Origin of the sequence: Halarsenatibacter silvermanii, from assembly GCF_900103135.1 — a bacterium.
Taxonomy (GTDB): domain Bacteria; phylum Bacillota; class Halanaerobiia; order Halanaerobiales; family Halarsenatibacteraceae; genus Halarsenatibacter; species Halarsenatibacter silvermanii.
Genome location: NZ_FNGO01000001.1, coordinates 1 through 57,671, shown reverse-complemented (window position 1 = coordinate 57,671; position 57,671 = coordinate 1). Strand labels below are relative to the sequence as shown.

53 protein-coding genes (1 of these 53 running past the window's edge) are annotated in these 57,671 nt (G+C 48.8%); 46 read left to right on the top strand and 7 right to left on the bottom strand.

What is annotated here, in order from left to right; genetic code table 11:
• Positions 1 to 1,017, bottom strand: partial view of a heme NO-binding domain-containing protein gene (locus BLT15_RS00265; protein ID WP_089757521.1) — the 5' portion only. 795 nt of this gene lie to the left of the window's left edge; the window shows 1,017 of its 1,812 coding nt (coding positions 1-1,017); it begins with the start codon at positions 1,015 to 1,017; its stop codon lies beyond the left edge, outside the window.
• Between the two features lie 326 nt (positions 1,018 to 1,343).
• Here BLT15_RS00265 and BLT15_RS00260 point away from each other — a divergent pair, with 326 nt between their 5' ends.
• The 9 genes from BLT15_RS00260 to BLT15_RS00220 all read left to right on the top strand — a co-directional run bounded on the left by BLT15_RS00260 (position 1,344) and on the right by BLT15_RS00220 (position 9,473).
• Positions 1,344 to 2,144, top strand: a complete 801-nt coding sequence (locus BLT15_RS00260) for a TatD family hydrolase (protein WP_159429735.1) — start codon at positions 1,344 to 1,346, stop codon at positions 2,142 to 2,144.
• A 16-nt stretch (positions 2,145 to 2,160) separates the two neighbouring features.
• Positions 2,161 to 2,400, top strand: coding sequence for a DUF2905 domain-containing protein (locus BLT15_RS00255; protein ID WP_089757517.1), 240 nt, complete (start codon positions 2,161 to 2,163; stop codon positions 2,398 to 2,400).
• Positions 2,401 to 2,414: 14 nt separating this feature from the next.
• Positions 2,415 to 3,263, top strand: coding sequence for a D-amino-acid transaminase (gene dat, locus BLT15_RS00250; RefSeq protein WP_089757516.1), 849 nt, complete (start codon positions 2,415 to 2,417; stop codon positions 3,261 to 3,263).
• Between the two features lie 15 nt (positions 3,264 to 3,278).
• Positions 3,279 to 4,370: a butyrate kinase gene (gene buk, locus BLT15_RS00245; RefSeq protein ID WP_089757514.1), complete on the top strand. Its 1,092-nt coding sequence runs from the start codon at positions 3,279 to 3,281 to the stop codon at positions 4,368 to 4,370.
• Positions 4,367 to 5,524, top strand: a complete 1,158-nt coding sequence (locus BLT15_RS00240) for a sensor histidine kinase (RefSeq protein ID WP_089757512.1) — start codon at positions 4,367 to 4,369, stop codon at positions 5,522 to 5,524. The genes buk and BLT15_RS00240 overlap by 4 nt, the downstream gene beginning before the upstream one ends.
• Before the next feature lie 5 nt (positions 5,525 to 5,529).
• Positions 5,530 to 6,174: a response regulator gene (locus BLT15_RS00235; RefSeq protein WP_089757510.1), complete on the top strand. Its 645-nt coding sequence runs from the start codon at positions 5,530 to 5,532 to the stop codon at positions 6,172 to 6,174.
• Between the two features lie 225 nt (positions 6,175 to 6,399).
• Positions 6,400 to 7,305 carry a 16S rRNA (adenine(1518)-N(6)/adenine(1519)-N(6))-dimethyltransferase RsmA gene (gene rsmA, locus BLT15_RS00230; protein WP_089757508.1) on the top strand — a complete coding sequence of 302 codons (906 nt, stop codon included), beginning with the start codon at positions 6,400 to 6,402 and terminating at the stop codon, positions 7,303 to 7,305.
• Between the two features lie 13 nt (positions 7,306 to 7,318).
• Entirely contained in the window at positions 7,319 to 7,798 is a 480-nt protein-coding gene (locus BLT15_RS00225) for a ribonuclease H-like YkuK family protein (protein WP_089757506.1), read from the top strand.
• Between the two features lie 31 nt (positions 7,799 to 7,829).
• The gene (locus BLT15_RS00220; protein ID WP_345788671.1) at positions 7,830 to 9,473 is read left to right on the top strand and encodes a Na/Pi cotransporter family protein; all 1,644 of its coding nucleotides are present in this window, start codon (positions 7,830 to 7,832) and stop codon (positions 9,471 to 9,473) included.
• On the opposite strand, the gene BLT15_RS00215 is transcribed toward BLT15_RS00220, so the two are convergent.
• Positions 9,452 to 10,540 carry a type I phosphomannose isomerase catalytic subunit gene (locus BLT15_RS00215; RefSeq protein ID WP_089757501.1) on the bottom strand — a complete coding sequence of 363 codons (1,089 nt, stop codon included), beginning with the start codon at positions 10,538 to 10,540 and terminating at the stop codon, positions 9,452 to 9,454. The genes BLT15_RS00220 and BLT15_RS00215 overlap by 22 nt on opposite strands.
• A gap of 91 nt (positions 10,541 to 10,631) precedes the next feature.
• On the opposite strand from BLT15_RS00215, the gene BLT15_RS00210 reads away from it, so the two are divergent.
• The 25 genes from BLT15_RS00210 to BLT15_RS00090 all read left to right on the top strand — a co-directional run bounded on the left by BLT15_RS00210 (position 10,632) and on the right by BLT15_RS00090 (position 40,882).
• The gene (locus tag BLT15_RS00210; RefSeq protein WP_089757499.1) at positions 10,632 to 11,558 is read left to right on the top strand and encodes a cation diffusion facilitator family transporter; all 927 of its coding nucleotides are present in this window, start codon (positions 10,632 to 10,634) and stop codon (positions 11,556 to 11,558) included.
• 365 nt (positions 11,559 to 11,923) lie between these two features.
• Complete coding sequence (locus tag BLT15_RS00205; RefSeq protein WP_089757497.1) at positions 11,924 to 13,333, top strand: pyridoxal phosphate-dependent decarboxylase family protein; 1,410 nt, start codon at positions 11,924 to 11,926, stop codon at positions 13,331 to 13,333.
• A 33-nt stretch (positions 13,334 to 13,366) separates the two neighbouring features.
• Complete coding sequence (locus BLT15_RS00200; RefSeq protein ID WP_089757495.1) at positions 13,367 to 14,191, top strand: PHP domain-containing protein; 825 nt, start codon at positions 13,367 to 13,369, stop codon at positions 14,189 to 14,191.
• A 485-nt stretch (positions 14,192 to 14,676) separates the two neighbouring features.
• Entirely contained in the window at positions 14,677 to 15,528 is an 852-nt protein-coding gene (gene panB, locus BLT15_RS00195; RefSeq protein WP_089757493.1) for a 3-methyl-2-oxobutanoate hydroxymethyltransferase, read from the top strand.
• 72 nt (positions 15,529 to 15,600) lie between these two features.
• Positions 15,601 to 16,551, top strand: a complete 951-nt coding sequence (locus BLT15_RS00190) for a hypothetical protein (RefSeq protein ID WP_089757491.1) — start codon at positions 15,601 to 15,603, stop codon at positions 16,549 to 16,551.
• A 213-nt stretch (positions 16,552 to 16,764) separates the two neighbouring features.
• Positions 16,765 to 17,940, top strand: a complete 1,176-nt coding sequence (locus tag BLT15_RS00185; RefSeq protein WP_089757489.1) for a M20 metallopeptidase family protein — start codon at positions 16,765 to 16,767, stop codon at positions 17,938 to 17,940.
• 279 nt (positions 17,941 to 18,219) lie between these two features.
• Complete coding sequence (locus BLT15_RS00180; protein WP_089757487.1) at positions 18,220 to 19,464, top strand: Glu/Leu/Phe/Val family dehydrogenase; 1,245 nt, start codon at positions 18,220 to 18,222, stop codon at positions 19,462 to 19,464.
• 1 nt (position 19,465) lies between these two features.
• Positions 19,466 to 20,662 (top strand): M24 family metallopeptidase, encoded by a 1,197-nt coding sequence (locus BLT15_RS00175; RefSeq protein WP_089757485.1) that lies wholly within the window; start codon positions 19,466 to 19,468, stop codon positions 20,660 to 20,662.
• A 127-nt stretch (positions 20,663 to 20,789) separates the two neighbouring features.
• The gene (locus BLT15_RS00170; RefSeq protein ID WP_089757484.1) at positions 20,790 to 21,341 is read left to right on the top strand and encodes a TRAP transporter small permease; all 552 of its coding nucleotides are present in this window, start codon (positions 20,790 to 20,792) and stop codon (positions 21,339 to 21,341) included.
• 69 nt (positions 21,342 to 21,410) lie between these two features.
• Entirely contained in the window at positions 21,411 to 22,691 is a 1,281-nt protein-coding gene (locus tag BLT15_RS00165) for a TRAP transporter large permease (protein ID WP_089757482.1), read from the top strand.
• A gap of 163 nt (positions 22,692 to 22,854) precedes the next feature.
• The gene (gene dctP / locus BLT15_RS00160) at positions 22,855 to 23,898 is read left to right on the top strand and encodes a TRAP transporter substrate-binding protein DctP (protein WP_089757480.1); all 1,044 of its coding nucleotides are present in this window, start codon (positions 22,855 to 22,857) and stop codon (positions 23,896 to 23,898) included.
• Between the two features lie 493 nt (positions 23,899 to 24,391).
• Positions 24,392 to 25,567: a M20 metallopeptidase family protein gene (locus BLT15_RS00155; protein ID WP_089757478.1), complete on the top strand. Its 1,176-nt coding sequence runs from the start codon at positions 24,392 to 24,394 to the stop codon at positions 25,565 to 25,567.
• 119 nt (positions 25,568 to 25,686) lie between these two features.
• Entirely contained in the window at positions 25,687 to 26,376 is a 690-nt protein-coding gene (locus BLT15_RS00150; RefSeq protein WP_089757477.1) for a GntR family transcriptional regulator, read from the top strand.
• 288 nt (positions 26,377 to 26,664) lie between these two features.
• Positions 26,665 to 27,948, top strand: coding sequence for an NfeD family protein (locus tag BLT15_RS00145; protein WP_159429734.1), 1,284 nt, complete (start codon positions 26,665 to 26,667; stop codon positions 27,946 to 27,948).
• 5 nt (positions 27,949 to 27,953) lie between these two features.
• Positions 27,954 to 28,958: a flotillin-like protein FloA gene (floA, locus tag BLT15_RS00140; protein ID WP_089757474.1), complete on the top strand. Its 1,005-nt coding sequence runs from the start codon at positions 27,954 to 27,956 to the stop codon at positions 28,956 to 28,958.
• A gap of 46 nt (positions 28,959 to 29,004) precedes the next feature.
• On the top strand, positions 29,005 to 29,436 hold the full coding sequence (locus BLT15_RS00135) for a hypothetical protein (protein ID WP_089757472.1): 432 nt from the start codon (positions 29,005 to 29,007) through the stop codon (positions 29,434 to 29,436).
• A gap of 235 nt (positions 29,437 to 29,671) precedes the next feature.
• The gene (locus BLT15_RS00130; protein WP_089757471.1) at positions 29,672 to 30,058 is read left to right on the top strand and encodes a helix-turn-helix domain-containing protein; all 387 of its coding nucleotides are present in this window, start codon (positions 29,672 to 29,674) and stop codon (positions 30,056 to 30,058) included.
• Positions 30,059 to 30,883, top strand: coding sequence for an ImmA/IrrE family metallo-endopeptidase (locus BLT15_RS00125; RefSeq protein WP_089757469.1), 825 nt, complete (start codon positions 30,059 to 30,061; stop codon positions 30,881 to 30,883). It abuts the gene before it with no gap.
• A complete protein-coding gene (locus BLT15_RS00120; protein WP_089757467.1) occupies positions 30,876 to 31,349 on the top strand; it encodes a hypothetical protein in 474 nt (157 codons plus the stop codon). Before BLT15_RS00125 ends, BLT15_RS00120 begins: the two co-directional genes overlap by 8 nt.
• 133 nt (positions 31,350 to 31,482) lie before the next feature.
• Entirely contained in the window at positions 31,483 to 33,360 is a 1,878-nt protein-coding gene (locus BLT15_RS00115; protein ID WP_089757464.1) for a polysaccharide biosynthesis protein, read from the top strand.
• A gap of 328 nt (positions 33,361 to 33,688) precedes the next feature.
• Positions 33,689 to 35,515 (top strand): glutamine--fructose-6-phosphate transaminase (isomerizing), encoded by a 1,827-nt coding sequence (gene glmS / locus BLT15_RS00110; protein WP_089757462.1) that lies wholly within the window; start codon positions 33,689 to 33,691, stop codon positions 35,513 to 35,515.
• Between the two features lie 809 nt (positions 35,516 to 36,324).
• Complete coding sequence (locus BLT15_RS00105) at positions 36,325 to 37,767, top strand: trimethylamine methyltransferase family protein (RefSeq protein ID WP_089757460.1); 1,443 nt, start codon at positions 36,325 to 36,327, stop codon at positions 37,765 to 37,767.
• 14 nt (positions 37,768 to 37,781) lie between these two features.
• On the top strand, positions 37,782 to 38,039 hold the full coding sequence (locus BLT15_RS00100) for a hypothetical protein (protein WP_089757458.1): 258 nt from the start codon (positions 37,782 to 37,784) through the stop codon (positions 38,037 to 38,039).
• Between the two features lie 2 nt (positions 38,040 to 38,041).
• Complete coding sequence (locus tag BLT15_RS00095) at positions 38,042 to 39,442, top strand: trimethylamine methyltransferase family protein (protein ID WP_089757455.1); 1,401 nt, start codon at positions 38,042 to 38,044, stop codon at positions 39,440 to 39,442.
• Positions 39,443 to 39,487: 45 nt separating this feature from the next.
• Positions 39,488 to 40,882, top strand: coding sequence for a sodium/glutamate symporter (locus tag BLT15_RS00090; protein WP_089757453.1), 1,395 nt, complete (start codon positions 39,488 to 39,490; stop codon positions 40,880 to 40,882).
• Between the two features lie 94 nt (positions 40,883 to 40,976).
• On the opposite strand, the gene BLT15_RS00085 is transcribed toward BLT15_RS00090, so the two are convergent.
• The gene (locus tag BLT15_RS00085; RefSeq protein ID WP_089757451.1) at positions 40,977 to 42,059 is read right to left on the bottom strand and encodes a PucR family transcriptional regulator ligand-binding domain-containing protein; all 1,083 of its coding nucleotides are present in this window, start codon (positions 42,057 to 42,059) and stop codon (positions 40,977 to 40,979) included.
• Between the two features lie 343 nt (positions 42,060 to 42,402).
• Here BLT15_RS00085 and BLT15_RS00080 point away from each other — a divergent pair, with 343 nt between their 5' ends.
• The 12 genes from BLT15_RS00080 to mntA (BLT15_RS00025) all read left to right on the top strand — a co-directional run bounded on the left by BLT15_RS00080 (position 42,403) and on the right by mntA (BLT15_RS00025) (position 55,695).
• A complete protein-coding gene (locus tag BLT15_RS00080; protein ID WP_089757449.1) occupies positions 42,403 to 43,239 on the top strand; it encodes a nitroreductase family protein in 837 nt (278 codons plus the stop codon).
• A gap of 662 nt (positions 43,240 to 43,901) precedes the next feature.
• Positions 43,902 to 45,173 carry an ROK family transcriptional regulator gene (locus tag BLT15_RS00075; RefSeq protein WP_089757447.1) on the top strand — a complete coding sequence of 424 codons (1,272 nt, stop codon included), beginning with the start codon at positions 43,902 to 43,904 and terminating at the stop codon, positions 45,171 to 45,173.
• Between the two features lie 27 nt (positions 45,174 to 45,200).
• A complete protein-coding gene (locus tag BLT15_RS00070) occupies positions 45,201 to 45,962 on the top strand; it encodes an ATP-binding cassette domain-containing protein (protein ID WP_089757445.1) in 762 nt (253 codons plus the stop codon).
• A gap of 45 nt (positions 45,963 to 46,007) precedes the next feature.
• Positions 46,008 to 46,952: an ABC transporter permease gene (locus BLT15_RS00065; RefSeq protein ID WP_089757443.1), complete on the top strand. Its 945-nt coding sequence runs from the start codon at positions 46,008 to 46,010 to the stop codon at positions 46,950 to 46,952.
• 232 nt (positions 46,953 to 47,184) lie between these two features.
• The gene (locus BLT15_RS00060; protein WP_089757441.1) at positions 47,185 to 48,174 is read left to right on the top strand and encodes a sugar ABC transporter substrate-binding protein; all 990 of its coding nucleotides are present in this window, start codon (positions 47,185 to 47,187) and stop codon (positions 48,172 to 48,174) included.
• A gap of 182 nt (positions 48,175 to 48,356) precedes the next feature.
• Entirely contained in the window at positions 48,357 to 49,790 is a 1,434-nt protein-coding gene (gene araA, locus BLT15_RS00055) for an L-arabinose isomerase (protein WP_234985443.1), read from the top strand.
• 2 nt (positions 49,791 to 49,792) lie between these two features.
• Positions 49,793 to 50,878 (top strand): uroporphyrinogen decarboxylase family protein, encoded by a 1,086-nt coding sequence (locus BLT15_RS00050; RefSeq protein ID WP_089757437.1) that lies wholly within the window; start codon positions 49,793 to 49,795, stop codon positions 50,876 to 50,878.
• Complete coding sequence (locus tag BLT15_RS00045; protein ID WP_089757435.1) at positions 50,875 to 51,990, top strand: uroporphyrinogen decarboxylase family protein; 1,116 nt, start codon at positions 50,875 to 50,877, stop codon at positions 51,988 to 51,990. Before BLT15_RS00050 ends, BLT15_RS00045 begins: the two co-directional genes overlap by 4 nt.
• A 1-nt stretch (position 51,991) precedes the next feature.
• Positions 51,992 to 52,999, top strand: coding sequence for a UDP-glucose 4-epimerase GalE (galE, locus tag BLT15_RS00040; RefSeq protein WP_089757433.1), 1,008 nt, complete (start codon positions 51,992 to 51,994; stop codon positions 52,997 to 52,999).
• 4 nt (positions 53,000 to 53,003) lie between these two features.
• On the top strand, positions 53,004 to 54,191 hold the full coding sequence (locus BLT15_RS00035; protein ID WP_234985442.1) for a galactokinase: 1,188 nt from the start codon (positions 53,004 to 53,006) through the stop codon (positions 54,189 to 54,191).
• Between the two features lie 31 nt (positions 54,192 to 54,222).
• Positions 54,223 to 55,179: an aldose epimerase family protein gene (locus BLT15_RS00030; RefSeq protein ID WP_089757431.1), complete on the top strand. Its 957-nt coding sequence runs from the start codon at positions 54,223 to 54,225 to the stop codon at positions 55,177 to 55,179.
• Positions 55,180 to 55,281: 102 nt separating this feature from the next.
• Complete coding sequence (mntA, locus tag BLT15_RS00025; protein WP_234985441.1) at positions 55,282 to 55,695, top strand: type VII toxin-antitoxin system MntA family adenylyltransferase antitoxin; 414 nt, start codon at positions 55,282 to 55,284, stop codon at positions 55,693 to 55,695.
• 44 nt (positions 55,696 to 55,739) lie between these two features.
• Here mntA (BLT15_RS00025) and hepT read toward each other — a convergent pair whose 3' ends face one another.
• From hepT to BLT15_RS00005, 4 genes are all read right to left on the bottom strand, one after another.
• A complete protein-coding gene (gene hepT, locus BLT15_RS00020) occupies positions 55,740 to 56,162 on the bottom strand; it encodes a type VII toxin-antitoxin system HepT family RNase toxin (RefSeq protein WP_159429732.1) in 423 nt (140 codons plus the stop codon).
• 4 nt (positions 56,163 to 56,166) lie between these two features.
• Positions 56,167 to 56,559 (bottom strand): type VII toxin-antitoxin system MntA family adenylyltransferase antitoxin, encoded by a 393-nt coding sequence (mntA, locus tag BLT15_RS00015; RefSeq protein ID WP_089757426.1) that lies wholly within the window; start codon positions 56,557 to 56,559, stop codon positions 56,167 to 56,169.
• The gene (locus tag BLT15_RS00010) at positions 56,525 to 56,809 is read right to left on the bottom strand and encodes a nucleotidyltransferase family protein (RefSeq protein WP_159429731.1); all 285 of its coding nucleotides are present in this window, start codon (positions 56,807 to 56,809) and stop codon (positions 56,525 to 56,527) included. The genes mntA (BLT15_RS00015) and BLT15_RS00010 overlap by 35 nt, the downstream gene beginning before the upstream one ends.
• A 181-nt stretch (positions 56,810 to 56,990) precedes the next feature.
• Positions 56,991 to 57,215 (bottom strand): hypothetical protein, encoded by a 225-nt coding sequence (locus BLT15_RS00005; protein WP_089757422.1) that lies wholly within the window; start codon positions 57,213 to 57,215, stop codon positions 56,991 to 56,993.
• Positions 57,216 to 57,671: the final 456 nt, after the last annotated feature.

Sequence of the window (57,671 nt, the reverse complement as noted above, 5' to 3'; positions counted from 1 at the left end):
AGCGCCATGAGCCACGTCATCGACCACCTGGGATATATTATCAGAAACACTGTTCATCTCATCGGCCAGCTCGACAAAATCCTGGGTGAAGCTCGACATATCGTCGGTCCCGCCTTTGATAAAGAGAATATCCTTGCGGATGGCGGCGCGAATTTCGCCCAGTTCCGAGAAAAATTCTTCGAATTCGTCTGCGGTCTCCACCACCGAGGTCTCCTCCAGATCGAGATTTTTTAGCTCTGCGAATTCCTGGTGCAGAAGCTTTTGTGGCTTCATAAGCCCGGAATGGACAAAAAAGGTGGCAGCTCCGCTCAAAACACCTGTCAGAGGATAAAACCAGAGCTCGGAGCCCGGCAGGGCGATGCCGGTTATGAGTGTGGTTATGAAAAAGACGAAAAGGGCGGTCTTGGCGCTGAGACTTCTCAGAAAGCCCAGCGAGAGAAGCCGATTCAGAAGGTAGCTTCTGCGGGTGCGGAAAGGCTCGGAAAAATGTAAATCCACGATCAGCTCTTTTTCATCGCCCTGCGAACGGCGTTCGATCTCCTTTATCTCGATATCCTCCTGAAAAAAATCGGAGCTGCCCTGTAATAGTCCCAGAAAGTAATCTCTGAGGCCCCGGTGAGAGCGGTAGGTCAGCCTCAGGATGTCGTCATCTCTTGTTTCCGGTATGATGCGAGGAGGGTTGGCCCCTTCTATCATGCCGGTCAGCTGTTCGTGAACGGTGTCCATCATCTCCAAAAAGCTCTTCAGCTGCCTGCCCCGGAAATAACTGGGGAACCATTCGGCAAAAGAATTGATATTCTCCTGGCCCAGCTGTTTCCAGACCTCGGCTGATTTTAAGTTCTTCTGAGAGGCCACAGTTTCGACCAGATCTCTGGCTTTATCATCCTCTATATCCATCATCGGTGAGATCATCAGGGTCTCATCCCAGCTTGATTTCTGTTTGGCCTTATCGACAGTATCCTCCCCATAAATACGGGAGAGTGTATTGATCCAGGTTGATATTAAAGTTCCTTTCATATATTCTCTCCTCCTCGCTGGTTGAAATTATGGTTCTTCCTGGTTTCAGCTGTCAAATAGTTGTGTTATAAAGGCTTATTTATTTATGCTGGAAGCTATAATTATCATTATAGCAAAGGTTTTTAAATATAAACAATATCAGTTCTGACCGGTGGATTTATTGATCCTGACAACTTTTCTCTGTATTAATGTTTATTTAAAGATTGAAGCAAGAAAACCTTTACAGAAAATCACTTTTGGCAGAAAATTATTTCTCCGAGTTGCATCGAGCCGGCTGGAAAGATATAATTAATGTAATGGAAGAATTTCAAAGGAGGACTGCATACATGGAATTGTTCGATACACACGCTCATCTGGATTTTTCCCGTTACAGCGGTGACAGAGAAGAGGTAATAAAGAGAGCGGCAGAGGCCGGGGTTGTTCATATCCTCAATGCCGGGGCCGACCTGGCCTCCTCGCGCCGGGGACTCGGGCTGGCCCGCGATTATGAAGGTATAACTGCTTCTGTCGGAGTTCATCCCCACGAAGCTTCCAGCTATGATCTCGATGCCGCCCGACAGCTGCGCGATATGGCCGAGGGTGAAAATGCCGCTGCCATCGGCGAAACCGGTCTGGATTATCATTACGATAATTCCCCGCGCCCCGACCAGCGCCAGGCCTTTCGCAGTCAGCTGAGGCTGGCCCGCGAGCTGGAAATGCCGGTCATAATTCACTCGCGCGAGGCCGAAAGCGATACAATAGATATACTCTCCGCAGAGTATGAGCCATCTCAGGGAGCGGTCGTCCACTGCTATTCCAGCGGTGCCGGCATGGCCCGGGAGCTGGTCGAGGAAGGGCTCTGTCTGGGCTTTACCGGTCTTTTAACCTTCGGCGGTCTGGACTGGCTTAGAGATATCGCCGCGGAGGTGCCCCTGGAGCAGACGCTGATCGAGACCGATTCTCCCTATATGTCTCCTGAACCCGAGCGGGGCGGCCGCAACGAACCGGCCCGGGTGAAGCATGTGGCAGATCAGCTGGCTGAAATCCACGGTATTGAAACCGAAAGGGCGGCGGAGATCACCGTCGAAAATGGCCGCGAACTTTTCGGTTTGGCGGCAGAAGACAACCTGAAATCTTTAACCGGTTGAACGGGGGAATCGAATAATGTCCGATCCATCAACTTTCGGCAGACTTTTGGTCTTTATAGGAGCAGCTGTTATGGTCATGGGATTTTTGCTGCTCATTTTGGGAACCGGTCCCGGATTTTTGGGTCGGCTGGGCCGGCTTCCCGGAGATATTCGTATCGAAGGGGATAATTATTCGATTTATATTCCGATAACGACCATGGTTCTTGTAAGTCTGATTCTCAGTCTGGCGATGAGAGTTATCAGCAGATTCTTCTAGAGGGGGTTATTGCTTTGTACGATAAAGTTTACCGCAGTGGAGAGATCATCCGGCGCAGCGAGGCGGCTGTCGATATAGAGGACAGGGGGTTTCAGTTTGCCGATGGTATTTATGAGGTTGTGGCCATCTGGAACGGCAGCCCCTTCCGGCTGGAGGAGCACCTTCAGAGGTTGATGAGATCAGGCCGCGAACTGGATTTTAATATGCCCGATATCGGCTGGATAAAAGAAGAGTGCAGCGACTATCTGGAGGAAATAAACTGTTTTTCCGGGGATAGGGACTCCTATCTTTACATTCAGGTAAGCCGGGGTGTTTCGCCCCGCAGCCATGCTTACGAGGACGGACTCGAACCGGAGATCATTATGTATGCCCGGGAGCTCGAACCAAAACCTGAAGAATACTTTTCCCGCGGAGTCAGAGCAATTTTGCTGCCCGATGAGCGCTGGTCCCGCTGCTATATCAAATCGGTGGCTCTTCTGCCGAACGTAATGGCAAAAAAGAAGGCAAAAAAGGCCGGAGCTTACGAGTCGATCCTGGTTCGCGATGGATTCATCACCGAGGGAACATCCTCAAACGTCTTCATTGTCGAGGCTGGGGAGGTAATCACGCCTCCTGCCACTAATTATATATTGAATGGCATAACCAGGCGCGCTGTGCTGGAAATTGCCGAAAAACTCGGTTTTAAATGCAGCCGGGAAAGCGTCAGCCGGCAGAGGCTGCTGGCTGCCGATGAGGTGTTTTTGACCGGTACCACCACCGAGGTCATGCCGGTTGTCGAGATCGATGAATTTGAAATAGGAGAGGGAAGTCCTGGCGAAATAACCTCCCGGCTTCAGGAGGAATACTGGCAGCTCTGCCGCTGAAGGAGGAAGAGAAGTATGTACAGATCGCTGGTTATAAATCCGGGTTCAACATCGACCGAAATAGCTGTCTTTGCGGACGAAAAACGGAAATGGCATCAGGTGTTAGAACACAGCAGAGGGGAGCTGGATGAATTCGAGTTCGTCAGCGACCAGCTCGACTGGCGGAGAGAGCTCATGGAAGCTGAGCTGAGCGAAGCCGGCTATGAGAGCGATGATTTTGACTTTATCGCCGCCCGCGGCGGTCTGCTCGATTCCATACCCGGCGGCACCTACCTGATAGATGCAGAGATGGTCGATGATCTGCGCAGTGGCAAAAACGGAGAGCACGCCTCCAACCTGGCCGGAATTATCGCCTATCAGCTGGCCGAAGAAGCCGGCATAAAAGCCTATACCGTAGATCCGGTCGCCGTCGACGAATTCCTCCCCGAGGCCCGGCTTTCCGGATTGTCCGAGCTGCCCCGCCGCTGCCAGTCTCACGCGCTCAATCTAAAAGGTACCGCCCGCCGCTGTGCCGATGATTTAGATCTTGAGCTGGCTGAAGCCAGCCTTATCGGCGCTCATCTGGGCGGCGGTATTTCCATTGCACCCCTGCCGGGCGGCCGCATCGTCGACGTCAACAACGCCAATCAGGGCGGGCCTTTTTCGCCGGAGAGAGCCGGCACAGTGCCTGCTCTGGACCTGGTTGAATACATCTTTCAAGAAGAGCCGGACAAATCCGCGATAAAGAGCAGCCTGGTGGGCAGGGGCGGCCTGACCGCCTATCTGGGCACCGCCGATGGCCGGCGGGTTGAGGAGAGAATAGAGCAGGGAGAGGAAGAGGCGCGGCTTGTTTATGAAGCCATGATCTATCAGATAGCCCGGGAGATTGGGCGGATGTCGGCGGTTTTAGCCGGCGATATCGACGGCATTTTCATAACCGGCGGACTGGCCCATTCCTCATATGTAACCGGTAAAATCGAGGAGAGAATAGGATATCTCGGACCTGTTCATGTCTATCCCGGTTCCGAGGAGCTGAAAAATCTTGTCAGGGGAGGGCTGAGAGTAAAACGCGGCGAGGAAAGAGCGCGTGATTATGCCTCTTCCCGTCTGGATGGGGTGAGAGAATGAGACAGAGCGAAAACCCCGAAGATCTGAACGTGATTCTGGATAATATACTCGATAAAACACTGGATATCATCGATGATAGCCGACAGGATGTTTTTGCCATAGCTGAATCTTCCCGGGAAGAACTCGAAAATATAGAGAGCGAACTCGAGATGATCAAAGAGGAGATCAACGAAGTTATCGATGAGCTGGAAAAAAAAGAGCGTATCAATAAAAGGGCCCGCCGCCGGCTGATGGAAGTGAGCCGCGATTTTGAAAATTATTCCGAGGAAGAGGTCAGAGAGGTCTATAAGAAGGCAGAGGACAGTTCTGTCGATATTGCGGTCCTGCGCGAGAAGGAACAGCAGCTGCAGGATAGACGCCGCAAGCTCGAGGAAAAGCATCAATTGACAAAAAGGACTTTAAAACGCTCCGAAAACCTTACCAATCGACTCGGCATGGTTAAAGATTTTCTGGAGGGACAGATGGAAAATGTCTCCCGCCGTTTTGACGAGCTGGAGGATCGCGAGCGCTTCATCATGGATGTTATTCAGATGCAGGAGGAAGAACGCCGGCGCGTCGCCCGGGAAATTCACGATGGACCCGCCCAGTCGCTGGCCAACCTGGTAATGCGGGTGGAAGTTGCCCAGAACACCCTCTATGAAGATCGGCAGCGCACCGAAAAAGAACTCGAGGATCTGAAACAGCTCATCAAATCCTCTGTCAGCGAGGTTAGGCGGATAATTTACGATCTGAGGCCGATGAGCATCGATGATCTGGGGTTGATACCCACACTGCGCGAATATATTGAAAATTTCCGGGAGGAAACAGATATCGAAATCGATATTGAGGTGCTGGGCGATGAAAAAAAACTGCCCTCGCCGCATGAAATAACTGTCTTTCGGCTGGTCCAGGAGGCTTTGAACAACATCAAAAAGCATGCTGAAGCGAGCTGGGGACAGGTGAGGGTCGAGTTTGCCTCCGAGCATCTGAATCTTTTAATTTCGGATGATGGAGTTGGCTTTGACAGCGGGGACAGTCCCAAAAGCAAATCATTCGGCATTAAAAGCATGCAGGAGAGATGCAATTTACTCGATGGAGAGCTGAAGATATCTTCCGGCAGGAATAAAGGGACGCGCATCAACATCAAAATTCCCCTCAACCAAAAGAAAGGATGAGTATGATGGCGAAAAAGCACGAGGTTTTAATTGCGGATGATCACAGGCTGGTCAGAGAGGGAATTTGCAAGCTCCTGGATTTTTTTGATAATTATCATGTGGTTGGCGAGGCAGAGGACGGTCTGGAAGCCGTGTCTAAGGTTCGGGATAAGTTTCCCGACCTGGTTCTGCTCGATCTCAACATGCCCAGGATGAATGGTATCGACGCCATCCACAAGATAAAAGAGATAAGCCCCAAAATAAAAGTTATAATACTGACCATCCATGACGATGAGGAGTACGTCTACCGGGTGACTTCGGCCGGAGCAGAGGGTTTTATTCAGAAGGATTTAACCTCCGGCGAGCTTCGGGAAGCTCTCGATGAGGTTATGAACGGCGGCACGGTTTTCCCCCGCACTCTGGAACCGGAAAGCGAGGAGGACGAGCAGTCCGACACCACCGATTATCGAGAGCTTTTGAGCGATCGTGAATACGAGGTGCTGACCCTGCTGGCGCGGGGTATGAGCAACCGCAGGATAGCCGAAGAGCTTTATATCAGCGAAAAGACGGTCAAAAATCACGTCAGCAATTTGCTGCGCAAGCTCGATGTGAATGACCGTACGCAGGCTGTGATTACTGCTCTCAAAAAAGGTCTTGTCACACTCAGCTGAAAAAATAATATTTTGTGTTCTTCCTTTTATCAGTTGATATATATTGTATAAGATAGGTATAATATAGCTATCATGACAATAATGGCTGGAAGATATAAAGCAAAAGTGATGCTCGAAATTTTTCGAAACAGGATATATGGAGAGTATCCTTATTTTGAACAGTTCAGCTTGAACCTGAGCCGAACTGAAGATATAATTAGATAGAGGAGGAGGTTTAAATCTGACTTGAAAGATGACGATGATCCCTGCTCCGGGCTTTATGAGCGGGTGGCGCCTGAGCGCACCCTGGAGCTTATAAGAAAATACGATTTGGAGATCAATAAATCGCTGGGGCAGAATTTTCTCAGGGATAGATCTGTGCTGGAAAAGGCGGTCGAAGCCGCAGATTTGAGCGAGAAGGACCGTGTTATAGAGATAGGACCGGGTCTGGGAGCTCTCACTGGTTTTATCTTAAAACATCTTGCAGGCGGTGAAGTTCTGGCCGTGGAAAAGGATGAAAAATTGAGCGGCATTCTCGACGAACTGCTGGGAGAAGATCCGGCTTTAGAGATTATGACGGCCGATGCTCTCGAACTCGACTGGTCGGAGGTCATCTCAAAGCGCGATTTTGACAGGGGCTATAAGCTTATGGCCAATCTGCCCTATTATATCACCAGTCCTCTTATCCGCACCTTTCTGGAGGCAGATATGGCGCCAGATCTGATGGTGCTGATGGTGCAAAAAGAGGTGGCGGAGAGGATAACTGCCGAACCCGGCGGCGGAGATTATGGGATATTGAGCATAGCCGTTCAATTTTACTGCCGGCCGGAAATAATCGAGATCGTACCTCCTGATTTTTTCATGCCCGAACCCGATGTTTGCTCGGCTCTGATCAGGCTGAATATGAGCAGTGAGCCGCGTTATCGGGTGTCTGACCGGGAGTTTTTCTTCCGCACTGTCCGCGCTATGTTCGGTCAGCGCCGCAAAATGCTGCGCAATTCTTTGAGCGGTTCTCCCGAACTTCCGGCCGACAAGGAGCAGGCCAAAAAAGCTCTAACAGCAGCCGGGATCGATGAACGGCTGCGGGGAGAGAAACTCTCTATCGAGGAAGTCATAAAGCTGAGCGAGGAGCTTAAAAGCATTTTGAATTGATTGGGTGATTTTTATGGAATTCATAAGTCCCACCGACGGCAGGCTGAGCCTTGAAGAGACCTACCGGCATATAATCGACTTCATCGAGGCTCATCCGGAAAACAGCTATAAATTAATAATAGGCAGCGATTCTCAGCCCGGAGGCGATAACTGCTCCTTTGTTACAGCTGTGGTTATCTACCGCAAAGGCAGGGGCGGCCGCTTTTTTTATTATCGCGACAGCTCCGATAATAATTTTGGCATGAAACAGCGTATTTTTTATGAGGTTTCGCGCAGCCTGGAGGTTGCCAGCAGGCTCACGGGTTTTTTGGCCGAAGAGAAGGAGCTGGATGAGGACATCGAGATAGAAATACATGTCGATGTCGGCGAGAACGGACCGACCAGCTCGATAATTAAAGAGGTGGTCGGCATGGTAGTCGGAAGCGGTTATGAAGCTCTTATCAAACCCGAGGCTTACGCGGCCTCGACCGTGGCTGATAAATACACCGGCTAAAACATGGGCCGGACAGAGGTGAAAGTAAAGCTTGGAGTTAACAACTATGATTGTCGGTCTGCTGGGCGGGCTGGCCATCTTTATCTATGGCATGAAGCAGATGAGCGAAGGGCTGCAGAAAGTGGCCGGCAAGAAGCTCAGGCGTCTTCTGGCCTCGCTGACCGGGCGGCCGCTGAGGGCGGTGCTGGTCGGTACCGGGGTTACCGCGCTGGTGCAGAGCAGCAGTGCCACCACGGTCATGACCATCGGTTTTGTCAATGCCGGTCTGATTAATTTAAGTCAGGCGATCGGCGTTATTATAGGGGCCAATGTAGGGACGACCATCACCGCTCAGCTGATATCCTTTCGGCTGGAAGAATACGCCTATCACGCCATAATCATAGGTGTTTTCGCTTTTTTATTCGCCCGCGACCGCAGAAAACAGTATCTGGGCCAGTGTCTTCTGGGCTTCGGCCTTTTGTTTTTGGGGCTGGGCACCATGGGAGATATGATGGCCCCGCTGCGGGATTCGCCGGTTTTTGCCGAATTGATGGCGACTTTCGGCACCTATCCCGCGCTGGGGCTTGTCATCGGAGCTGTGGTCACTATCCTGGTACAGAGCTCTACAGCCTCCTTCGGAATTATGATAGGTCTGGCAGGAGCTGGAGCGCTCGATTTTCAGACCGCCATCCCTATAATTCTCGGTACGAATATCGGCACAACCGTAACCGCCGCTCTCTCCAGCGCCGGCGCCAACCTGACCGCCAAAAGAACTGGTGCGGCTCATTTTCTCTTTAACACCCTGGGCTCGGTTATATTTGTCGGGCTTATCTACCTCATTCCCGACTTCACGCTATGGGTGGAAACCTTTATCTCCCGGCTTTCGCTGCTGGCCGGTCAGCAGCCTTCGCTCGAGAGGATGCTGGCCAACACTCACACCCTTTTCAACATCGTCAACGCGCTGCTCTGGCTGCCCTTTATGGGAGTTTTAAAGCGCGGTGTGATGGCAGTCATTCCCGGCGAGGATATGACCATCAAGCGGGGACTTACCTATGTCGATATGAGGATGACGGAAACTCCGGGAGTGGCGATGGACCAGGTCGATCAGGAAGTCGTGCGTATGCTGGAGATAAGTCAGGATATGGTCGATGAAGCTATGGAGGCGCTTATCGAGGGCGATCGCGAGCTGGCGGATAGAGTTATCGAAAAGGAAGAGATCGTCAACGAGATCGAGGAGGATCTGCTGGAATTTCTGGCCGGACTTTCCGGAAATAACCTTTCGGAGGATGATTTAAGGCTCAGAGACTATTACATATCGCTTGTAGATGCTATCGAGAGTATCGCCGATGATGCCGACGATCTGGCCGATCTGGCCCTGCATGTGGAAGAACACAGGCTTGAGTTTTCCGGGGAGGCTGAGAGCACACTCAAAGATCTGCAGAAGCGGTTAAACGAACTTTTAAAAAAATCGGTGGTTATGATAGAAAAGCAGGATTACAAGCAGGTTCCCGACCTGATCAAAGCCGAGCGCGATATGGACAGCTGGCAGCTTGATTACCGCCGCCAGCATATGGAACGCCTCAAGGAGGGGGTCTGCGAGCCGGCGGCCGGCATTATTTATCTCGAGGCCATAGAAGATGTCGAGCATCTGACCGATCAGCTGGCCGATATGGCTCATACCATGATGGAGCTGTAGAAGCCGGTGCCGGGCACCGCCAGCAAATCCTCGGCCGTAAGTCCCCGGGAGGTAGCAAAATCGCTCAGCTCTCTTCTGCTTAAGCCCCGCTGAAAAAGCAGCGCTCCGCCGCCTTTGGACTCGACTTTTATTTCCTCAAGGCAGGCAGGTAAAAGACAGGTGCGGCCGGCCGGCAGCCGGTATTTTGTTTGCCGCCAGCGAATCACAAGCTGCTCTTTTTCGGCGAAAAGAATCTGAAAACTTTCCTGCCGGGCAGGACTCAGCCTGTAAAGATTATTTTCTCCGGCCGGATTCAATCTGAGCGCGGTGAAATGGGGGCAGACTGCCAGCAGGCGGCGCGGGCCGCCTCTCTCTTCCCAGAGCGGATGGTGATATTCTACTTCCGGATCCAGATCCGGCTTTAGGACCTGGCGCGCTTTTTTTAGGTGTAGAGGGCGTTTTTCGCCCTGCCGGGTGCGCTCCCAGTCGTAAAGGCGGTAGGTAGTATCTGAGTTTTGCTGGATTTCGGCTATGACGGCCCCTGCCTTTATGGAATGGATCATGCCTGGCGGCAGGAAAATAACCTGGCCGGCTTCGATCGGTTTATGATAAAGAATATCTTCCAGCTCGCCTTCCGCGGCGGCAGCCGTTACCTCAGAGCTTTTGAGCTGCCGATCTTTTAATCCATAAATTATTTCCGCTTCCGGCCGAGCCTGCAGGACGTACCACATTTCAAATTTGGCCTCCGCCTGCGGAATTTTGGCGGCTGTCTCCGGGCCCGGATGGACCTGGACGGAGAGTTTTTCGCCGGGAGTTAAAAGTTTGAAGATCAGCGGAAAGCGGCCCGATTGTGAGGGAGAGGCTCTGCCTAAAAGTTTCTGGCCGAATTTTTTTCGCAGGCGGGAGAGGCTCATCCCGGCCAGCGGACCTGTTTCGACACGAGTATCGGCTTTTTCGTGTTCGCTGACCTCCCAGCTTTCGCCCGTGCTGTCCGAGGGAAGCTGGCGTCCGCAGGTTGCGGCCAGTTTACGGCTTCCCCAGATCTTTTCTATGTAAATAGGTTTTAAAATCAGCGGATAAAGGCTCATGATTTAATTCACTCCTTCATCCTATATATTATGGGCAGAGAGGCTGATTCCCTTCTTTTTTCATATTTCATCAAACTGAGGAGAATTGTTTATGAATAAGGCTGCCCGCAGCAGCGAGAGCAAAAAGGTTATCATGGTCACGCTGGCCGGCAACATACTGCTGGCAGCGGTCAAAATAACGCTGGGCATCATCGCGGCCAGCGCGGCTCTGGTGGCCGATGGTTTTCACTCGCTTTCAGATATCACGACGACGCTGGGAGTGCTCATCTCCCTCTATATATCTCAGCAGCCCCCCGATGAGAATCATCATTATGGTCACCGGCAGGCAGAGCCGCTGGCGGCCACCGGTATCGGTATCTTTCTTCTGATCATAGCCCTGCTGCTGGGCCGGAATATGATACTGCGCGTGATTGAGAGCCGTCTTACCTTTCCGACCAATATCGCGCTGGCCGGCGTGGGTATCTCGATTCTGGTCAAAGAGTTCTTATATCGCTACGTGATCAGAATCGCCCGCCGGACTCAAAATGCAGCTCTTGAGGCTGATGCCTGGCATCATCGCAGCGATGTGGCCTCCTCGCTGGCGGCCGGTATCGGTATTATAGGAGCCAGGCTGGGGTTTCCGCTTCTGGATCCGATCGCCGGACTGGTGGTCTCGCTTTTGATACTGCGTGTGGCCTTGCAGCTGCTGTGCCGGGCCATGGTGCAGCTTCTGGGCCGGGGGCCTGCCCCGGAAAAACTCGCCGCTATAGAGGAGACCATAGCTGAAGTTGAGGGGGTGGTCGAGGTCATGGAGATTAAAGGCCTCTATCACGGCCCCGAGCTATATCTGGATGTGAAGCTCACCGTACCTCGCGATATAAGAGTTGATCTGGGGCATGAGATATCCGCTGTGGTACGGGAGAGGGTTGAGGCGATTTATCAGGAGGCAGAAGAGGTGTTGATACACGTAGAACCGGCCGAAATCACCGTCGGGGAAATCAAGGAAGATTTAAAAGAGGTCGAAAACCGCCTGGAATGAAAATATGCAAGGATCTTCTTGTCTTCAGTTGGCTGATGGGTGTGTAAAAACCTCATTTAGTTGTACTGTAAGATATAAAGCTGCGTTCACAATGAAATTTTTCCCCGGCATAAGTTTAGTTTTCGGCCAAAAAATTGCGCTTTCTTCGCGAGAGCTCTTCCCTGAGCTCCCGCTCAGCCCGGCACCTCCTGGGCCGGGGACACTATTTTTTGGCCATGGACTTAACCTGAATATCGAAAAATTTCGAGTATCACTTTGCTTTATATCTTCCAGCCATTATTGTCATGACAGTGATCTTATACTATATCTATCAACTGATAACAAGAAGATCCATATGCAAATAAAACTCTGGGGGTATAATTTTTATGGAAAAAGATGAATTTCGCCGCTGGGGACACGAGATGGTCGACTGGATAGCCGATTATCTGGAAGATGTCGAGGATTATCCCGTCAATCCCGATGTCGATCCCGGAGATATAAAAGATAACATCTCCTCCTCACCTCCGCAGGAGGGCGAGGACATGGAGGAAATCTGGCAGGATTTTCAGGATGATATCATGCCGGGCATAACGCACTGGCAGCATCCGGGCTGGTTCGCCTATTTTCCCTGCAACAACAGTTATCCTTCCATACTGGGAGAGCTTCTCTCGGCCGGGCTGGGCATTCAGGGCATGGTCTGGGCTACCTCTCCCGCCGCCGAAGAACTGGAAGAACAGGTGATGGACTGGCTCCGGGATCTCCTGCTGCTGCCCGCTGAATTCCGGGGGGTGATCCAGGATACTGCTTCTACCTCCACTTTCTGCGCTCTGCTCACAGCCCGCGAGGATGCCACCGATTTTAACAGCAATTACGAGGGGGTGCCGAACCATCTCCGGGTTTATGCCACCGCCCAGACCCATTCCAGCATAGAAAAAGGTGTGCGGCTGGCCGGGTATGGCAGCGAAAATATTGTAGAGATCGATGACGATGATGAATTTGCCATGAAGCCGGAAGATCTCAGAAAGGCTATCCAGGATGACAGGCGGGAGGGCAAAAAGCCGACCTGTGTGGTGGCCACTATCGGCACAACTGCCTCCACCGCCATAGACCCTCTGCTGGAGATAGGCAAAATCTGCCAGGAGGAGGACGTCTGGCTGCACGTGGATGCCGCTTTCGCCGGCACGGCTGCCATCCTGGAGGAACGGCGCGATCTCCTCGAGGGCAGCGAGTACATGGATTCCTTCGTCTTCAATCCGCACAAATGGATGGTGACCAACTTCGACTGCTCCGCCTATTTTGTGCGCGATCCCAAAAAACTCATAAAAACTATGACGATAGATCCTGAATACCTCAAGACGGCCTACGATGATGAGGTCAACAATTACCGCAACTGGGGTATTCAGCTGGGACGGCGATTCCGGGCTCTCAAACTCTGGTTTGTGCTGCGCAGCTACGGGGTCGAAGGCATTAAAAGTATGGTGAGAAGACACCTGGAGCTGGCCGGAAATTTTCGCGATTGGATAGAGGAGAGCGGAGAATTTGAGCTGATGGCCCCGGTCAATTTGAGCATGGTCTGCTTCCGCTGGAATGACGGCACCTATGCGGAAGAGGAGCTGAATGAGATCAACCGCCAGCTGCTCGATAGAATAAACAGTTCGGGCGATGTTTACCTTTCCCACAGCGAGCTTGCCGGCAAATTCACCCTGCGGCTGGTTGTTGCCCAGCGCTCAACCGAGGACCGGCACGTGGAAAAAGCCCGCCGGATCATCCGCGAGGCGGCCGCCGAAATCATCTGACAGGACACAGATTGTATTCGGGAGGTTTTAAGCATGAACGAAAAGCTCACCCGTATTTCCGATTACAGGGATACAGCATCACAATATGTCGATATGCATGTTCACTCGACCATGTCTCATGATGGAGAGAGCACGCCGGCCGAAATTTATGAGCGGGTTAAGGAATTGCCGCTGGCCGGAGCCTGCCTGACCGAGCACGGCGATTATAAGCCCGAGCTCGATCACTGCGGCGAATTCAGCTACGAGCATTATGATCGGGAGATAAGCCGGCTGGAGGAAGATATAAAAAAGGATGATCCGCTTTTACTGCGGGGCCTGGAGTTTTCCGAGCCCCATCTTTACCCCGGGGATTTCAGGCGGGTTCAGGAGCACGATTTCGATGTCATTACCGGAGCCATACACTGGTTGGATGGCATCTTTGTAGGTGAGGATCATATACTGGATAAGATCAACAAATTTGACCTGTTCAGGCGCTATTTTTCCAAGGTCGAAGCGATGGTCGAATTCGGCGGAATCGATGTGGTCTCGCATCTGGAGTTTCCCCGGCGCTATCACGGGGGCAGTTTCTATCCGCTGGAAAAATTGGGCAGGATTATGGAAAAAATGGTCGATCGGAGCATCGTGCTGGAGATAAATACGGCTGCCACAGAGAAGGAGAGCAAGGACAGATTTCTGCCCACCTCCCAGCTTTTAAAAATTTACCAAAAGGCCGGAGGTCAGCAGGTGGTAGTCGGCTCCGATGCCCACAGAGCTGAGGAGATAGGACGCAGTTTTTCCCGGGTCAGCGAATGCATCGACAATCTCGACCTCGAACCGGGTTATTTTCAGGGGCGTAAATTCACCCCTTATGGGAACTGATATGTCCCGGTGGCGATTTTTCCGCCCCGATAATGCCGGTCGGCAGCATATATAATCACTGATTACTATAATTTTTTTAAAAATTAAGAAGGAAAATCGTTTTTGAGGTATAAATTTATTATTGGGAAGATTGTCGACAGAATACATTCGACTTTAAACGGATTCTGGATCCATCAAGGATTCAAGTGTATCCATAGTTGTTTGCCGGATACATTCTACATATGGATCTTCCTGTCTTCAGCCGGCAAATAGGGGTGTCAAAAAATTGCGCTCCCTTCGCGAGAGCTTATCTTTGAGCTCACGCTCGGTCCGGCACATCCTGAGCATAGTGATCTTATACGATATCTATCAACTTATGACAAGAAGAATCCTGCATATTTTTATCCTGTTTTTGTCCGACGTTTTTGAAAATTGCACTTTGTCTGGTATCATGGAATGCACTAAAAGCGAGTATCTCAAATAATCACTACAGGAGGTTATTATTTATGGCGGACAAGAAGAGCATACTGGACTTTCACGAGATGAAGGAAAAAGGAGAAAAGGTGGCCTGGATCACAGCTTATGACTTCCCGACAGCCCAATTTGTCGAGAAAGCGGGCATGGACATGATTTTAGTCGGCGACTCCCTGGGAATGGTGGTCAAGGGATATCAGGGCACCGAGCCCGTGACGATGGAGGACTGCATCTCTCATTCTCAGGACGTCAGAAGAGGAGCTCCCAACGTTTACTGCATGGGTGATCTGCCGTTTATGTCCTATCAGACTTCCTGCGAGGATGCCGTCCGCAACGCTGGACGCTTTATCAAAGAAGCCGACATGGATGCCGTCAAGCTCGAGGGCGGCCGCAGGGTCTGCGATCAGATCGAAGCCATAACCGAGGCCGGCATCGTCGTCTGCGGTCATATAGGACTTACCCCGCAGAGTTCGGGCCAGCTGGGCGGTTTTAAAGCACAGGGGCTGCATGTCGAGAGCGCCCGCGAGCTGATAAAAGATGCCATAGCTGTAGAGGAAGCCGGCTGCGAGATGCTTTTAGTCGAGGCGGTACCTCCTAAAGTGACCGGTTTTATAGCCGATAAGCTCGATATTCCCGTCTATTCTATAGGTGCCGGCAAACCCTGCGACGGTCAGCTTTTAATCTGCGGCGATATGCTCGGCATGTTCCAGGCCTTTACACCCAAATTCGTCAAGCAGTATGCCAGCGTGGCCGAGGTGGAAATTCAGGCCTTTGAGGAATATGTGGAAGATGTCAAAGAGGGCCGTTTCCCCACCGACGATCACGTATACAACATACAGGATCCCGAGGACGAGTTCGAAGAGATGTTCGACGAGTTCGAATAAGGTTTTAAACAGGGGGAAAAAGGGGCAGTCTCTGCCCGAGCAAATATATAAAAAATAAAAAGGAGGAATAGAATGAGTTATAAGGACATGGAGGAGTATGTTGAAAAAGAGTTCGGTTTTTCTATGCGGGATAGGTATGACATGCCCGATTCCGAGCAGACTTTTCCCGGCGGAGCCCAGGCCCGCATCGAGATCTCCGGTATTGAAAACTGCGATAATCTGGAGGAGATGGTCGACGAGGCCGATAAGCGCGACATCACGGTACACCGGGTGATCTCTCTGGTCAAGGGGGCGACGCTTCTGGATGATGCCGAGCTGGAATATTTTGCCCAGATCGGTGCCGAGAACGATCTTGAGATCATGGTAAATCCCTGCGCCAGCAGAGGCTGGGACGAAGGAAGACAGTACGTCACCGATGAAGGTTATGTATCGGGGATGAGGCTGAGAGGTCATGACGCCATGTATCATTATCTGCGCGAATTTGACCGCTGTCTTGAGGCCGGCATCCGTGGTTTTCTGGTTACCGATGAAGGCATGCTGAGAGTTCTGCAGTCTCTGCGCGAAGAAGGCCATATACCGGAAGACACCGCTTTTAAAGTATCTGTCTTTGCCGGTCACGGCACCGCTGCCGGCGGTCAGCTGCTGCAGAAATATGGCGCCGACAGCTTTAACCCGCTGGGAGATATGACTCTGCCGATGCTCTCCTCCATACGACAGGGGGGACTCGATATTCCTCTCGACATCTATATGAGCCTGGTAGAATCGATGGGCGGCTTCCAGCGCTTCCATGAGGCGGCTGATATAGCCAGAGTGGCAGCGCCCGTATATTACAAAATAGAGCCTGGTCCATCCGAAGGTGAAATGTACAATACCTGGGTGGATGCACGCAATCCTGAATTCGGCGATAATATGGCCAGAGCGCGGGTCAAATACGCCCAGATAATCCTCGAATGGCTCGACCGGGCACCCTTCGAAATAGAGACTAACGACTATAAAGAAGATCTCTGCATACCTCAGGTATAAATAACCGATCAGGAACAGCAGAAGCAATCAGAGGGTAATCCCGCCTGATAACGGGCAGGAGTAACGCATAAAGGTCGACCCGGCGGCGCAGGGGAACGCCGCCGGTCGCCCCCCTTAACCCGTAATCAGGAATGAGAACCGGCCCGTCCGGGGTCTGAAAGACCCGGCAGAAAAACCAAACCCTATTATAAAGGGGAGGGGCTAGTGTTAACGATGAAGCCAGGCAGAAAAGCTGCAGAACTGGAAGAGGAAATTATCTCTCTGCGCCGCGATTTTCACCGCCATCCCGAGCTGGGCAGGGAAGAACACCGCACCTCCGGTATAGTCTGCGATTATCTCGAAAAGGCAGGACTCGAGGTTCGGAGGGCAGCTGAGACCGGCGTGATAGGACTGCTGGAAGGCGAAGGTGAAGGGGGTACGGTCATGCTGAGAGCCGATATGGATGCCGTTCCCGTTCAGGAAGAAAATGACTTTCCCTATAGCTCTACCGTCGAAGGCGTGGCTCACTGCTGCGGCCATGACGGTCATACCTCCATGCTTCTGGGGGCGGCAAAGATTTTGAGCGAGATGCGCAGTGAGATAGAGGGAAACATAAAATTTGTTTTTCAGCCCAACGAAGAAGAGGCCGGAGCACATCTGATGATCGACGAAGGCGTGATGGAAAATCCGTCTGTGGATGCTGTCTTCGGCATTCACCTCTGGTCGCTTCTAAAATCGGGCACGGTCGGTATATGTGCAGGGCCGATGATGGCTTCCAGTCATTATTTTGAGTTGGAAATTCAGGGCACCGGCGGTCATGCCGGAGCTCCTCATAATGCCGTCGATCCGGTGGCCTGTGCCGGCAGCATCATGGATACCGTTTATACCATGCAGTCCCGCGAGCTGGACGCTTTAGAGCCGACTGTTATCTCTTTCTGCAGCCTCGATGCCCCTTCATCCCCCACAATCATTCCCGAAAAGGCTTCTTTATCGGGATCGATCCGCTGTCTGCACGAGGAATTTTCTTCCGTGCGCGAGCGATTTGAACGCACCGTGGCCGGCGTCTGCACCGCTCACGATGTGGATTATGAGCTGGAAATAAGCCGCGGAAATTCCCTGCTCAAAAATGATGAAGAACTGACCGAACTGGTGCGCGGCAGAGCAGCAGATCTGCTGGGCGGAGAAAATCTGGAAAGCGAAGTCGAGGTTATGCTGGGCGAGGATTTTGCCGAATACGGATATCACGCCCCTCTCGCCTTCTGTTTTCTGGGCATAGCTGACGAGGATAAGGGGACTCATTATCCCCATCATCACCCCCGCTTCGACATAGATGAAAATATGCTGACCGTCGGCACCGAACTCCACGTGCGCAATGCCCTTGCCTTTCTCGAGTGCGAAAACTACCGCTGATACCTTCTCTTTTGCCCATCCCGGGCAGCCCGATCACTTCATCCCATTCTATTTCACCATAATTTTCAGACCAGGCCAGCTCAATATTCGGCTGTTTAAAATTCATTATATTCATTCAGATGGAGAATGTCTATGGCAAATTTTCGGCAGCCCGAGGGCGGAAAGAGTATTTGCAAGAATATTTAAATTATTGAGAACTATGTCATAATTAGAGATTCTGTTCATCTGGATTTTAATTTTAATTTTACCGTAAATAATCAGAATTCAGGAGGAGATAAAATGGCCAATGTATTTCAGTCAGCTTTGAACGCTCTGGAACGGGCGGGAGAAGCAGGAGATATTAACCCTGATGTACTTAAAGTCCTCTCTCGTCCCAAAAGGGTGAGCGATTTCGCCCTGACTCTCAAAAAGGATGATGGTGGGATCGAAGTTTTCGACGCTTACCGCGTCCAGTACTGTGATGCTTTAGGACCGACCCGCGACGGTACCCGCTTTGTGCCCAATCTCTCGCTGGATGAGGTCAAAGCGCTGGGGCTTTTTATGACCATCAAGCACGCTGTGGCCGATGTGCCGGCCGGCGGCGGCAAGGGCGGCATAAAGGTCGATCCCTCCCGTCTTTCCCGGCGCGAACTGGAGCGGCTCACCCGGGAGTATATCCGCAAATTGATCCCCAAAGGGCCGAATGCCGATGTGCCCGGGGCCGACATCGGCACCAATCTGCAGACACAGTCCTGGATGCTCGATGAATACGAGAAGATAACCGGTGAACATTGTCCCCATGCCGTCAACGATAAACCGGAAGCTGTGGGAGGAACGGTGGGCAGCTATGAGGCCACCGGATTGGGACTTTTCTTTGTCACCCGCCAGGCAGCTCGGGACCAGGCTATCGATTTAACTCAGGCTACGGCCGTAGTGCAGGGATTCGGTCAGGTGGGCGGTACCATCGCCGAACTTCTGCACGAGCTGGGTACTGAAATCATTGCGGTGAGCGATATCAGCGGTGGACTTTACGATGAGAGCGGACTCGATATACCGGCTATGAGGGCTGAAGTGGAGAACGAAGGCGCTCTGCTCGAGGATTTGAACGCAGCGGGAGCTGAAATGATCAGCAACGAAGAACTTCTGGAGCTGGACTGCGATGTGCTGCTGCCTTCAGCGGTGCAGAATGTCATTCATGAGGATAACGCCGATGATATCAGCGCCGGCCTGATTCTGGAAGGAGCCAACGGACCGGTGACGCCTAAAGCCGATCAAATTCTGGCCGAGCGCGGTATTCCCCTGGTGCCGGACGTGGTGGCCAATGCCGGCGGAGCTACCGTATGTCATTATGAAAGAATTCAGGGGCGGACAGATCATTACTGGGATCTGGAGAGAGTGCAAAAGACTTTAAAAGATCAGATCACTGAAGCCTATGATGCTACCAGCGAAACTGCTGAGGAGCTGGACATTTCCCTGCGCCATGCGGCCTGGGTAGTAGCCCTCAGACGCATAAGCAAATCAATGGAAATGAGAGGATGGGTATAATATGAGTGGACAGGTACAAAAACATCAACCTCTGTTCTCCGAAGAAGAATATGATGCTCGTCTCAAAGACGTAAAACGGCGGATGTCCGAGCGGAATATCGAGGTGCTTTTTTCGGTCCATCCGGCCAACATGAACTATATCACCGGTTATGACGGCTGGTCTTTTTATGTCCACCAGGGTGTGCTGGTGGCTCTCGATCAGGAAGAACCGATCTGGGTCGGGCGGGGCATGGACGCCAACGCCGCCCGGGCGACAACCTTTTTGAGCGAGGAGAATATCCGCGAGTACGCCGATGATTACGTCCATTCGCCGGTCGGCAAGCATCCGATGCAGTTTGTGGCCGACATCTGCCGGGAACACGGCTGGGATGATAAGCGGATAGGCCTGGAGATGGACCAGTTTTATTTCACGCACAAAAGCTTTAAGGTTCTGGAAGAGGAGATGCCGGCGGCCGAATTTGCTGACGCCAACCTGCTGGTGGCCCGATCGCGCAGCATCAAATCGGAGGCCGAGCTGGAGATGATGGATAGAGCCGGTCAGATAGCCGAAAAGGTGATGGATACCGCCCTGGAAGTCATAGATGTGGGAGTGCGCGAATGCGATGCCGCCGCCGAGATAGCCAAAGCCCAGTACGCCGGCACCGAAAATTACGGCGGCGATTATCCGGCGATAGTGCCGCTTTTGCCGGCCGGCGAGGGAACGAACACCCCTCATCTGACCTGGACCGATGAGACCTACAGCGACGATGAAGCTGTTATCCTGGAGCTTTCGGGCTGTTATAACCGCTACCATGCCCCTATAGCCCGGACCATGTATCTGGGCGATCCGCCTCAAGATCTTGAGGAGACGGCTAAAGTGGTGGTAGCCGGCCTGGAGGAGACGCTGGATTTTGTCGAGCCCGGCGTTACCTGTGAGGCCGTGGAAGAAAAATGGCGCGATGCCATCTCCGGCAGCAACGTCGTCAAGGAATCGCGCATCGGTTATGCCTTCGGGCTCAATTACCCCCCCGACTGGGGTGAACAGACAGCCAGCATGAGGCCGAAGGATAAGACCGTGCTCAAACCGAATATGACCTTCCATATCATACCCGGAATCTGGTTCGATGATTACGGCTTCGAGGTCAGCGAAGCCATCCAGATAACCGAGGACGGCTGCCGCTCCTTCTACGATTACGACCGCCAGCTGGTGGTCAAATAATCGTCAGGGGAATGACTGATCTATCGATACACAGCACAGCGGCAGAATATAATGTCCGGGAAGGCGGCCTGGAGAGGCCGTCTCCTCCCGGCCAAATTTTAAGACTATTGCTGGAGGTGATAGCAAGATGATCGCTCTGATTAGAAAGATCAACGAGGCTATGAAGGTGATCGAAAAAGCTGTCGTCAGCTACGGGACCATCACGCTGGCCGTGCTGATAATAGCCAACGTGATCGGCAGAAATGTTTTCCGTTACAGCCTGTTTTTTGTGAACGAGATAAACCAGTTTCTCATTATCATCATAACCTTCGTCGGCAGCAGCTACGCCGCCCGCGAGGGCAGACATATCAGAATGTCGGCGGTGGCCGATCTTCTGCCGAAAAAACACGAAAAGAAACTGACCTATATAATGACGGCCGGAACTTTCATCTTTATGGCCTGGCTTACCTATATATCCGCCCTTTATATCTATGATCTGTATCTATCCGGACGCACAAGTAATCTTTTGACGATACCGCTCTGGCGGGTCTGGATAGTTGTGCCCGTAGGTCTGGTGCTAACAACAATACACTATCTGATGGCTTTCATAAAAAATATAGTAGAGCCGGATGTCTGGATATCCTTCGATCAAAAGTCGGAATATGATGATTTAGAGGAAGTTAAAAATGATGTTGAATAAAGCTGGATTTCCCCGAAATGCTGTTAAAAATTTTAGAAAAGAGCGAGTATTAAGGAGGGAGAAACCTACATGCTGCCAATAATGGTGGGAATAATGTTTTTGCTGCTGTTTTTGGGCTTTCCCATGATCATACCCCTGATAGCAGCTCCGCTGATCATGATGGAAATTTACCTGCCCGATCTGAGCCAGACCATCCTGGCCCAGCAGATGATAAGAGGGATACTGCCGCCCTCGCTTTTGGCGGTACCCATGTTCATCCTGGCCGCCGATATCATGACCTACGGCGAGACGGCCAGCCGGCTGGTCGACTTCGTGCGCGATATCATCGGCCATGTCCGGGGGGGGATGGCCATAACCACCTCGATAACCTGTACGCTTTTCGGGGCCGTCTCCGGTTCGACCCAGGCCACGGTGGTGGCTATAGGCGGCACCATGCGGCCCTATCTGCTGGATGATGGTTACGATGATTCTTTTACCACCGCCCTTATCATAAACTCGAGCGATATAGCGCTTTTGATACCGCCCAGCATCGGTATGATAGTTTACGGGGTGGTGAGCGGTACCTCGATCGGCGAGCTTTTCATCGCCGGAATCGGGCCGGGAGTTATGATCATGATCCTCTTTACCATCTACTGTTATTTTTACGCTCGTTATCACGGTATAAAACCTCGTGAGAAAAGCGACTGGTCGCAGAGACTCTCCAGTTTAAAAAAGGCTCTACTGGCCTTCGGCTTTCCGGTGATAATAATAGGCGGTATTTATTCGGGCATCTTCAGCCCGACTGAAGCTTCCGCTGTCTCGGTGCTCTATGCTTTCATTCTCGAGTTTTTCGTTTACAGGAATGTCTCGCTGCCAGAATTTAGGGATATCGCTCTCTCGGCCGGGATGATCACCGCTGTAGTCTTTATTCTGGTGGGAGTTGGTAACTCTTTTTCCTGGCTTATATCCTTTGCCGAGATTCCGCAGCAGATTCTGCCCCCGATAATCGGTCAGGATCCCAGTCAGACCTGGGTTTTATTCATAATAGCGGTGGCCTTTTTCCTGGGCTGCATGTTTGTCGATCCGATAGTGGTTATCATGGTTCTCACACCGATATTCCAGCCCTATGTCGATATGCTGGGTATAGATCCTGTGCTGGTAGGAACTGTAGTGACCCTGCAGGCAGCGATAGGTTCAGCCACTCCGCCCTTCGGCTGTGATATATTCACGGCGATTGCGGTTTTCCGGCGTCCCTACCTGGAAGTCATCCGCAAAACGCCGGTCTTTATCGCCATACTTCTCTTTGCTTCGGCCATGTTGATCATGTTCCCGCAGATAGCACTCTTCCTGCGCGATCTGGCCATGCTATAAAGAGATGTGAGGGCGGGAATACAGAACCTGCAGGTTTAAATAACCTGAAGGAGGTGATAACAGGACCCGACATACGGATGGAGAAACAGGTTGATTAAATCGGGCTGGAAAGCCAATCAGCAGCATATGAGCAAAATAATCCCCAACAGGAGGTCAAATAATCATGAAAAGAATGAGCAGAGTTTTAACCCTGGCAGTAGTTTTGACCCTGGCCATAGGAATGACATTTTCCATGGGAGCGCCTGAAGCACAGGCGCAGGAGACCTGGTCAATAGCTTTAGAGGAGATAGAGGGCAGCGTTCAGGACGCCTGGGCTCAGGAGTTCAAAAGAAGAGTTGAAGAGGAGACCGACGGTGAAGTTGAGGTTACCGTCTATCCCTACGGCACCATCGGCACCGGTATGGGTGATCTGGCCGAAGCAGCCCAGACAGGCATAGTCGAATTCAGCATGACCAGTCCTTCGGTAGTCTCCGGAATCGTGCCGGAAGCCAGACTTTTCTCTCTGCATTATCTCTGGCCCGATGATCAGGAGATAGTCGCCGATGTGCTGGCCACAAGCGAAGCTGTGCACGGTCCCATGGCCGATGCATTCAACGAGAGTAATCTGGAGCTTTTAAGTCTCTTCCCCGAGGGCTGGCAGGTCTGGACGGCCAACGAGGAGATCCGCACCCCCGAGGATATGGACGGTTTTCAGATCAGAGTCATGCCTGACCCTGTTCTCTCCGAACAGTACAGGAATTACGGCGCCGATCCGGTCCAGATGGATTACGATGAGGTCTACAGCGGTCTGCAGCTGGGCATGATCGACGGTCAGGTAAATCCCGTCTTCGCCATCGAGGAGATGAACTTCTATGAGCAGCAGGATTATATGATCTGGGGCTACACCGTTCCCTATATCGGCGGAGTTTCGGCCGGACAGAGTTTCTGGGAAGGCCTTTCGGAGGAGCGTCGCGAGATGGTGAGAGATATAGCCGAGGATCTGAACGAATATATCTACGAAGTACAGTCTGATTACAATGAAGAGCGCATGGACATCATTCTCGAGAACGAGCCGGACATCAACATCATCGAGCTGGAAGAGGACGAGATAGCTCAGTTCCGCGAGCTGGCCCAGGACGCCTATGAAGTCTATTTTGACGATGTGGGCGAAGTAGGCGAAGAGATGCTGGAGATTCTGCAGCAGGATATCGAAGATAGGTTAGAATAACTGGAATTCAGTTGATCTGCGGCTGACAGGGCGGCTGAGGCACCGTCAGCTGACGGTGAAAAGGCCGGTTGAGGTCAGGCGGGAGGAGATTTGGTTTTTAACCAGAATATATCACAGTAGAGAAGATTGAATACTGTCAACTGTAAACTGTAGATTAAAACCTTCTGTCTGACCGGCCAGCCCCCTCCGTTCAACTGACAGCCAGCATAAACAGCAAGGATTTCAGCGGCCGTTTTGCCGCCCTTTTAGCGGGGCGGCGAACGGCCGCTGCATCTCCAAAGCAAAGTCTTGTGAATTTGAAAACATCTAAGAGGGGGATATTTTTAGGGGGGTTTCTGTCTTCAGCTGGCAAATAGGTGTGTCAAAAAATTGCGCTCTCTTCGCGAGAGCTCTTCCCTGAGCTCGCGCTCAGCCCGGCACATCCTGAGCCGGGGACAGAATTTTGGAACCAATCCTGCTCTCAAAATACGCCATAGCGGAGTGAATTAAAACCATGAATTTAAAGCAGGAAATAGCAGAACTGGAGGATGAACTGATAGAACTGCGCCGCGATTTTCACCGCCATCCCGAGCTGGGCTGGCAGGAGACGCGGACGGCCGGGATTGTGGCCGAATATCTGCGCGATCTTGATCTTGAAGTTGAAGAGGAGGTGGCCAAAACGGGAGTGGTCGGCCTTCTGCAGGGATCTAAGCCAGGACCCACTCTGATTCTGAGGGCGGATATGGATGCCGTGCCGGTAAAAGAACAGAACGATGTGCCCTATCGCTCCCAAAACGAAGGTGTGATGCATGCCTGCGGCCATGATGCTCATACCGCAATGCTGATGGTGGCGGCCAAAATATTGAGCCGGCGGCGGGAGCAGCTGGCCGGCAATATAAAATTTGTCTTTCAGCCCAACGAGGAGAATGAGGCAGCCCGCCATATGATCGAGGAGGGTCTAATGGAAGATCCCGAGGTCGATGCAGCAGTCGGTGCTCACATCTGGAGCCCGCTGGCCAGCGGCAAAATAGCCGTTTCGGAAGGAGCCGTTATGGGCGGTCTCTGCGAGTTTGTCATCGATTTGAAGGGATCCGGCGGCCATACTTCCGCACCTCATATGTCCCGCGATCCGATCCTGACCGGCAGCAGCATCATCCAGAAGGCCCAGCAGATTCAGACCCGGGAGATCGATCCCATGCTGGCCACCACAATCGTTTTTGGGCAGTTCGAGGCCGGTCATTCCACCAACACCATTCCGGAGACTGCCCGGCTTAAAGGAACTCTGCGTTATCTCTATCAGGGCGGCCCGGAGAGCGAGGAAAAGCCCCGCGAGAGACTCAGGCGAATAGTCGACGGCGTCTGCACCACCGACGGCATTGAATACGAGCTCGAATATCCGGTCGTCACCCCGCCCGTCTATAACGATCCCGGGCTGGCAGGAGAGCTAAAGGAGACGGCAGCCGGCATCGTGGGCAGGGAGAATCTCGACGATTACAGCTGCCTGGCCGGCGAGGATTTCGGCGTTTTTTCCAGTTATGTGCCCGCGGTTTTCTTTTTTCTGGGCACCGGAAACGAGGATAAAGGCACCGATTTTCCCCATCACCATGCCCGGTTTGACATCGATGAAGATGTATTAAAATACGGGGTCGAAATGCACGTCAGGGCGGCCCAAAATTATCTGGGGGAATGATTAATGTATGAACTTTATCGGATGTATATCTGTACGTGCTCGCCATCGGGACCATTCTGATCGGAAATCAGCCAGCAAAATATTATCCTGCCTGGAAACAGGAGTGGAGGTTATTTATAATGTCCAGTCAAAAATTTCAACATCGAAAATTGAGCACCAGGGTCGCAGAATACCTAAAAGAGCAGATTTTTAAAAAGAATTACAAAAGAGGAGAACATATACCTGAAACCGAGATCGCCGATGAACTGGGAGTGAGCCGGGCCCCGGTGCGCGAGGCCATCAAGGAGCTGGAAAATCAGGGTTTGATCGAGACGATTCCCCGCCGGGGCAGTTATGTGGTCGATTTCGGCGAGGAGAATTTGAAGGAAATTTATGAGATAAGAATTCTTTTGGAGACCAGAGTTCTGGAGATTTTGATAGAAGGAGATCTTCTGGACGAGGAAGATTTCAGCCATCTGGAGGGCCTGGTCGAAAAGATGCTGGCCATAGTCGATAAGAACAAATCGCAGCGGGAGAAGGTGGTCGAGCTCAACCGGGTCGATATCTCCTTTCATAAATATCTCTGGAAGAAATCCGAGCGCGAGATGACCCGGGAGCTGCTGGGCAGAATTTACAACCAGCTCAAACTGGCCATGATAGTCGATACCCATCTGGAGGAGGATCTCAAGGAATCATCGCGCACTCATTATCGCATAATTGAGGCGCTGAAAGAAGACGATATTGAAAAAGCTCACCAGGCGCTGATCGATCATATAGTTTCCTTTAACCGGGAATTGATGGAGCGGCCGCAGTATGAATTGAATCTTTAACCGGATATTATATTATTTACAGCAAAATATTGCTGCCAAAAGCTGAATATCGATACAGGCCGGATATGTCATCTTTCCAACAGGCAGGCTGGCATAGTCCGGCCTTTTTTGATTTTCTCATAATTTCGGATATGATTGAGGTTGAACTCAAGATATGTTAATATTAATATACAATAGTTTAAAATGCGATCAAAAATTTACATGAAAATAAAGAGGGAAAAATAAATGACATTTATTTACAGGGGTAAGCCCGGAATAAAATTTCATAAAATTATCTTAATTTTTTGTATGCTGCTGTTTCTGTTTCTGATCCTGCCGAATAATGCCGAAGCGGAGGCAGCCGGGGCAGCTCATATTCGACTCGAAGGTCAGGTCGATCCGGGTCAGGCCAGTTTTCTCTCCCGGGCTCTTTCCGAGGCGCGGGCGGAGGGAGTTGAGGTCGTTATAATCGAGATCGACAGCCTGGGCGGATTTGTCGACTCCGCTCTGGAGATGAGAGATCTGCTGCTCAGAGAGGAAATGAGAACTATCACCTTCGTCGATCAGCGGGCCTGGTCGGCGGGAGCACTTCTGGCCATCGCCGGCGATGAATTTTATATGGCTTCCGGCAGCAGCATCGGGGCGGCCGAGACCAGACCGCAGGAGGAAAAATATATCGCAGCCTTCAGCCGGGAATTTGCCGCCACGGCCGAGCGGCAGGGCAGAGATCCTGATCTGGCCGCAGCCATGGTCGATATCGATATGGCCGTGGAAGGGGCAGTGGATGAGGGGCGGCTGCTCTCGCTTACCGCCGGAGAGGCCGAAGCTTTGAACTTCAGCGACGGGAGTTTTGCCGATCTGGACGATCTTCTGGCCGAAAGAGGCTGGAGCCGGACCGACCTGATCCTGCTGGAAAAGACTTTTCTGGAGACCGCCGCCGGTTTTGTGACCAATCCGGTGGTGACGGTGCTGCTTTTGAGTGTGGGGCTGGTGGCTCTGGTCGGGGAGGTGCTGGTGCCCGGTTTCGGTCTGAGCGGTACCGTGGGCGTTTTGAGCCTGGGGATTTTCTTTTCGGCCTATTTATCCCAGGGTTATGCCGGTCTGGGACTTATGGCCCTATTTTTGGCCGGCATTCTGCTGATAGTCATAGAAGTGTTCATAATTCCCGGCTTCGGTATTACCGGAATAGGAGGCCTTACAGCCGTGCTGACTTCATTATTTTTTATTTTTCCCGATCGAGCTCTGGCTTTGAGAATAATTGTGGCCGTGATGGTGCTTTCGGTGCTGGGGGTCTTTTTGCTGATCAAAATTTTTGGTGCTGCCGGCCTCTGGAAGAAAATCTCGCTTGAGAGCTCGGAAACGGTGGAGGAGGGATATATTTCCCGGGCGGCAAGAAAGGAACTGGAAGGTAAAAAGGGCAGAGCTATCACTCCCCTGCGGCCCAGCGGCACCGCTGAAATAGAAGGGAGAAGAGTGGATGTAGTGACGGAGGGAGATTATATCGAGAAGGAGACTGAAATCGAGATTTTGAGCAGCAAGGGCAGCCGCGTGGTGGTAAAAAAGCTCGACGATAATAAAAATAAGGAGGAGTAAATTTTATGGATATCATGACGATTATCATAGGTGTTGCGATAATAATCTTTCTGGCGGTATTTTTTACTCTGATTCCCGTGGGACTCTGGATATCGGCCACAGCCGCCGGGGTGAAGGTGAAACTTTTCAATCTCATCGGTATGAGGCTTCGGCGGGTGGTGCCAAAATCGATCGTTTCTCCGATGATCAAATCGCACAAAGCCGGCCTCAAGCTGAGCAGCGACAAGCTGGAAGCTCACTATCTGGCCGGGGGCAATGTCAACAATGTGGTTGATGCTCTGATAGCCGCCCAGCGGGCTGAGATTGACCTCACCTTTGAGCGGGCTGCTGCTATCGATCTGGCCGGAAGGGATGTGCTGGAAGCTGTCAAGATGAGTGTTAATCCCAAGGTGATTCAGACTCCTGTGGTCACAGCGGTGGCCATGGATGGCATTCAGGTGATGGCCACGGCCAGAGTCACCGTGAGAGCCAACATCGAACGGCTGGTCGGCGGTGCCGGCGAGGAAACCGTGCTGGCCCGGGTGGGAGAAGGAATTGTAACTACGGTAGGATCAGCGGAAACTCACAAAAAAGTGTTGGAAAATCCTGATACCATCTCCAAAACGGTGCTGGAAAAGGGGCTTGATTCCGGTACCGCTTACGAAATTCTTTCTATCGATATAGCCGACGTCGATATCGGCGACAATATCGGAGCCGAGCTGCAGAAAGATCAGGCCGAAGCCGATAAAGATATCGCCCAGGCCAAGGCCGAGGAGAGAAGAGCGATGGCTGTTGCGGAAGAACAGGAGATGCAGGCCAGAGTTCAGGAGATGCAGGCCAAAGTTGTCGAGGCCGAAGCGGAAGTTCCGCTGGCCATGGCAGAAGCCCTGCGCAGCGGCAATCTGGGAGTTATGGATTATCTCAATTTCCAGAACGTCGAGGCTGATACCGATATGAGGGAGAGGATCTCTGAAATGCAGGATGAAGATTCCGAGGATCACAGATCAGAAAGAGATAAACAGAACGATTAGGACGATAAATAAAGAATCTGTTTTAGTTTGAATGGAGGTGGCAGGTATGAAAGACTGGCAGAAGGAAGATTACAGCGGTGATTTTGAATTTGATGTGGGTGAACTCGATAAGAAGCTGGGTGAAGAGAAGTCAGAGAAGCCGGCTGAGAAGAGAAAAAAAGAGCAGGCTGAAGAGAAAATAGTCGACGCAGCCGAAGAGATCGGGGAAAAACCTGCCGGTGCGAAAAAGCGAAGGACGGGCGGCTGGAAGGACAAGAAGGCAAAATCGGATGAAGAAAAAAAGCAGCAAAAACTGCGGCGAGCAAAGGAGCGGAAAATCGGGGGAAAAATAGATCGGCAGAAAATGAGAGAAAAAAAGGCCGATCTTAAATTCGATCCGGCTTCGGTCAGGCAGGGTATTATCATGAAGGAGATACTTTCGCCGCCGCGGGCGAAATCTCCCCATCCTGTTTTTAAGAGAAAGGGGGGATTATCCTGACGGCACTCGAAGGCTTAGGTTTAGTATAAAGGATCTTCCTGTCTTCAGCTGGCAAACAGGTGTGTCAAAAAAATTATATAGTTATAATGGAAGATATAAATTATTAACTTAACAGGCGATTATTTTGATAAAATTATTATATTGTTAATAATATATTGCTTTACTTGTTCATAAGTGTTATCATGATACCAGAAGAGGTTCTATTTAATGCTTTTGAAGTGGGAGGTGGAGTTTCATGGAAGATTTAAATGAGGTTGTGGGTCGTAAAATCCAAAGTAGACTGGAAGAATTGAATATGACGCAGGCTGACTTGGCCAGAGAGCTGAATATTTCGCGTCAGGTTGTAAATAAAATTGTTAATGGCAGGAAAAATATAACCTTTAATGAAGCCAGGAAGATTGCGAAAAAACTGGGGATGGATGTCAATAAATTGGCTGATAGTAAAACTGATGAGATTGAGGAACAAAAAAATGAACCTATTCTTGCTTTCATGGGAGAGGTGGATTCTAAAGAAGCCAAATTGGGTCTGGAAAAAGCCAGAGATGTTATGGAGCTTATTATATTTCATAAAGATGTTAATGAAAATAAAGCTGATATATTTAAAGATATGGAGGAAATTTAAGTGGCATTAATTGATAATGTAATAAAATCTGCCAGACCTAAATTGTATGATAAAGTTAAAAAAAATGTCTTATTATTTAAAGATAAATATATCGGTGATCGCGATAAAATTGTTCAGGATGATATTTTTAGAATTATTGAAGAAATTCCGGAGCTGGAATTAATTTTATTTCCCATTAAAGATGATGAGTTAAGTGGTTTTATATGTGTGTATAAGGGGGAGTTTTTCACCTATATAAACACCTATCAACCAAGGGAAAAACAGATTTTTGCTGCCGCACATGAACTTTACCATTTTGCCAGAGCTAAATTTTCTGATGAAGAAGCTTTTAAGACTAATTTCAGGGAATTATTAAAGAGTGAGGCTTTAGAAGAAAAACAGCTGACAAATGATATAGATATAGAAGATGCTAAAGCTAATTTATTTGCCGCTTTATTTTTAGTTCCCAAAAAATTATTAAAAGAAGAACTGGATTATTATGGGATAAAAACGGAAGAAGAGGTAGATAAACTAGAATTAATTAAATTGATGGATACTTTTGCTGTACCTTATAAAACAATTGTATTAAGATTATATGAGATTGAATTTATAAACAGGGAAAAAGCAGAGAAATTATTGGAAATACCTGATAGAGATCCCGAAAAAGGAATACTTAAACTCATTAACTTGCATCAAATTGCTGATAGATGGCAGCAGAGGACCAGGGAAGTTAAACTGGGTTGTCTCAGACCATTGATACATGAAAATGAAAACCTGGAACTTTTACCATTAAGGCGAATAAATAAAGATAAGGAATTTATAGAAAAGTTTGAGGAAAATGACTGAGCTTAAGAATACTGCAGCCTGTTTGGATGCTGATATAATAATAAAGACAATTAAAATAGAAAAAAGTTTATTCCGTGATATATTAGATTTATTTGATATCATATATTTACATGAGTCAGTTTATGAGGAAATAAATTGGCCACCTAAAGCAATAACTTTTTTAGATTCATTGATTGAGGAAAACAAAATTGAAGTTTGGTCTGATGAAAAGTTATTAGAGAGTTTTGAAGAAAAATGCCCGGGGAGGAAATTACTTTTTTCAGCTTTTAATAATAGCCTGAAGTATTTTGGCTATGAAAAGAATTTTGAAATAAATCTGGAAAATGCGAGTCATGAAGATTTGATTTATAAACTAGAAAAGATTGAAAAAGGTATAGGTAATAATCTGGGAGAAATTAAAACCATCTGTTTTTCAAAAGGGTATTTCTCCTCAAAAGCGGTACAATCGTCTCCGTTGAAGGTATAAACGCTGTTTAAGAAGGAGTTTTCCGGCGAGGACAGAATATATGATACAGAATATGTAAACGTAAATATTGTCATTTTTTGAGTCCGGGTGATGTCAGCAAAAGCGACGCCGATAAAAAGCGGGTGTAATTATTATGCTGGAGATAATCAAAAAAATATATCGCCGGCCCTTTATGGCGGCGGCAGATCTGCTGCTGCTCAATATCTGTCTGGCTCTGAGTTATTATCTGCGTTTTGAGGGCGGCTGGCTGAATTATTTTGAACTTTCGTATATACCGGTGATTACAGTCATCGGTGTGATCATATTCAACCTCTCCCGTCTTTACAATCGTCTGTGGGAGTATGCCAGCATCGGCGAGCTTATTTCCGTCATCAAAACCGGCGTTATTATCAACCTTCTTTTTACCGCCTACAACTTTTTCTGGCAGCAGCCGCTGCCGCGCAGCATTCCCCTGCTCAATACTGTATTATTGATTTTTGGACTGGGAGGGCTGCGCCTCAGCCTGAGACTTTTAAGCGATTATCTGGAGCAAAAATCTACCCGCAGTGCCGCAGAAAAGGATCGGACTTCGGTGCTGATAGTGGGAGCCGGCGATGCCGGAGAGATGATCATCCGCGAGATGAAAAAACATCCTGAATTCGCCAGAGATGTGGTGGCTTTGGTCGATGATGACCCGGCCAAACAGGGCCGCAAACTGCATGGAATTGAGGTAAAAGGCGGCCGGGAGGATCTGCCCCGGCTCATTGAGGAGCATGAGGTCGAAGAAGTTATCATCGCCATCCCCTCCGCTCCGGGCAGCGAGGTTAAAGAGATTTTCAACCTGGCCAGCCGGCATGAGGGGGTCAAGGTCAAAACCGTGCCGGGAGTCTATGAGCTCATAAACGGCGATGTCAGCATAGATGAGCTGCGCGAGGTGCGGGTAGAGGACCTTCTGCGCCGGGATCCGGTGCAGCTGCATACAGAAAATATCTCTTCCTATCTGGAAGGCCATAAGGTTATGGTTACCGGCGGCGGGGGTTCTATCGGTTCTGAGCTCTGCCGGCAGGTGGCCGAGTTCAACCCCTCAGAGCTTTTGGTGCTGGATATCTATGAAAATTCCACCTACCTGCTGCTGCGGGAGCTCAGGAATAAATTTCCCGGGCTTAAGGTCAGGCCGGTGGTGGCCAATGTGCAGGACGAAAAGCGTCTGGAGAATGTGTTTCGCCGGCACCGTCCCCGGGTGGTATTTCACGCTGCCGCCCACAAGCATGTTCCCCTGATGGAGATAAATCCCGGGGAAGCGGTGAAGAATAATGTGCTGGGCACCTACAACACCGCCCGGCTGGCCGATAAATACGGGGTCGATAGATTCGTCCAGATCTCCACCGATAAAGCTGTGAACCCCACCAATATCATGGGGGCCAGCAAGCGGGCGGCCGAGATGGTGATCCAGGATATGGACTGCCGGTCCGACACCCGGTTTATGGCGGTGCGTTTTGGCAATGTGCTGGGCAGCTGCGGCAGTGTGGTGCCCATTTTTAAAGAACAGATAGCCAGTGGCGGCCCGGTTACGGTCACCCACCGGGAAGTTAAGCGCTATTTCATGACCATTCCCGAAGCGGCCCAGCTGGTAATTCAGGCCGGTTCTCAGGGTGAAGGCGGAGAGGTCTTCATTCTGGATATGGGCGAGCCGGTGAAGATCATCGATCTGGCCCGTGATCTCATCAGCCTCTCCGGGTATAAGCCGGGGGAGGATATTGAGATAGAGATTACCGGTTTAAGGCCGGGAGAAAAGCTTTTCGAGGAATTGATGAGTGATATCGAGAGCAGCCAGGTCACCGAGCATGAGCGCATATACATCAGCGACCTGGAGGATGAATGCGGGCTGGAGCTTAATGAGATGATAAACCGGCTGGAGATCGGACTGGAAAAACAGGATGCTGCCGGGCTGGTGCAGGAACTGGCGAATATAGTGGAAAGTTATCAGCCCGACGATCTGCAGCAAAAACGAATGCGGAAAAGAATCCAGTAACTGGAGGTGATAAAAAGTCGGTCGATTTTCAATTACAGCGCCCGCTCCTGGTTTTTACGGCCAGGAGGACGAGGAGGGAGTTCATCGAAATTGTCGGCGGATGCTCCCGGGCCGACCCGGTCCTCAGCTTTTATCCTAAAAACCTGCAGGTAACTGCGGGCACAGAGGAGAGGGCAGGGTTATGTATGTTATGCATAATGTAAATGCACAGGTTTGTCAAAACTGATCTATTATCAAGATCGATCCGGGATAAATAATTGAGCGCAGATGAGATTGATTCAATTAAAAAATAACTGAATTCATATATAAACTGGAGGTAAAATCTAATATGTGTGGAATTGTAGGCTATGCCGGGAAGGAGCAGGCAGATGAGTTTCTGCTGGCTGGACTCAAGCGGCTGGAATACCGCGGCTATGATTCAGCCGGGATAGCGACTTTAGGGGATGAATGTGTCAATGTCATCAAATGCAAGGGCAGTCTGGATGAGCTGGAGGACTGCATGGAGACTGACAATACCGCCGGGGAAATAGGTATCGGCCATACCCGCTGGGCAACCCACGGGGTGCCGGCTGATTGCAATGCTCATCCCCATCAGGGCTGTGAGGACCGTTTTGCTCTGGTGCATAACGGCATTATCGAAAATTATCAAAAGCTCAAGCAGGATCTGCTCGAGAGAGGACATAAATTCGACTCGGAGACGGATACGGAAGTTTTAGCTCATCTGCTGGAAGAGGAGCATGAAAGCGATGTGCTGCAGGCTATGCGTTCTATGCGGGAAAAGATAGAAGGCTCCTATGCCCTGGCTGTGGTGGATCGCGAGGATTCCGGCGGTATTTATGTTCTGCGCCAGGCCAGCCCCCTGGTCATTGGGGAAGGAGAAGATGCCAATTTTTTAGCCTCCGATATACCGGCTTTGCTGGAGTATACCAAAGATTTTTATGTGCTGGAAGATGGCGATATGGCCGTGATAGATGAGGATGAGATAGATATCTATCCCGGTAACGGTCAGGCAGTGGAGGAAAGATATTTCCATGCGGACTGGGATGCCGAGATGGTGGAAAAACAGGGTTATGAGCATTTTATGCTCAAGGAGATTCACGAGCAGCCCACGGTGGCCCGCCGCTTTTTGAGTGACCGTCTAAAACAGGAAGAGGTGAAAATGCCGGAGCTGGAGGAGATCTGGCAGGAAGATTTTGAAAAAGTCATGATAACTGCCTGCGGTACCGCCTATTATTCCGGGCAGGTGGGCAGGCATATCATAGAGGAGCTGGCCCGGCTGCCGGTCGATGTGGAGATAGCTTCAGAACTCAGATACAAGCAGAATTTCATAGATGAAGATACGCTGGTGATTGTGGTAAGCCAATCCGGTGAGACCGCTGATACGCTGGCGGCTCTGGAGGTAGCTCAAAAAAAGGGAGCCAAAATTTTGGCCCTGACCAACACCGCCAGCAGCAGTATAGCCCGCCAGTCCGATGCTGTGGTCGATATCATGGCCGGGCCGGAGATTGCGGTGGCCTCCACCAAGGCCTATCTGGCCATGCTGCTGGGATTTTATCTGCTGGGATTGAAGCTGGCAGAGCTGCGGGGGACGCTTTCTCAATCCGAGCTTTCCGATTACCGCCGGGAAATCCTGAAGCTGCCCGATAGGATAGAATCGACCCTGCACCGCACCGAACCGCAGTGTCAAAAGCTGGCTGAGACGATAGTAGATTATGACAGCATCTTTTTCATCGGGCGCAATCTGGATTACAGCCTGGCTTTAGAGGGAGCGCTCAAGCTCAAGGAGATATCCTACATTCACGCTGAATCCTATCCGGCCGGTGAGTTAAAACATGGCACTCTTGCCCTGGTGGAGGAAGGAGTGCCCGTTTTTGCCCTCATGACCCGCGGGAAGCTGGCCCGCAAGACTTTGAGCAATGTAGAAGAGGTTAAAGCCCGCGGGGGCAGAGTTATTGCCGTGGCTTCAAGCCAGCTTATGGAGGAAAGAGCGGAAGATGAATTTTATGAGCTGATAAAGCTTCCGGTGAGCAACGAGCTCTGGGCCGGGGTTATAGCGGTTATTCCTCTGCAGCTTACCGCCTATTATGCCGCTAAAGAGCTGGATTGCTCTATCGATAAACCGCGCAATCTGGCTAAAAGTGTGACGGTTGAATGAGTTGAGTCAGCTGGTTTGATGATTCAATTGTTTTCCTGCTGAATACAAAAAATATATTACCTGTCGTAATCGTTTTATAAGCCTCTGGTGGAAAGCCTCTGCTGGATTTTTTCACCGGGGGCTTTTATATTTTCCGGAATAATTTATCCCATCAGGTACAGTTATGTCAATTTTAACTGACAATTTTGATTATTCCTGTCTTAAGCTGGTAAATAGTTGTGTCAAAAAGACTTATTTAGTTGCACTGGAAGATATAAAGCTCTGTTCACGATGAAATTTTTCCCCGGCTTCAGTTTAGTTTTCGGCCAAAAAATTGTGCTTCCTTCGCGAGAGCTCGTCCCTGAGCTCGCGCTCAGCCCGGCCCATCCTGAGCCGGGACACTATTTTTTGGCCAGGGAACTGACCCGAACTTTGAAAAATTTCCAGTATCACTTCGCTTTATAGCTTCCAGCCATTATTATCATGATCGTGATCTTATACGATATCTATCAACTGATAACAGGAAGAACCTGAATTGTTTGGCTAAAAGGGTAAAGCATAATCGGAACCTTATTATAAGCCTCTGGTGGATTTTTCACCGGGGGTTTTTAATTTTTTTGGAATAATAAAGGGGGCGGAGGGATATTATAATTAAAAATTAAAAATTTTTAACTGTTTTCTATATTAAGTATCTGCAAAAACTGTGATAAAGTTGTATATAGGTTCGAGATCGGGAACCCGGCTGACGGATGATGGGCTGTTTTTGCTGCAAAAAATAAAATTTTGCCGAGGGGGATGAGAATATTACTCATGAAAAAGTTCTGGATGGCATGGAGATAAATGAATTAAGGGGAAAGGATTATAAGCCTCTGGGGGAAAAGGATCTGGATCAGATCGTGGATGCTGTCTACAGACTTTTAACAGAGATCGGTATGGAGATTAACAGCAAAAAAGCGCGTCAAATTTTTGCCGACAGCGGTGCTGAAGTGGACGATGAAACCAAAAGGGTGCGGCTTCCTGCCGGTATGATAGATGAAGCGCTGGAATCCACTCCCAGCAATGTCACTCTCTGGGGGAGAGAGGAAAGACATCATCTTCAGGTCGGTGAAAACAGGGTGTATTTTGGCACGGGAGGAACGGTGCTCAATGTGCTGGATCTGGAAAGTGGAGAGAAGCGCAAGATCAACATAGATGATGTGGCGAATATATCACTGCTTGTCGATTATCTGGATAATATAGATTTTCTGGTAATTCCCGTCTATCCCGATGAATGCGAGGATAAAAATGTCGATATAAACAGGTTTTATCACTCGCTTAAGAACACGAAAAAACATATTATGGGGGGGATCTATTCCACCGAGGGTATAGATGAAGTAATAGAGCTGGCGAGCGAGATGGCCGGCGGCCGCGATAAACTGCAAAAAAAGCCTTTTATCTCTTTTATTACCTGTGTGATGTCCCCTCTGGTCATGGATGAAACCTATACCGATTTTCTCATCAAGATAGCCGGAGAAGGACTGCCTCTGGCCATTCCGGCCGAGCCTCTCTCGGGTGCTACAGGGCCGATGACTATAGCCGGAAATATTGCCCTGATGGCAGCTGAATCATTGGCCGGTGTAGTCCTGGCCCAGCAGATTAATCCCGGCACACCGGTGCTTTTTGCCTCAACGGCCTCGGCTCTGGATATGAAGCAGGCTCTTTATATTACAGGCGAGATAGAGATGGGACTCATGCACGCCGGGCTGGCCCAGCTGGCCCAGAGGCTAAAGCTGCCTCTTTATTCCACCGCCGGCATGAGCGATGCCAAGGTGCCGGATATACAGGCGGGTTACGAATCGGCTATGACCAATCTGATAACCGGTATGGCCGGAGCCAATTTCATTCACGACGCTGCCGGGCTTTTGGAGATGTGCCAGACTGTTTCCTACGAGAAATATGTCGTCGACAATGAGATCATAGGTATGGCCAAAAGAGCTATCAGGGGTATTGAGGTTAACGAAGATACTCTGGCTTTTGATACCATAGAGAGGATAGGTCCGGGCGGAGAATTTCTCACCGATGAGCATACCTACCGTTATATGAAGACCGAGTTCTTTCAGCCGGAGGTGAGTGACCGCAGTCCGCGGGAAAAATGGGAAGAAGCCGGCAGTAAAAAGACCTGTGAGCGGGCCAATGAGATGGCCAGAGATGTACTTTCATCGCATAAGCCGGCCATGAGCGATAAGGAGATGAAAGAACTGGCAGCTCTTAACGATAAGATTATCAGGCAATAATTGGAGGTGGTGGTATGGAGTGGGCCGGCGCTTTAGTCCTGATTATTGCAGGATTTATTCTGTATGTAAAGCTGCGTCGTAGAGCTGATGGCCAGGTCCTTGTGAATAGAGCTCACACCAGACTTGATCGAGAAGATCTTAAAAAGGCCAAAAAGCTCATCAAGAAGGCGGAGAGATATGGTGCTGAAAGAGGAAAGCTGGAAGAACTGACTCTCAGATTTAACCGCGTTCGGGATGAAATTCGGACCAAAAGAAAAGATAGAGGAGGGTAATTATGGCTCACAAAGGCGGACAGCTCAGTTTTCTTTCGGACGAGCAGATAGAGAAGGTACATGAAAAATCACTGAGAGTACTGGCAGAGGTCGGAGTCAAAGTTGAGAACGAAAAGGCTTTAGGTTTATTTGAAAAGGAAGGAGCCGATGTGGATTATGAAGAAAAATTGGTCAGACTGCCGGCGGAGATGGTGGAAAATTCCATCGAGACTGCCCCTTCTCAGGTTACGCTCTATGGACGCCGGGAAGAGCACAATATTGAACTAGGCGGGACCAAAGTCCATATTGGAACGGGCGGCACAGCGGTCAATGTCATAGATATCGATACTGGCGAAAAACGGGAAGCGGTAACTGGAGATGTGGCCAATACCGCCTGGCTGGTGCAGAATCTTGACAACATCGATTTCTTTATCGTTCCGGTATTCCCCAATGATGCGGGAAAAGAGGGAGCCGATGAGGCCCGATTTTTCAATGCTCTTAAAAACACCACCAAACATGTGATGGGGGGAGTTTATACCCGGGAGGGAATCGAGAAGGTAATCGATGCCGCAATTAAGATCGCCGGTTCAGAAGAGGAACTGAGAGAGAAACCAATTATCTCTTTTATAGCCAATATAATGAGTCCGCTCTCGATGGAGAAGGACTATACTGAATATTTCCGCTATGCGGTAGAGAAGGGAGTGCCTGTTCTGGGGCCGCCGGCACCGATAGCCGGAGCGACCAGTCCCATAACCCTGCCGGGCACGATAGTGCAGACCAATGCTGAAGCGCTTTTTACAGTTGCATTCAGTCAGGTCATCAGAAAAGGCGCCAAAACGCTTTATTCGGTGGTGCCGACGACTATGGATATGAAGACCTCGGATTTCAGATTCGGCTCGATAGAGATGGGGATGATGAACGCAGCCTGTGCTGATCTGGCCCAGTATTATGATCTGCCCATATACAATACCGCTGGAGTGTCGGATGCCAAAATCCCTGATATCCAGGCCGGATATGAAAAAATGTCCACTGTGATGCTTTCAGCTCTGGCCGGTGCCAATTATATCCACGATGCAGCCGGTCTTCTGGATTCGGGTATGTGTGTTGCCTATGAACAGTATGTAATCGATGATCAAATTTTGGGCATCGCCGACAGGGTGCTGAGAGGTCTGGAGTTCAGCGAAGAAAGAATGGCCTTTGATGAGATAAAAGAGGTTGGCCCGGGAGGGAATTTCCTGACCTGTGATAGCACTCTTGAGTTTATGCGTACGGAATTCTTCGACGATGCCCTCCACGAAAATAGCGACTGGGAAGACTGGGGGGAGAGGGGCTCGCCGGATGCCAGAGAAAGAGCTAAAAACATCGCCCGCGAAATACTGGACCAGGAGCAGGAATCATTTGTAGATGAGGAGGTTTTCAAATAAAATTGCTGTCGGGAATTTTCGAAAAAAGGGGGGACTATAACTAAAATGTCTTTTGGACCTTATGACCTGGTGATGGATTTTGCTTTGATGTCACTGCTCCTTCTTGTAGCACAGTACCTGCGCGGCAAAGTCAAAATAATTCAAAAGCTTTATATGCCTTCCTCGCTTATAGCAGGATTTATAGGGTTGTTTTTGGGACATCAATTTCTTGATGTCCTGCCATTCAGCGATTATCTGGCTGAATATCCCTACCTTTTGGTTGTGGTTCTTTTTGCTACCCTCTTCATAGGGAGAGAAAAAATCAAATCCTTCGGCGGCATGGTTGATAAGGTCGGCGACACCTTTACATTAAATCTGGCGGCAGAGGTGGGAGGGTTTGGTACAGCTCTGCTGCTTGGTGGGTTTCTGATCAGGAGGTTTTTTCCGGCCACCCCCGATGCTTTTCCTCTGCTGCAGCCAGCAGGATTTGTAGGAGGGCACGGATATGCCGCAGCTATAGGCGGCAGCCTGGAAACACTTCTTGACTGGGAAGGTGCGGTGCCGATAGGACAAACCTTCGCTACCATCGGTCTTGTCTCAGCAGTTCTTTTCGGTCTTTTGATTATAAATATCGCCACCAGAATGAATGCTACCAGATTTGTATCAACGATGGAGGAGCTGCCTGACAGTATGCGTACAGGTCTTGTGCCTGAAAATAAGCGCAATTCCATGGGAGATGAGACCGTAAACCCCATGTCAATAGACCCTCTGACCTGGCATGTTCTGCTGGTGCTGATAGCTACTGCCGGGGGCTATTATGGTTTTCATGCCTTTTCAGCACTGCCCTTTGAAGTGGATTTACCCATGATGGCTCTTTCCATGCTGGCCGGCGTTATACTGCATTTCAGTCTCAATTTCGTGGGGCTGGGTGACTATGTAGATAGAAGAGTTATCAAAAGAATAGGAAGCTCTTCGACCGATTATCTGGTGGCCTTCGGTGTGGCTTCGATAGATATATCGATAGTCATGCAGTATGTAACTCCGCTTATCATAATGATCGTAATAGGTATCCTGTACAATATACTATTTTTGACTTTTGCCGGCAGAAAGCTGTTTCAGAATTTCTGGTTTGAACGTTCCATATTTTGTTTTGGCTGGACTACAGGTGTAGTTGCCATGGGAGTCACTCTGCTGAGAGTTGTCGACCCGGAATTTTCCAGCGGTACCCTGGAGGATTACGGAATGGCCTATGTGTTTATCTCCATAATCGAACTGGGCATAGTTGCTTTCACACCGATACTTGCAGCCCAGGGGTATGTGCTGAGCACCGGTGCTGTTCTTATGCTGGGCTGGGCTTTTCTCCTCTTTATTACCGGTAAAAAATACGGTGTGCGCAGTGAAAAAGTCGATGAAATGCGCCCAGGTGAAGAAGAGATAATAACCGGTCAGCAGGCGCAATAAAACCCAGGAGAATTCGAAATTTTCGGTAATCATACGGCGGTGATCATTTGAGAGATACAGGGGAAAATTAGCTTAGAAAAAAGCGGTCTGCCCCTCATTCCATCAATTTTCTGTATTCGCTGGGGGGCAGGCCCACTTCTTTTTTAAAGACCCGGCTGAAATAACTGGCATCGCTGAAACCGGTACGGGCTGCCACCCTATTTAATGCCATATTCGTATGATAAAGAAAGTGTTTGGCAGCTTCAATTCTTATGTTTGTCAAAACCTGTTTGGGCGGCATTTTCACTTCGGTGCGGAAGAGATAGTTGAGGTGGGGAGAACTGACGCCGATCTCGCTGGCCACCTGAGAAATTTTGAGATTTTGATCCCGATAATTTTCGAAGATATATTTAAAAGCCTGATAGATATGGGTGTTGTATTCACCCTCGGTGGAAAGCCTGACCAGAGAGATCATATCCTTAAGAGCGATGGCGGCAAAATCGAGATATTTTTGCGGTGAAGAGATGAGCTTTAAATTGTTGTAGAGAACCAGATAGTTGCGGTAAACTCTTATAATATCCGCTTTCAGCTCCAGTGAGGCAGAAAAAATAGTCTGCAGAGTCTGCAGCAGATAAAAACGAATTCCCCGGGAGTTTTGGCGCATATCGGACAGATAAAAGCAGATGTCATCTATTATCTCAAGAGCATCATCGAACTTCTGATTGATAAGTTTATGGTATAATCCGGTTTCTATTGTCTCCTTGAGCGAAGTTATCTCTTCATCCCAGCTCTGCTGGCTTCTCTTTTCCAGAGCTTCAGTAATTTTTGGCAAAAGGGCCTGAGTTATCTCTACAAAGGGCCTGCCCGGTGGTATTTCTATCAGGGGGAGATTAACTTTATTGGCTTCTTTTATGAGATAATCCGGCATTGTATCAAAATAATATCCGGCCTCTATACCCACGGCTGAGCCTCCAGCTTTTGCAATACCGCGCAAAAATTCCAGCTGTTTTTCTTTATCATCGCCGGGACCATGAATACAGGTGAGCAGAAACTCGCCACCATCCAGCCATTTTCCCATATCCACGATCTCACCGATGTGTATCCAGGTAACCTGTTTTTGCAGGCCGCCTTCGCCGGCTTTTAATTTACTATTTTTCATAATTTTATCTCTCAAAATAGATTCTACAGTTACTGTCATCGTACGCCCTCCATTGCATTTTCAGCAGCTATATGACAGCTTCTATCGACCTGAAATTAATAAGCTTTGTGAGTTAATCATACCGAAAAAGACCGATAAATTCAAATGCTCAAGGATTTTTGAGTTGCGGAGAAGCGGAGGGGGTCGGTAGGTTGAGATCTCAACCTACCGACCCCCTCCTATTGCTCCGGTATACCGGGCAAAAAAATCTCATTATTCCCTCTGGTACTCTGGTACAGCAGCCGGGGATTTGTCATTATATCCTGAGTGGTGTAATATGTTGAAAAAGGCAGCGGGAGCGAGAATAATAGACGAGAAAAATTATGCGGGGAGTTGAAAAATTATGGATGAAATTAAAAATTTTGTTCTGTCGCGGGAACTGGCGGATCAGAATCTTTATGAAGTCATAGAAAAGAGGCATTCCCGGCGCAAATATCATGACATACCTTTAGAGAGTGAGGAGCTTTCTGCTTTGCAGGGGGATATCTCTTCTCTGGAAAGCCGGCTGGATTTGACCCGGATTGTGCTGCGGCGGGAAGGTTTTAATAGGGCAGTTAAGACTATTATAGGTTCTTACGGCCTGGTCACCGGTGCGGCCAGCTTTGCCACCCTTATAGCAAAAGAAGAGAAAAATGAGTTCAGGGCCAACGTGGAGGCGGGCGTTCTGGGTGAGGCGCTGATTCTGGCTGCTGCCGTCCGGGGCTGGGATACCTGCTGGGTGGGTGGAATGTTGTCCAGGGGGGAGATCAGAAAAGAGCTTGAGCTTGAGGCAAAAGAAGAGGTTCTGGCCATAACTCCCCTGGGGAAGGCCAAAGATGGGCTTACGCTGACCGAGAGGCTGGCCAAAAAAATTGTCGGCAGCCGCAGCCGCAAACCCCTGGAGGAGCTGGTGGAAAACTATCAGCCGGAGAAGTATCCGGACTGGATAAAGACAGCCCTGAGAGCAGCCCGGCTGGCTCCTTCAGCCGCCAATAAGCAGCCCTGGCGTTTTCAGGTCGATCCCGATGCGGAAAAAATTAAACTTCTGTCCGAAAGTCAGCAGGACAGGCACGGAGTCTCTCCCTTTCTGGACTGCGGTATAGCTCTGCTTCATTTAATGCTGGGCGCAGCGCAGAAGTTAGAAAAGCCGGCATTTAACCTGCTAAAGCCGCCGGAAGTGGCGGAGGTTTTGCCTGAATAATATAAAAATATAAGAGAAGAATAAATAGAGGATCTTCTTGTTATCGGTTGATAGATATTATATAAGATCGCTATCATGATAATAATTGCTGGAAGATATAAAGCAAAGTGATACTCGAAATTTTTCAAAATCCGGATAAAGTCCATGGCCAAAAAATAGTGTCCCCGGCTCAGGATGTGCCGGGCTGAGCGTGAGCTCAGGGATGAGCTCTCGCGAAGGGAGCGCAATTTTTTGGCCGAAAACTAAACGTAATTCGAGGAAAAATTTCATTGTGAACGCAGCTTTATATCTTACAGTACAACTAAATGAGGCTTTTAACACACCTGTTTTACCAACTTAAGACAGGAAGATCCTATTTAGAAAATGTATTTGTTGACTGAATCGCTGCCGGCGGGAAAATTAGAAGAGGAGGGGAAAAAGTATTATAACTAAAATTTAGAAAATTTGATATTTATGCAGGACTTAAAAAATTAATATATAATAATTATAATGAGATAATTTTAAAAAGCAAAAAAGTAGTCCGGCTAATCAGTGTTAGCTGCTTAAAACGGTGAAATAATTAGTTGAATTCTGAATACTGGCTGCAATTTTTTTCTTAAAAAAATAAGTGATAATTATATTAATTCATCGCAGCAGGTCAAAGATTGAGGAGATGAATCCATATGCTATCTCAAAAAAACGATGATGAACGATCGGTCAAGGAAATTAATCAATCACGAATATTGCAGTCGATTAAGATTCATGATTCAATTTCCAGGATCGAACTGGCCGAAGAGATAGACCTCAATCCTTCAACAATCACCCGTTTGGTCAAAAAATTGGAAAAATTCAATCTTGTGCGGGAGATTGATCTGGGTAAATCACGGGGCGGCAGACGCCCGGTGAAACTGGGTATAGATGAATCAACCTACAGAGTTATAGGAGTTGATGTGGGGGCGACAGAAGTCATAGCTGTGCTGATAAACCTGGCAGGGGAAGTACTTCACAAAATTGTTTTGCCGATAGAATATAAAGAGGCTAAAAGAGAAGTTGAAATTAGCCCTGAAGTGATCGAAAAATCTATTGAAAAACTTCTTTCTACTTATTCTGAAAAGGAGAGAAGACAGGAACTGGAGAATATACTGGGTATCGGCGTGGGTGTTCACGGGCTGGTGGACAGGGATGAGGGACTCTCGATTTTCGCCCCTAATTTTGGCTGGAGAAATATCAATTTCAAAAAAAAGCTGACTGAAAAATTTCGGATGAAAACTATTATAGACAATGATGTGAGAGTTATGGCCCTGGGAGAATACTGGTTTGGGCACGGTCAAAATGTCGATAATTTGATCTGTATTAATGCCGGTTATGGGATAGGATCGGGGATAATAATTGAGGGTGAGCTCTATCGCGGTCATAATTCTCTGGCAGGTGAATTTGGCCATACAAATGTAGAAAAGGACGGGCAGCTCTGCAGCTGCGGGGATTATGGTTGTCTGGAAACGCTTGCTTCCGGTCCTGCTCTTGTCAAAAGGATTCGTCGCGAAATAAAGAGAGGTATGTCCAGTAAAATCATAGAGATGACAGAGGGCGAATTGAGCGAAATCAGCGGTGAAATGATCTCTGCCGCAGCCCGAAAAGATGATGAGCTGGCCCGGAGAATATTGAAAAAGGCCGGCAATTATCTGGGTATGGGCATAGCCAATCTCATAAATATATTCGATCCAGAATTAATATTAATAGGAGGGGGGGTGAGCAGAGCAGGCCCATATATTTTTGCACCACTGCATGAAACAGTGGCTCGAAAGACAATGAATTCTGCCCCGGAGATAAAAAAGGTTCAGCTGGGAGAAGATTGTGGGGCCGTGGGGGCGGGGGTTTTGGTGATAGAAGAATTATTTCGCAGGCCGGAGACATTTATGGAGGAAATTGCCTGTAATAAACCAACAATACAATGATAATAATATAATGTCAGCCGGGAGGTAATGAAAATCAGTTTAGTTGAAATGAAAAATATCCATAAGAAATTTGGAGAAGTAACAGCTCTCAGAGGAGTTGACCTGGAGGTGGGCGAGAACGAAGTGGTTGGGCTGCTTGGCGATAATGGGGCGGGCAAATCTACACTCATTAAAATTTTGAGTGGAGTTATGCCCCCTACAAAAGGAGAGGTACGTATAAAAGGAGATAAAATAGATACCAGCAGTTATTCTGTCAATAAAGCCAGGGAACTGGGGATAGAGACTGTTTATCAGGAAAAAGCTCTGGGTGAAAAGCAGCCAATCTGGCGCAATATTTTCATAGGCCGCCATATCAAAAATCGTTTTGGTTTCATCGACGTAAAGAAAACGAAAGAAGAAACCCGCCGGATAATGAGGGAGATCATGGGGCTTACCGGCGAAGGAGCCCGGCCCGATGCAAAAGTTTCTTCACTTTCTGGAGGGGAGCGTCAGGGGATAGCCATAGGCAGAGCCATGTATTTTGAAGCGGATCTTGTCATACTGGATGAGCCGACCATGGCGCTTTCTTTAAAAGAAGTAGAGAAAGTGCTGAATTTTATTGAGAAGGTAAAAGAAAGCGGCAAATCCTGTGTATATATCTCCCATAATATTGCCAATGTTTATCCGGTCTCAGATAGATTTGTTGCTCTGGACAGAGGCGAGAAAGTTGGCGTGTATCACAAAGATGAATGCAGCCTGGAAGAATTAAATGAAGAATTGATTATGGCAACCGAAAGAGAATTAAGCTGAAAATGGGGGTAGAATAAAATTTTTACCGAAGACAGGAAAGCCTGGATGAGAAAATATCGTCTGGAACTGGGTCTGGTAGTCATTACATTTCTGGTCTGGTTATTGTTTATCATAACCAGCCCCGATACATTTCTCAGTCCTGATATATATTTTACATTTATGACCACAGTGCCATTCGTGGGGCTTTTAGCTTTAGGGCTGACCTTTGTGCTGGCAATCGGAGAGATAAATCTTACCTTCCCCTCAACTATGGCAGTAGGTGGTCTTTTCTTCGGTCTGGCTTTTTCGGCCACCAACAGCATCATACTGGGGGTTCTGGCAGCCCTGGCCGGCGGTTTTATAGTGGGTTTGACCAACGGCATTCTCATTACCAAAGTGGGCATGCCCTCAATAGTGGCTTCGCTGGGTATGATGTTTTTTCTGCGGGGAGCGGTTACCCTGCTAACTGATGGTTCTTCAATAGTCATGACCGGAATTTCTGAACATTCTCTTTATCCGCTATTTACCGGAACGATTTTATTTATTCCTATGCAGACCGTCTGGTTTTTAATTCTTTCAATTTTTCTCGGCTTCATTCTTTATAGACATCAATTTGGGGATAATGTACTATTCACAGGAGATAATGCCCATACAGCCGAGCTTATGGGTATTAGTGTGACAAAAACAAAAATCGCGGTATTTATAATTATGGCCATGCTGGCCGCTTTATCAGGTGTTATGGATGTTTTTCGACTGCGAACGTGGTGGCCTACTCAGGGTGAAGGTTACTTTATGACAGCTTTCGCCACTGTGTTTGTAGGAGGAACTTCCATGAAAGGGGGCCAGGGTACTATCTTTGGAACTTTTCTGGCTGCTTTTCTTATCGGTTCTCTGGAAGCGGGTATTGTAGCAGCAGGTCTGGCTGGCTTTTGGACCCAGCTAATATACGGTTTTATAATTGTTGTTTCTGTTTCCATACACACCTATCTGCGCAAAATTGGGGCAACTTGATATAGGGCAGCCTGGTAATTAAGTTATCCGGCATTGAGAAATAAACCCCGATGTCAGTATAAGGGAGGTGGTTAAAAGTCCTGACGGGAGATAAAATTTGTTAACAGCCTGATTTTTGACTTTGGATAAAACGTCTAGCTCCTGTCCTGCCGGCAGTTCATTGGATTAAATAATTGAATGGACACTGGAGCAGAGATTATTTTAAAAATCTTCCCAACAAGGAGGAGATTTTATGCTAAAGAAAGTTTCCTTATCTCTGGCTTTGATGCTGGTGATCGGACTTGTCTTTACTGTTCCGGCCATGGCAGAAGAAGATCCTCTGGTTATTTACTTTTTCCCGGGCGGACCTGAAGGAGGACCATTTTCGACGATAGTATATAATGGTGCGGACTATGCTGACGAAGTGCTGGGCGATAGAGTCGACGTAAGATATCGCTGGTCGGACTGGAGTCCGGAACAGATGGTGACTCAATTTCAGGAAGCTGTGGCTGCCAATCCCGACGGTATAGCCATTATGGGTCATCCCGGTGATGATGCTTTAGAACCCCACGTGGAAAATGCCAAGGAGCAGGGTATAACAGTCACCAGCCAGAATACTACACTGCCCGCCCTGGAGGAGAGATACGTGGACGAAGGTTTTGGCTACGCCGGTCAGGACCTCTATGATTCGGGTTATATGCTGGGTGAGGCAGCTGTAGAAAGAGCCGAGCTGGGTGAAGGCGACAGCGCCTTTATCTGGGGCCTCAAAGCTCAGCCCGAACGAGGCCAGAGAACACAGGGAGCAGTTGATGCTGTAGAAGAAGCCGGCGTTGAAGTGGATTATATGGAGATTTCTTCTGAGGTCGATGCCGATGCCTCCGCTGGCATCCCTGTAATTTCCGGTTATCTGGCCGAAAATCCCGATACTGATCTGGTTATCACCGATCATGGTGCTCTCACTTCCACAATGGACACCTATTTTGAAGCTGCCGGCAAAGAACCCGGCGAGATTTATGGCGCCGGCTTTGATCTCTCAACGGCTACACTGGATGCAATTCAGGAGGGCTATGTCCAGCTGGTTCACGATCAGCAGCCATTCCTGCAGGGTTTTCTGCCCATTATGCAGATTTATATCTCCGAAAATTATGAATTTTCAGGCCTTCACATCGATACCGGTTCAGGTCTTGTGCATGAAGATAACGTAGATGTTCTGGCTCCCCTGGTAGAGGAAGGAATTAGATAATATAGTATCTAAAGATGCACACGAAGGGACCGGTCGGATATAATTAACTTTACGGCCTCCATAATTCCTGCCTTTTTAGCCAGGAGTTATGGAGGCTTAATTACCTTGCTTTTTCCAGGCGGGAAATGAGGGAGAGAGTTCCAAATTTAAAGAAATACAAAATCGCCCGGGAGGTTAAAACCTTGAAAATTTCAGAATATGAACTGTGGCTGGTGGCGGGAAGCCAGCATCTTTACGGGGAAAAGGCCCTGGAGGAAGTGGAAGAAAATGCCCGCAAAATTGTTTCTTCTTTTCAGGAAAAGCCTGAAATACCGCAGGCGGTGGAGTTTAAAGGAGTGCTGACAGAAGCAGAAGAGATCACAGCTTTGATGCGGGAGGCGAATGCTGATGAAAGCTGCAGCGGACTTATCATCTGGATGCACACTTTCTCTCCGGCCCAGATGTGGATGAAAGGGCTCAAGGTGCTGGAAAAACCCTTTGTTCACCTGCACACCCAGTTCAATCGCGATATACCCTGGACCGAGATAGATATGGATTATATGAATATAAATCAGTCGGCCCACGGCGGCAGAGAATTTGGTTATATTACAGCCAGGCTGGATATTGATAATAAGGTGATCGTGGGTCACTGGCAGGAAGAAGAGGTTGAAAAGGAGCTGGGCGTCTGGGCCAGGGCGGCAGCAGCCTGGCAGGATATGCAGGAAGCCAGGATAGCCCGTTTTGGTGATAATATGCGCAGAGTGGCGGTCACTGAGGGGGATAAGATTTCTGCCCGACGGGATTTTGGCTATTCCGTTGAAGGTTTTGGTCTGGGAGATTTGACCGGCTGCATGGAAGAGATCACAGAAGATAGGATAGACCGGCTGATAGAGAGTTATCAGCAGGATTTTGAGCTGGCAGAAGAGCTAAAACCCGGCGGTAAATATCATCAATCGCTGCGGGAACAGGCCAGAATAGAGGCAGGCTTGCGAGAATTTCTAAAAAAAGGTGATTTTAAGGCCTTCACCACTACCTTCGAAAATCTGCACGGCCTCAAACAGCTGCCCGGACTGGCCGTTCAGCGCCTGATGGCTGACGGCTACGGATTTGGAGCCGAGGGAGACTGGAAGACAGCAGCTCTGGTCAGAGCCATGAAGGTCATGGGTGAGGGACTGGAAGGCGGCAGCACTTTTATGGAGCAGTACACCTATCACCTCGAGCCCGGCCGAAAAAAAGTTTTGGGAGCTCATATGCTGGAAGTCTGTCCCACTATAGCTGAATCTAAACCTCGTCTGGAGATACATCCTCTGGATATCGGCGGTCGGGAGGATCCTGTGCGGGCTGTCTTCAATTCGGACACAGGCAGGGCGTTGAATGCTTCCGTGATCGATATGGGGAATAGATTTCGCCTCATAGTCAATGAAGTGGAAGCAGTAAATCCTGAAAAAGAGCTGGAAAAGCTGCCCGTAGCCCGCACTCTGTGGCGGCCCCGACCCGATTTCAAAAAGGCCGTAAAGGATTGGATAGAGGCCGGGGGCGCCCATCATACCGGTTTTTCTCTGGCTCTGAAGCCGGATCATCTCAAAGAGTTTGCCCGTATAGCTGATCTGGAATTTATAGAAGCAGGAGGAGGATAATATTGCAGCCCAGGACAAGAGTTGAGATGGCACTGGAGAAAAAAGAACCCGACCGCTGCCCCCTGTTTTGCAGCTATACCCCGGAATTTGCTGACAGATTAAGACAGGATATGGATCTGAAAGAAAAGGAAGTAGAAGAAGATGATCACCTGCTGGAGAGAAGGGTAGGGCAGGATATGCTGCTGACCTCTGTGGGCTGGGCGACCTCCTATTATCAGGAGGAAGGCGATTATGTCGATGAATGGGGTGTGGGCTGGCAGTCGGTCGAATACGAGACCCGCTTTGGCCAGGGGCGCTATACGGAGATGACCGATCATCCGCTGGCCGCAGATGAGATGGTTGATGATTATCAGCCACCTGATCCTGATCGCGATCATCTCTATCAGGGAGCCCGGAGAAAACTGAATAAATTTCGGGATAAATACTATATCTGCGGTGGTGTGGTTACCACTATCTTCGAGACAGCCTGGGCTCTGCGGGGGCTTGATCGTCTGCTTATGGATTTTCTGGAAAAACCCGAACTGGCCGAAAAAATACTCGATATCCCCTATGAATACCACCGGCAGGTGGCAAAAAGATTGACCCGTATGGGTGTTGATATGATCTGGCTGGGAGATGATATGGGAGCTCAGGATAAAATGCTTATCTCTCCTCAGCTGTGGCGGAAATTTTTTCGAGGAAAGATGGCCAATATCATCAGTGAGGTAAAGGAGATAAATCCAGATGTCAAAGTAGCCTATCATTCAGATGGATATATTAAACCCATCATACCCGATTTGATCGATATAGGCCTGGATGTGCTTAACCCGGTTCAGCCCAAATGCATGGATCCCGCCCGGTTAAAAGAGGAATTCGGCGACAGGCTCTGCTTTTGGGGGGCTGTGGATGAACAGGAGACGCTGCCCTTCGGTTCGCGGGAAGATGTTATCTCCGAGGTGAAAAAGCGTCTGAAGACGGTGGGCAGAGGTGGAGGATTTATCATAGGCCCCACCCATCATCTGCAGCTGGATACGCCTCTGGAGAATTTCTGGGCCATGGTGGATACCGTGAAAAAAACTGGATACAGCAACTGGGGGAATGGAAATTGAATTCCAGAGAGAGATTTGAGCTGACAATAGAACACAGAGAACCGGACAGAGTTCCTGTTGATCTGGGGGGCAGCATAGTAACTTCGCTGACAGCCGGCGCCTATGAACAGCTGGCGGAGTATAAAGAACTTGACGCTGAAGCGGAGATGATAGACATAGTTCAGGGTTTGATCGAACCCCCGGAGATTCTCAAGCAGGAATATGGCTGTGATTTTGCCCGGCTGGCCATGGGAGATCCCGAAGGCTGGGAGCTGGAAATAAAAGATGGGCGCTTTGCCGATGAGTTCGGTATAGTGCGCCAGCAGGCCGGCATCTACTATGATATTGTGGAATTTCCTCTGGCTGACGCCGATATTGATGATCTGGAAACCTTTGACTGGCCCGATCCGTCGGATCCAGGCCGCACCGAAGGGCTAAAGAAAAAAGCTCGCCAGCTTTATCAGGAAAGCGATTATGTGCTCATTGCCGATATGATATTTGGAGGCCTCTTTGAACAGGCTCAGCGTCTGCGGGGATATGAAAATTTTATGCTGGATCTGAAGATGAATCAGAAATTTGCCCATGCCCTCCTGGATAAGCTGCTGGAGATATATACCGATTTTTATCGGAAATATATCGATGCCGTCGGTGATTATGTGCATATATTCGCTCTGGCCGATGATCTGGGCACGCAGAACAATTTGATGATCTCTCCCCAAACCTACCGCGAATTCATAAAACCCAGGCAGCGTGAGCTTTACGATTTTATCAGGGAGAAAAGCGGTGAAACCAGCATTTTTCACCATTCCTGTGGAGCTATTTTCCCGCTGATCGGTGACCTGATTGAAATTGGAGTGGACATCCTGCAGTCAGTGCAGACCAGTGCAGCCGGTATGGATCCCGAGAAGCTAAAGCAAGAATATGGTTCCGACATAACCTTCCACGGCGCCATCGATGTACAGCAGATGCTGCCAAAGGCAGAACCCAGAGAAGTGAAGGAAAAATGCCAGGAAATTATAGAGATTATGAGTGAAGATGGCGGCTATATCTTCTCGCCGGCGCACAATATACAGCCCGATACTCCGCCGGAAAATATCGAAGCGATGTTTGCCGCTGTCCGGGAGGTTAACTGATATGGAAGTGCTGGTAACCGGAGGAGCAGGTTATATTGGTTCCCATGTGGTCAGGGAATTGATGAAAACCCCCTATGATATTGTCGTTATCGATAATCTCCAGAAAGGCCACAGGGAGGCGGTGCTGGCCGGTGAATTTTACCGCTGTGATCTGGCTGACAGGCAGAAGCTGGACGAAATTTTTTCTGACCATGATATCGGAGCTGTCATTCACCTGGCGGCAGACAGTCTGGTAGGGGAATCGATGGAAAACCCTCAGAAGTATTATCAGAACAATCTGACAGCAGGGCTTAACCTGCTGGAAATTATGCTCGAACACAATGTGATGAAAATGGTTTTTTCCTCAACAGCTGCGGTTTATGGCAGTCCGGATAATATACCGATTGAAGAATCAGATACCGCGAAGCCCGCCAGCCCTTACGGGCGCAGCAAGCTTTTTTATGAGGAAATTTTAGCAGATTTTGATAATGCCTATGGACTGGGTTTTGTATCTCTGCGCTATTTCAATGCCTGTGGTGCCGATTATGAAGCCGGAATTGGAGAAGATCATGATCCGGAAACACATCTGATACCGCTGGTATTGAAAACCGCCCTCAGGCAGCGGGATAAGCTCAAAATTTTCGGCACTGATTATAAAACCCGCGATGGTACCTGTATCAGAGATTATATTCATGTCAGCGATCTGGCCCGGGCCCACATACTGGCTTTAGAAAAACTGGAGGAAGAAGGGGAAAGCAGTATTTACAACCTGGGCAGTGGTGATGGCTTTTCCGTGAAGGAGGTTATTGAGGCAGCTCGAGAGGTTACCGGCCGGGAGATAGAGGCCGAACCGGCAGAGCGCAGACCAGGGGATCCTCCTGTTCTGATCGCCAGCTCCGAGAAGATCAGAAAAGAGCTGGGCTGGGAGAGAGAATATAAAGATCTCAAAAATATCATCGAAACTGCCTGGCGCTGGCATTCCAGCAATCCTGAAGGATACGGCGAGAGCAAAACAGGAAAGGAGATATGACAGTATGCCCGACCGATTAGAAAATCTGGCAGATATCATGAAGACTGTATTTGCAGATAAAAAATCCAGGGCTGATTCTGCCCTAAAATATTTTAGGGCTCCGGGCAGGGTCAATCTGATCGGCGGTCATACCGACTATAATGATGGTTTTGTGCTGCCGGTAGCCATAGACCGGGAAATTGTGTTAGCCGCAGAATTACGTTCGGACAAAAAAGTGCGGGCTTATTCCTGCAATTTTGCAGAGCAGGCCAGCTTTCAGCTGGATGATATAGCTTATGATGAAGAAGTTAACTGGATAAATTACATTCAGGGGATCGCTTATTTTCTGCAGGAAGCTGGATACAGGCTGCAGGGTATGGATGCAGTTATTGCTGGTGATGTGCCGGTGGGAGCTGGACTCAGTTCTTCGGCAGCTCTGGAGGTGTCGACAGCTGTAACGTTTTCGCGGCTTAACCGCCTGGATATAGACAGAATCAGTCTGGCCCGGATCTGCCGGCGGGCTGAGAATGAATTTGTAGGGGTGAAATGCGGTATAATGGATCAGTTTATTTCTGCTCTGGGCCGTAAAAACTCGGCCATGTTTCTGGATTGTCGCACGGAGGAATTTGAGCTTTTGCCGGCGGCAGGGGAGGATTTTAAAATAGTGGTGGCCGATACCGGAGTTGAGCACAATCTGGCCAGCTCGGCTTACAATAAAAGACAGCAGCAGTGTCAGGAGGCCGTGAGATATTTTGATCGCTGGCTGGAAAAACCAGTAAAGGCTCTGCGCGATATCAACCCGGCTGAGCTGGCAGAGCACCGGGAAAAATTGCCGGAAATTATTGAGCGGAGATGCCGCCATGTCCTGGAAGAAAATGAACGTGTGCGGGAATGTCTGCAGGCTTTGAAAGCAGGACAGATTAAAAGAGCCGGAAAGCTTATTACTCTTTCGCATGAAAGTCTGCGTGATCTTTATGAAGTCAGCTGTGAAGAGCTGGATCTGATGGTGGAGCTGGCTCTGGAGGTTGAAGGAACAATGGGAGCCCGGATGACCGGTGCTGGTTTCGGGGGCGGCACGGTTAACCTGGTAAAAAAGGAAGTGATTGAAGAATTTAGAGAATTTGTGGGCAGCGGTTATCGTCAAAAGACCGGTATTGATCCAGATATTTACGTCTGCGATATCGTCGAGGGAGCGGGTGAATTGCAGAAGTAAATAAAGAGAAATAAAAGAGGGAGAGGTGGAAATGAATACTAAACTGAAAGAAAGTGTGTATAAAGGGCTCAGTTCTGTGGTTATAGAGAATGATATACTGAGGGCCGAATTTTTACCTGTTTATGGCAGCAAGATGGTATCACTGCAGGACCTCAGAAAGGGAAGAGAATTTCTCTTTCAGCGGGAAACGGATAAACTCAAAAAGCCCCCCCATGGAGCTGATTTTTCTCAATATGATGCCAGTGGATTTGATGAGATGTTTCCCACCATAGATGCCAGTTTTTATCCGGAGGGAAGTTTGCAAGGATTAAAGCTTGCCGATCACGGTGAGGTCTGGACAGAGAGCTGGCAGTGTTCTCTGGATAAAAGCGAAAAAACGCTGGATTTTGCGGTTGAGCTGCCCCGATTGAAATGCCGGCTGCATAAAAAAATTGAGCTGGATGAAAACAAAATCATACTGGACTATGGGGTACATAATAACAATGATGAACCTTTGATTTTTTTATGGGCGGCACATCCACTATTTAAATACGAGCAGGATATGGAGCTCATGCTTCCGCGGGAGGTGGAGAAGGTTATCAATGTGGAGGACAAAAATCTTTATCTGGGCAGATGGGGTGAAAGGCATGGGTATCCCTTCACAATCAGCAGATTGACCGGAGAGGAGCTGGATTTGAGAAGTATGGACCCCTCGCTTCCGGATTCCTGTCAAAAATTCTATACTGCCGGTGAGCTGACGGAGGGATTTTGTGGGGTTTCTTATCCGGAAACCGGAGCACGGCTGGAGATGTATTTCCCGCCAGAGCAGGTGCCCTATCTGGGAATATGGAAATCGCTGGGAGAACTTAAGGGTGATTACAATCTGGCCCTGGAACCCTGCACCGGAGCATTTGACGATCTATATTTAGCCCATAAGACCGGGAGAGCAGCAGAAGTAAAGCCCGGGTCTGACTATGAGTGGTGGCTGGAGATGCGTATTTTTGCTTAATTTTTTTTAAATCATTTTTTCAAATTGAATTATCCATGGTATAATCATGGTGTATATATAAACCTTTTTCAGGTAGAGATAGGGGAAAATGAGGTGGGAGTTTTGGAGGAATTAATCACAGAGCTTTTGCGGGAAAAAGAGGAAATAATCTTTGCCTATATCTTTGGTTCGGTGGTTTCGGGCCTGGATAACAAACTCAGTGATGTGGACCTGGCAATTTATGTGGATGAAGAAAATATAAAAGAAACGGGTAGTTTTGGCTACAGAAGCAGGGTTATTGTGGAGCTTGAGAAAGCTGTGGGAGAAAAAATTGATCTTGTTATTCTCAACAATGCTTCAGTGACTCTGTCCTATGAAATACTGCAAAAAGGCAAACTGCTTTTTACTCGTTCCAATTCACTCCGCAGAGAATTTCAGGAAAACATTATGAGAAAGTATCTGGATTTTTTGCCCCTGCTTGCGGTGCAGGAAAAATATCAGAAAAAGCGCCTGCGCGAAGGGAGATTTGGGAGGTAATATAGTGGTTGATAACAAGCTTGTGCAGAAAAAACTGGGGAATTTTAGCCAATATAATCCCGATAAAAGTTGAATATAGTTTTGAAGTCTTCCAGGTGATTGTTCAAAATATTGACAATGATTTCATCCTCTATCTCAGCATAATCATGGCCCAGGATGTTTCTGAATTTAGCCATCCTGATGTACTGTTCTTTTTTCTCTTCGCTGACATCGAAAATTTTATGTTCAGTCAGGATTTTGATGATATCAGCATTATTGTTGGGGCTACCCAGTCTTTCATCACTTATAATATGATTGCCGATATCCAGGATTGATTCCAGTGCCAGCTGCAGCGTTCGTTCCAGATAGCGCTTTTTAATTTTATCATTTTTATAGTCTGTCAGCTCAATATCATTATATTCTTTAAGTTCCTGGATATATTCCTCCAGTTTGATCAGTTTGCTTTTAACTACTTCTGGATCCACCATGTATTTACAGCTCCTTTCCCAGTTTTTCTTCGTATATATCATAAAAATACCTCATATCCAGGTATTTTTGACGGGAACGCTTTTCCCTGCGGATTCTCTCTTTGCTGTCGCGGCCGATTAGCAATTCTCCCTTTAAAATCTGATGTTTGAGCCGCAGATCCGCCCGAGAAAAGATAATGACATCTACCTCTCTCTGCAGAATATCGGCCAGCTCAGTCATGACCTGGAGCCGATAGTCAAAAGTCGGTAGCGCGCCCTCCTCCTTCAGCATCAGAGCCACATCGATATCACTGTTGAGGGAAAATTTATCATCAGCCCCATCAGCCAGAGAACCGAAAAGATAGACTGCAATAATCTCCGGCTTACCCTGAAAATAGCTGATTATTTTTTTCTTCACCTGTAAGTTTTACTCCTTCCCGTTTGACTCTCTTTTTTAGAGCACTGGAAGCTTTTTCACGGAGTACAATATCAATCTTAAAAGGGTAAGCTAATTCTTCAGCTTTTTTGAAAAAAGACCAGTACTTTTCCATGGGGAGGCCAGAAACCATGATATCTATATCAGAATTTTTACGCATTTTTTTTGTGGCAAGCGAGCCAAATATCCATACTTCATCCACATTAAAGCTGTCAACTGCCAGTTCAGCCACAGCATCTACTTTTTCTCTGGCTCGCCTGAGTCTTTTTTTGCGAGCAGCCTCCTTTTTTGCAGCTTCTTTCTCCAACCGCGGGCGTATTCTTCAATCTCTTCTTCGCTAATTTCCTTTTTCACCCCGGGTTCACCCCCAAATATTTCTGAGTTGTGTTATACTCCACTTTCAAAAGCTATACTTATTCTAACATGTCGTATACATCATTTATGCTATCTAAAGAAAGAATATTATCTCTGATATTCTCCAAAGTATCGATATCAGCTTCTTCTAGTTTGTTTTCTAAGTTTTCAGTGTCTTCCAGGGAAAATATGTCAGAAGCAAAAACCAGCAAGGTTTCTATTAATGTCTTTTTTCTACCCTTTTCAATACCTCTTTCCATGCCTTTTTCTTCGCCTTCTTTCATGAAATCTTCTTGTCTTAAGTTGGTAAATGGGTGTGTCAAAAACCTCATTTAGTTGTACTGGAAGATATAAAGCTTCGTTCACAATGAAATTTTTCCTTGGCTTAAGTTAAGTTTTCGGCCAAAAAATTGCGCTCTCTTCGCGAGAGCTCGTCCCTGAGCTCCCGCTCAGCCCGGCACATCCTGAGCCGGGGACACTATTTTTTGGCCATAGACTTAACCTGAGTTTCGAAAAATTTCGAGTATCACTTTGCTTTATATCTTCCAGCCACTATTGTTATGATAGTGGTCTTATACGATATTTATCACTGATAACAAGAAGATCCAAATATGTTTTCTTGAATCCACTGGCTTCCACCTGTTTTTTGATTGATATCATTATTATAATACATGTGTTTGCAGAGGTCAAGCACTTATGCAAAAATTTTACATTTACATTTCGATTGAGCAAAATTGGGT

Bases quoted from the DNA above. Each gene is read 5' to 3' on its own strand.
- BLT15_RS00260 (WP_159429735.1), top strand. From the start codon at position 1,344: ATGGAATTGTTCGATACACACGCTCATCTGGATTTTTCCCGTTACAGC.
- BLT15_RS00255 (WP_089757517.1), top strand. From the start codon at position 2,161: ATGTCCGATCCATCAACTTTCGGCAGACTTTTGGTCTTTATAGGAGCA.
- buk (WP_089757514.1), top strand. From the start codon at position 3,279: ATGTACAGATCGCTGGTTATAAATCCGGGTTCAACATCGACCGAAATA.
- BLT15_RS00240 (WP_089757512.1), top strand. From the start codon at position 4,367: ATGAGACAGAGCGAAAACCCCGAAGATCTGAACGTGATTCTGGATAAT.
- BLT15_RS00235 (WP_089757510.1), top strand. From the start codon at position 5,530: ATGGCGAAAAAGCACGAGGTTTTAATTGCGGATGATCACAGGCTGGTC.
- BLT15_RS00225 (WP_089757506.1), top strand. From the start codon at position 7,319: ATGGAATTCATAAGTCCCACCGACGGCAGGCTGAGCCTTGAAGAGACC.
- BLT15_RS00215 (WP_089757501.1), bottom strand. From the start codon at position 10,540: ATGAGCCTTTATCCGCTGATTTTAAAACCTATTTACATAGAAAAGATC.
- BLT15_RS00210 (WP_089757499.1), top strand. From the start codon at position 10,632: ATGAATAAGGCTGCCCGCAGCAGCGAGAGCAAAAAGGTTATCATGGTC.
- BLT15_RS00205 (WP_089757497.1), top strand. From the start codon at position 11,924: ATGGAAAAAGATGAATTTCGCCGCTGGGGACACGAGATGGTCGACTGG.
- BLT15_RS00200 (WP_089757495.1), top strand. From the start codon at position 13,367: ATGAACGAAAAGCTCACCCGTATTTCCGATTACAGGGATACAGCATCA.
- panB (WP_089757493.1), top strand. From the start codon at position 14,677: ATGGCGGACAAGAAGAGCATACTGGACTTTCACGAGATGAAGGAAAAA.
- BLT15_RS00190 (WP_089757491.1), top strand. From the start codon at position 15,601: ATGAGTTATAAGGACATGGAGGAGTATGTTGAAAAAGAGTTCGGTTTT.
- BLT15_RS00185 (WP_089757489.1), top strand. From the start codon at position 16,765: ATGAAGCCAGGCAGAAAAGCTGCAGAACTGGAAGAGGAAATTATCTCT.
- BLT15_RS00180 (WP_089757487.1), top strand. From the start codon at position 18,220: ATGGCCAATGTATTTCAGTCAGCTTTGAACGCTCTGGAACGGGCGGGA.
- BLT15_RS00175 (WP_089757485.1), top strand. From the start codon at position 19,466: ATGAGTGGACAGGTACAAAAACATCAACCTCTGTTCTCCGAAGAAGAA.
- BLT15_RS00170 (WP_089757484.1), top strand. From the start codon at position 20,790: ATGATCGCTCTGATTAGAAAGATCAACGAGGCTATGAAGGTGATCGAA.
- BLT15_RS00165 (WP_089757482.1), top strand. From the start codon at position 21,411: ATGCTGCCAATAATGGTGGGAATAATGTTTTTGCTGCTGTTTTTGGGC.
- dctP (WP_089757480.1), top strand. From the start codon at position 22,855: ATGAAAAGAATGAGCAGAGTTTTAACCCTGGCAGTAGTTTTGACCCTG.
- BLT15_RS00155 (WP_089757478.1), top strand. From the start codon at position 24,392: ATGAATTTAAAGCAGGAAATAGCAGAACTGGAGGATGAACTGATAGAA.
- BLT15_RS00150 (WP_089757477.1), top strand. From the start codon at position 25,687: ATGTCCAGTCAAAAATTTCAACATCGAAAATTGAGCACCAGGGTCGCA.
- BLT15_RS00145 (WP_159429734.1), top strand. From the start codon at position 26,665: ATGCTGCTGTTTCTGTTTCTGATCCTGCCGAATAATGCCGAAGCGGAG.
- floA (WP_089757474.1), top strand. From the start codon at position 27,954: ATGGATATCATGACGATTATCATAGGTGTTGCGATAATAATCTTTCTG.
- BLT15_RS00135 (WP_089757472.1), top strand. From the start codon at position 29,005: ATGAAAGACTGGCAGAAGGAAGATTACAGCGGTGATTTTGAATTTGAT.
- BLT15_RS00130 (WP_089757471.1), top strand. From the start codon at position 29,672: ATGGAAGATTTAAATGAGGTTGTGGGTCGTAAAATCCAAAGTAGACTG.
- BLT15_RS00120 (WP_089757467.1), top strand. From the start codon at position 30,876: ATGACTGAGCTTAAGAATACTGCAGCCTGTTTGGATGCTGATATAATA.
- BLT15_RS00115 (WP_089757464.1), top strand. From the start codon at position 31,483: ATGCTGGAGATAATCAAAAAAATATATCGCCGGCCCTTTATGGCGGCG.
- glmS (WP_089757462.1), top strand. From the start codon at position 33,689: ATGTGTGGAATTGTAGGCTATGCCGGGAAGGAGCAGGCAGATGAGTTT.
- BLT15_RS00105 (WP_089757460.1), top strand. From the start codon at position 36,325: ATGGAGATAAATGAATTAAGGGGAAAGGATTATAAGCCTCTGGGGGAA.
- BLT15_RS00100 (WP_089757458.1), top strand. From the start codon at position 37,782: ATGGAGTGGGCCGGCGCTTTAGTCCTGATTATTGCAGGATTTATTCTG.
- BLT15_RS00095 (WP_089757455.1), top strand. From the start codon at position 38,042: ATGGCTCACAAAGGCGGACAGCTCAGTTTTCTTTCGGACGAGCAGATA.
- BLT15_RS00090 (WP_089757453.1), top strand. From the start codon at position 39,488: ATGTCTTTTGGACCTTATGACCTGGTGATGGATTTTGCTTTGATGTCA.
- BLT15_RS00085 (WP_089757451.1), bottom strand. From the start codon at position 42,059: ATGACAGTAACTGTAGAATCTATTTTGAGAGATAAAATTATGAAAAAT.
- BLT15_RS00080 (WP_089757449.1), top strand. From the start codon at position 42,403: ATGGATGAAATTAAAAATTTTGTTCTGTCGCGGGAACTGGCGGATCAG.
- BLT15_RS00075 (WP_089757447.1), top strand. From the start codon at position 43,902: ATGCTATCTCAAAAAAACGATGATGAACGATCGGTCAAGGAAATTAAT.
- BLT15_RS00070 (WP_089757445.1), top strand. From the start codon at position 45,201: ATGAAAATCAGTTTAGTTGAAATGAAAAATATCCATAAGAAATTTGGA.
- BLT15_RS00065 (WP_089757443.1), top strand. From the start codon at position 46,008: ATGAGAAAATATCGTCTGGAACTGGGTCTGGTAGTCATTACATTTCTG.
- BLT15_RS00060 (WP_089757441.1), top strand. From the start codon at position 47,185: ATGCTAAAGAAAGTTTCCTTATCTCTGGCTTTGATGCTGGTGATCGGA.
- galE (WP_089757433.1), top strand. From the start codon at position 51,992: ATGGAAGTGCTGGTAACCGGAGGAGCAGGTTATATTGGTTCCCATGTG.
- BLT15_RS00035 (WP_234985442.1), top strand. From the start codon at position 53,004: ATGCCCGACCGATTAGAAAATCTGGCAGATATCATGAAGACTGTATTT.
- BLT15_RS00030 (WP_089757431.1), top strand. From the start codon at position 54,223: ATGAATACTAAACTGAAAGAAAGTGTGTATAAAGGGCTCAGTTCTGTG.
- hepT (WP_159429732.1), bottom strand. From the start codon at position 56,162: ATGGTGGATCCAGAAGTAGTTAAAAGCAAACTGATCAAACTGGAGGAA.
- BLT15_RS00005 (WP_089757422.1), bottom strand. From the start codon at position 57,215: ATGAAAGAAGGCGAAGAAAAAGGCATGGAAAGAGGTATTGAAAAGGGT.